Origin of the sequence: Natronolimnobius sp. AArcel1, assembly GCF_011043775.1 — an archaeon.
Classification (GTDB): domain Archaea; phylum Halobacteriota; class Halobacteria; order Halobacteriales; family Natrialbaceae; genus Natronolimnobius.
Genome location: NZ_JAAKXY010000001.1, coordinates 455823 through 510240 on the forward strand (window position 1 = coordinate 455823; position 54418 = coordinate 510240).

Genomic DNA, 54418 nt, shown 5'->3' on the forward strand with positions numbered 1-54418 from the left:
GCTAACGGCCGATGTGAAAAACACCGGCAACGAAACCGCTTCGAACGTCAACGTTGCCCTCGAGTCGATGAGCAGCGGGTTCCTGTTTGGCGATCTGGAACAGGAAACGACCACAGAACAGGATACCGCGATGATCGACGAACTCGAGCCGAATGAGACGGCACCGGTAAAATACGATGTCTCAGTGATGCCGGGAACGTCAGAACGGTATTACATGCTTGACGGCACCGTCTCGTTCGAGACGCCGGACGGACTCCAACGCGCAGATGAAAGCCCGACTACGGGTGTGACGCCGCTTGCAGAACAGCAATTCAGCATCGACGATGTCGACTCGTCCCTGCACGTTGGCGAAGACGGCTATCTGTACGGCGTCGTCACGAACGACGGGCCGAGCAAAGCAGAAAACGTCGTCGTCCAGTACACAGACGACTCACAGACGGTAATCCCAATCGAACCGAGCATCGCTGTTGGCTCGCTCGAGCCGGGCGAATCCGAGGCGTTCAGCATGCCACTTGATGTCAGTAGCGAAGCCGAGCCAATCGACAGGACAATCGACGTCGGTGTGCAGTACCGGACTGCTGACTTCGAACAGCGACTGTACGAGGATCTCGAGGTCGTCACGACGGTAAACGAACAGCGGGACGAGTTTGAGGTCGATGTTCTCGATCGTGAGCTTACCGCTGGCGACGAAGAACAGATCACTGTCGACGTGACGAACAACCTCGACGAAACGGTCACAGACGTCGAAGCGAGCCTGTTTGCCAGCGATCCACTCGACAGCAACGATGACGAGGCGTTCGTTCAAGAACTCGAGCCGGGCGAAACCGTGACGATGACGTTCCAGTTGGAAGCGGGTGATGACGCGGCTGAGAAAACGTATCCGATCTCATTCGACTTCCGATACGATGATGCATCCGGCACGAGCCAACTGTCCGATACGACTCGAGTGGCGATCGACGTCACCGAAGGCGGCGGTGGCCTGCCGATTGGTGCGATTGCAACGGTAACGCTTCTCAGTCTCGGTGCAGGCGCATACATCTTTCAGAGGAGATAAATGACGGACCTCAGTGAGCGAATCGAGCGGGCGACCGAGCGTCTCAACGAGACGATCGTCTCCCGTCCGAAGACAGTCGTGATGGTCTTTCTGGTGCTGACAGCCGTGTTTGCAGCCGGAATACCACTTATCGAGACCGAGACCGATGCGACCGACGCGTTCACAGAGGACTTAGCAGAACAACAAGCCTACGACGCGATCGAAGAGGAGTTCACTGGCCCGTTTACGACCGACGGTGAGAGCACACAACTCATTCACACGAGTTCGGACGTGCTCACCCGCGAAGAGTTACTTGCCAGCGTCACCGTTCTCGAGGCAATAGACGACCAGTCCGACCTCCGCATGGAGTCTGCAAGCGGACCTGGTCCGACCGTCGCCGAAGCGATCGATGAGGACGCACAAACGCCAACCGAACAGCGCCAGGTCCTCGAGAGCACAACAGACCGAGAGGTCAGAGAGACGGTCCGCGCACTTGGCGAGGAACCGGAATTTGCGGGACTGCTCGCAGACGACTTCAACGAGGGAGAGCCCGCTGCCTCGGCGTCAATTACTGTCGTCTCACACGACGTTCCCGAGGAGTTCGGCGAAGAAGATCTGACCGATATTCAACTCGAGGTCGAGTCAATCGCCGAAGACGAGTCGGCAGACATTGTCGTCTTTGGTGAGGGTGTGATGTTCGATGAGTTCGAGAACGTGATCGTCGACTCGCTCGCGATCGTGATGCCAATCGTCGTCTTGCTCATGTTGGCATTCCTTATCGCAGCCTATCGGGATCCGATCGATCTCAGCCTCGGGCTGTTCTCCCTGTTGTTGACCGTCGTCTGGACGTTCGGATTCCTCGGCTATGCAGGCATTCCGTTCGATCAGCAACTGATCGCCGTCCCCGTCCTGTTGTTAGCAGTCGGCGTCGACTTCGGGATCCACATCATCAACCGCTATCGCGAAGAGACTGTCCAGGGGTATGAACCCCTGACGGCGATGCGAACTGCGAACAACCAGTTGATGATCGCCTTTATCATCGTGACGGTGACATCGGTCTTTGGCTTCGGGGCAAACGTTGTCTCAGATCTCGAGCCGATTCAAAACATGGGAATCGCATCGGGCATCGGGATGGTGTTTACGTTCCTCATCTTCGGCATCCTCTTGCCGTCGATGAAGCTTCTTGTCGATGACCTGCGCGAACGGTATGGCGTCCCGGAGTTCAACTCGACACCAATCGCCTCGGAAGACTCCTCACTTGGAAACATATTGACACTTCCTGTGAAAGCCAGTCAGTACGCGCCAACAGCGTTCGTCGTCGTGATTCTGGTTAGCGGCGCAGCAATGGGTGCCTACGGCACGGGCGTCGACACCTCCTTCGACGAGGAAGACTTCCTCCCACCTGAAGAGGAGGCGTGGTACGTCGACCACATCCCCGAACCGTTCGCCCCCGGGGAGTACACCTTCACGCAGACGATCAACATCCTCGAGGATCGTTTCGACGCCAACCAGGATGAGACCGTAACGATATTCGTCGAAGGGCCGTTCGAGGAGGAACACGCTCTCGAGGCCCTTGATCGGGCGAACGACGATCCACCGAGTAGCTTGGCCGTTGCCCCGGGTGGCGAAGCCGACGAGCAGAGTATCATTACGGTGATCCAGTCGTACGCAGCCCAAGACGAGGAGTTCGCCGAACTCGTCGATCGCAATGACCGCAGCGGGAACGGGGTTCCGGATCGCAATCTCGACCGGATCTATGACGAACTGTTCGCATCGCCGGCCGGTCCCGAGGCCGAACAATACCTCACGGACGACCGTCGTGGCGCACAGATCGAGTACGTCATAGACACCGAAGCAACCCAAGAGGACGCCGCTGAGGACGGCACGGCCTTCGCTGAGGACTTCCACTACTCGGCGACGGCGACCGGCCAGATCGTCATCTTCGACGCGATTACGGGGATGATCTTCGAATCCGCGATTGATGGACTTATCCTCGCGCTCGTGCTCTCTGCTGTCTTCCTCGTCGTCATCTACGCGATTCTCGAGCGCCGACCGTTGCTCGGCATCGTCAACCTGTTCCCGATTGCGATTGCAGTCGCGTTCCTTATCGGGACAATGAGACTGCTCGGCATGCCGTTGAACGCGTTGACAGCAACCATCCTCGCGATTTCGATCGGCCTCGGAATCGCATACACCGTCCACACCACCGCGCGGTTCATCGACGAGTACAACGCCAACGGCGACCCAGTCGGAGCACTCACCACGACGCTGTCGGGAACCGGCGGCGCACTCACTGGCAGCATGCTCACGACATCGCTCGGGACAGGTGCGCTCGCGCTCGCGATCACGCCCGTTCTCGGGGACTTCGGGATGCTGATGGCGCTGAGCGTGTTCTACTCGTTCGTCGCGTCCATCGTGGCACTCCCGCCCGCACTCTTGCTGTGGGCATCGTTCGACAGCGCCGAGGGTGGACTGCGAGAACAGATCTTCGCACGCTAACTGTTCCCGCTCGAGTCACTCTCTCGGTTCGCTGTGTCAGCGCTGGGTTCGACACGACCGGCTCGAGAATTGAGTTGGCAAGAATCGTTATTAGATCCTTGTCCGATGTTATGGTAGTGAGTCTTCGATCGTTTCTGGACGCTGCTGGGACGCCGAACCATGCTATTGTAGTCCTTACCACCGAGGTTGCAGCGCCACTCGAGGGGTTGCTCGAAGCGCCGTTCAGTGAGAGCGGTATCGACGTGCACCTCGATTCCGAGAGCGACCTCAACGTTGGCAGTGGGACCGTTGTCGCACTCGAGCGTGAGAATGCAATCGCCACGGACGAGAGCCTTGCCGTCTTGCTTGAGGATGGAGCGCCGGTCGCCGCCTCGTCGTTGTCGGAACTGTACGAGACGCTACTTGCGATTAACTCGGATCTGTTTGTTACTGGAACGCGGGGGTTAGGCGAGATCGAACTGCCGGACCTTCTCGCTGGCCTTGCAGAGACACGACTGCGGCTGCGCGGTTATCCGCTTGCACATAAAGAGAAACTGCTCCTCATTTTGCTCTCACGGTACATCGAACAGACTGCCTGGCAGGCCGATGCCGGCACGATTCGGTCGTCATTCCAGCACCTTTCCCGACTCGAGGACGAACTGGGGACGCGACGCGTCTACGAGCGTCTTGGCGAGACTGGGGTTGACGTTCATGTGTACGGTGTCGCGGACCGGACGCCGACACCTGCGACTGACCTCGAGGCTACGGTCCATACTGGCTCGAGCGACGAGTACCAAAACGGCTGGTTCGTCGTCCATCGACCACCCGAGCCGACGGCACCGGAGGCGACGCCAGCAGCCTTGGTCTGTCTCGAGAACGGCCCACGAATCTGGGATGGGTTCTGGACGTTTGATCCCGAAACCGTCGTTGCCGTCGACGACTACATCGCTGAACGTCTCTGAAACGGTCTGTCGTACCGAGAGTGGAGAGTACGAGACCGGAGCTTTTTCAACGGGCCAGCACCGACTCAGTGTCAGTCGAATACACGCAACTGAACTGCATAACAGTTGTGTTACGCATGCCATATTCGATACGCTTTTGAGGGATCCAGCCTAACTGCCGGATATGTCACTGACAACGGAGTCCGCCGTTGGCCCCGACGAACTCGCCGTCTTGAAGCTTCTGGCGCTCGAGGGCGGGCTCGAGGGCGATCTCAAAATCTCTTGCTCGCGGCTTGCAGATCGTCTCGACGCATCAAACCAGACTGCCTCGAGACGCCTCCAGCGACTCGAAAGCGCCGGGCTACTCGAGCGCGATACCGTCAACGACGGCCAGTGGGTTGCAGTCACCGAGGCTGGCGAGCGCGCCCTGCACGGCGAGTACGAAGACTACCGTCGCATTTTCGAGACGGACGCCGAGGTCGCCCTCGAGGGCACCGTCACGAGCGGGATGGGCGAGGGACGCCACTACATTTCGCTGTCGGGCTACCAACGCCAGTTCGAAGATCGTCTCGGCTACGAGCCCTTCCCCGGCACGCTGAACGTCGACCTACGCGAGGACAGCGTTCGCCGGCGTAGCGCCGTCTCCTCGCTCGAGCCGGTCGCGATCGACGGCTGGGAAGACGATGACCGAACGTATGGCCCCGCCGTCTGCTATCCGGCGACGATCGAAACGAGCGATGGCGACACCTACGAGGGCGCACACACAGTCGCCCCCGAACGCACACACCACGATGAGGACCAACTCGAGGTCATCGCCCCCGACAAACTGCGTGACAAACTCGCACTCGAGGACGACGACTACGTGACCGTCTCCGTGGGTGATCGCCAATGACTGGCCGTCACGCTGGTCCGCGCTCGAGTTCGAGCGGTGACGCCGAGGCAACCGCAACCGATGTGAGCACCGACGCCACCGACGACGCATTCGATCACGCCCTCGAGTCGCTGCGAGCGGGCGAGCCGATTTTGGTCCACGATGCGGCCGACCGAGAAGGCGAGACAGATTTGATCTACCACGCCGACGCGGTCACGCCCGACGCGGTTGCCCGACTGCGAAACGATGCCGGCGGCCTCGTCTGTGTCGCCCTCGGCCACGACATCGCCGAGGCATTCGACCTGCCGTTCTACGTTGACGAAATCGACCACCCCGCAGCGACCGGCCACGAACTCGGCTACGACGATCGTTCGTCGTTCTCGGTGACCGTCAACCACCGCGACACCTACACTGGAATTACGGACGCCGACCGGTCGAAAACCATTCAGGAACTGGGCGCAGCAGCCACCGATCCCGACGCAACTGCGTTCGCGGCGGCGTTTCGCGTCCCCGGACACGTCCACCTGCTCAAAGCCGCGCCGGATCTACTCGCCCAGCGCGAAGGCCACACCGAACTTGGCGTTGCCCTCGCCGACGCCGCTAACCGCTCGCCCGCCGTGGTCGTCTGCGAAATGTTGGACGACGAAACCGGCGGTGCACTTGCCCCTGCTGATGCTCGCGCCTACGCTGACCGCTACGACCTCGCCTACCTCGAGGGCAGCGCCGTTCTCGAGCGATTGGGCTGAGCGAGGTCGGCTATTTTCCGCCATCTACCTCGAGTCCAGTTTCGCTCGAACTCGTGCCGCTTCGATACACTGCATACAGGATTAAGACGGCAATCATGAAGTCGACGCTGTGTTCGATGAGGTGATGTACGCCCATCGGTATGAGGCCGAACATCGTACACAGCCCGATCACCGAACGAGCAACCAGCAGACCGAGAACGATCGTAATCAGCAGGTACCGCTGTGAGCGTCGCCTCGAGTAGGCAACAAGGCCACAGCCAAAGAGAATCGTCGTTCCGAGTACCGCCAGAACGATGATGCCGAGCAGTACCGGTGCGAGTTCCGGACTGACCCAATCGGCCTCGAACGGAGTCGTATGATGCATCGCCGCTACCGAATATGGGTGCGAGGTCCACGTATGTGCTTCGGTGCGAGGCCCGGCCTGCCCATTGACGGCCCGGACGCCGCCATGGCTGCGCTCGCCACAAGATCATCAGGGCGATCAAACCGTCATATGACCCGTTCTCATTTGTCGGGAACGATCAGAATCCGTTATCAAGGTTCCACGACTAGGCGCAAGTAGCAACCACCGAGTGCCGATTGATTTCCCATGACTACGACTCGACGCCAGATCAGAACACACGTACAGGCAAACGCCGGTATCCACTTCAACGAACTCGTCAGGGAGTCAGAGTTCGCACCAGGGCAGATACAGTACCACGTTCGGCGCTTGATCGACAACGACGACCTCGTCCGCAGCGAGTTCTACGGCCGTACTCACTACTATCCACCTACATACGACGAATGGGAACGCGCCGCTCTTGCGCTCTTTCGACGCGAAACGACCCGCGAACTCGTCGTCTATCTCATCGAGCACGAATCCGCTGGTCCAAGTGACGTCGCCGCCCGCCTCGACATCGCCCGAAGCACGCTCGAGTACCATCTCGAGCGACTCGTTGAGCACGAGATCGTCGAAAAGTCCTACGATGCACGCAATCGGGTGACGCTCTCGCTTGCGAACCCCGAACGAACTGGCGAACTGCTCGCAACCGTCGAGCCAACTGTTCCAGACCGACTGGTCGATCGGTTCACCCGCCTCGTCGACGACTTACTCGAGGCTGACTGAACTCGAGACGGTGACTAGCACTCTGTTGGAACGAGAAACGGTGGTCCTTATTCTCGAGCAACACGCTGTCGAGACACGAGCTTGAAAGTGTCTACCAGACATATTTTCGAGAGTCGTACCAGAACAATAAATAGTTGAGACAGAGACACGAGCGTATGGAGCGACGCGTCAAACGACGGCGATTGATACAGGCGATGAGTGGCGGACTAGTAGTCGGTGTTGCTGGCTGTCTCGGTGGTGACGACGATACCGGCAACGGTGACGACGGAACGGGAGACGATCACGGCGACCACGACGATCATGATCACGACGATGACGGCGATGACGACACCGAAGGGGATGACGCCCCCGGAAGCGACGGACTCGCGTATGCGTTCAGCCCGGATACAATCGCAATCATCGACCCCGAAGACGGCGAGGTCGTCGACGAAATCACTGACGGCATCGATGACAACGGCTGGGGCGATACCCGCATCACAGCCGATTACAGCGAAATCTACGCTATCGAGGAATCGCTCGATCAGGTGCTCGTAATCGACACCGAGACACGCGAAATCGTCGCGGAGGTCGACATCGGTCCCGATGCAACCCACATGTACCACCCCAACGACGACGAGATGTGGGCCCACTCGGATGACGAAGGGACATTCTACGTTATCGACACCGAGGACCACTCGGTCATCGAAACCGTCGAATCCGGCCTCGAGGCCGAAGGACACGGCAAACTGCTGTATCACGAAGACTTCGGCTCGATGGGCTATGCGACAAACGTCAACGATCCCGGCGCGCCCGTGATTGACCTCGAGAACTACGAGCGAAGTGACTTCATCGAGTTCGACGACGAGGACCAAGGCACCCACTATAAGGCCTACAGCCCAGAAACCGGCCTTGCGTACTTCGAGTACGGTGACGTGACGGTCGTCGTCGACACCGAAGATGATGAAATCGTCGACGAACTCGAGTTTGCAGGTGGAATGTACCTCACGCCAGACGAGGAGATTCTCGGCGTCCTTGACGGCGATCAGGTTCGATTCCTCGACGCCACGAGCGAGGACAGCGAGGAACTCGGCGTCGTCGATGTCGGCGAAGGCCCTGACGCGTTGCGCTACTACGACGGCGACGACGGACTGTACGCTTTCACCGCACACACACAGACCGACGAAGCGTCCGTCATCGACGTCGACGAACTCGAGGTCGTCGAGACGCTCGAGGTCGGCGATATCGAGCGCCCAGAGGACGCTCACCACCTTCACCGCTCGGCGGTCGCCGGCGACGAGTACTTCTTCACCCCGGCTGAGGCAGACGGCTTCGTCGCCGTCGTCGATATGGCTGAACAGGAAGTGGTCGACCACGTCGAGGTCGGAGACGGCGTCGACACCGTCCAGTACGTCGGTGACTCTGGCGTCGGTTATACTGGCAAGCTTCGATAACCGATGGACCGAGACCCAGCATCGCCCGACCGCCGCCCTGAAACGCGCGCCCGCACCGTGGCCGTCCTTGCAGCCGTCACCCTCGTAGCCGCACTCGCCCTCTCGAGTCTCGCAATGCCGGTCGCGGCTCACGCCTATCTGAGTGAGACGGACCCCGGAAACGGCGAGCAGGTCGAAACACTGCCCGAGGACGTGACGCTCACGTTCTCCGGTGACGGCGTCCAGAACGCGGACATCTCCGTTGTCGATCCCGACGGCGAGGAGGTCAGCGACGACCCTGAGATAGATCCCGATGATACACAACTCGTCGACGTTCCGCTCGAGGTCAACGGAGACGACGCCCCCGAGGGGATGTACACCGTCGAATGGGAAGTGCTGGCCGATGACGGCCACACGACCTCCGGCTCTTTCTTCTTCAGCCTCGGCGACGAACCACTCGACCGCGACACCGTTCTCGAGGCGTACGAAGACGATGATGAGGTTGACGACGAAGTTCCACCGCTCGAAACTGCCGCAAAAGGACTTCTGTTAGTCGCACTCGTCGGTCTCGTTGGCGGACCCGCCGCTGCGGCACTGGCTGTCTATCCCGTCACCGATCGATTCAACGCCTCGACGCGCGTCCTCGACCGGCGTCTCAAGCGACTACTAGCCGGCACAGCCGCCGTATTGCTCGCGTCGGTGCTCACACTCGGCTACGTGCAGGCCAGCGCAGTTGGTCCACTGTCACTCGAGACAATCCTCGAGTTCCTGGGAATGCCACTCGGACAGGCGTGGCTCGTACAATTTGTGGCTGCACTCGCCGTCTGTGGCGCGCTCGCGCTTGGCTTTGCGGGCATCGGTTCTCGGCCCATCTGGCTTGGCGGTACCGCTCTCGGTTCGATCATCGTCGGCGGGGCAGTCAGTTGGACGAGTCACTCCGCAACGGCGATTGATCGCGTTCAGGGGATGGCCGTCGACTTCGTCCACATCGGCGGCGCGGCGCTCTGGGTCGGCGGACTCGTTGTCCTCGCGCTTGTCGTCCCCGCAGTGCTCCGGGAAACAGCGCCTGCGGACCGCAGCGCGCTGGCAGCAGGGACGATCCGGCGATACTCCCTGCTCGCACTCACTGGCGTCACCCTCGCCGGTGCAACCGGCCTCGCGCTTGCCGCCTGGCACGTCCCCTCGCTGTCTGCACTGTCGGACAGCATCTACGGCACAGCCCTCTCCGCGAAAACCTTGCTGGTCCTGCTGGCGCTTGGCCTTGGCGGCCTCACACGATTCATCTTGCTTCGCCACCTCGAGTCATCGCCTGCCGATCGTGGCGGCCTGACCGGTCGACTGTTCGAAACAGGCGACCAACTCCGCGAAGACGGCGGCGAGCCGCCCACCGACAGAGCGACCACCTCATTCGTTCGCGCTGTCCGCCTCGAGGTCGCCGTTCTCGTCGTCGTCCTGTTGCTATCGGGACTGCTCACATCCGTTCCCACAGCAGCGGTTGTTGGCGGCGAAGAAGACGACCTCGAACCCGCGACGATCGAGTTGGAAGGCGACGATGTCGACATGCTTCTGACTGCACTCCCCGGTGAGGCCTCAGCCGGCGCTTCAGGCGAGCAGTTCCACCTCGAGGAGAACGAGCCAATCGTCTTCGAAGTTGCGTTCATCGAGTCAGGAGCTGACGCCGATACCGAGGGTGATGAATCCGATGCCGCCGATATCGACTCCGATGAGCTACTCGAGTCCGACCAGACCGTTCGCCTCACGGCCGATGCCGTCGACGGCGATACAACGTTCGATATCGAACTCGAGCAGACCGACGACGGAACGTACGCGGCCGTCCAGCCGTTCGCCGATGACGGGAACTGGGATATCCGCGTGACTGGCAGTCCGGATGGGCAGTTCGTCAGTGAGTGGGTCGAAGCGTACGTGGCAGCCGAAGGAGATCACGATCACGATGATCACAATGGCGCTGATGACCATGATCACGAGCACGACCACGACGATCAGGCCGCAGCGGATGACTCCGAACACGACCACGACCCAGACACCGACTCGGCGTTTGCCACGCTCCTTCAGTTCGGCGCGATCACTATCGGCATCATTGGGAGCCTCGCCGTTGTCGTCGAATCCGTCCGACTCCGGGATCGAGGGTAGAACGACCCGGAGCTGAAAGCGCCCGTTCGTCAGTCGGAGTGCGCTTCAATTTGCGTCGTAATCCACTCATCGACCTGTTTTGCAGTCGTCTCGAGTGTTTCATCTGTTGTATCGATGGTCGTCACTGCATCACGTTCGCACTCTGCGTTGTCTTTGAGCCACTGGTTGAATTCAACCTGTTCTGTGACATTCTCTTCGGTGATTTCGAAGCGATCCGGATGCCGTTCTGGTGGGCGCGCCTGTAATCGCTGGCGCTGTTCGTCCTCGTCACAGAGCAACACGAGATACTCCACTGCGGAAAAACAGTCGTACTGTGGATGGGCCTCGAGGTTCTCTGGAACCCCAAATCCGGCCCCGAACAGGACGGGCGGACGATTCGATTGGGCAATATCTCGACAGAGACGAAGCCACGTCTGGAAGTACCATTCGAAGTCGTCCCAGAACTCGTCCCGCCAGAGCACATCCGAGTCGAGCAACACAGCATCATCACGCGTTCCCCGAAGCTCGTTGAGGACGGTTGATTTGCCAGTCCCGCCAGCGCCACTGACGATCAACAACGGCTCCCGATGAATCGACTCCTGGTGCCCGCAGGTTGGACAGACGACAACCGATTCGGCGCTGTCAACAGCCATATCGGTGTGTAAGCCGCCACAGCCCGGACACTCATCGAACATATACCTGTACCCACGCCACTACTCGATAATCGTTATGGACATATGTTAACAGAGAGCGGCGAAGAAACGGTGGATACACCACTCCTCTTGTCGGCTGCAGAGCGGGTGAGTGCGACGCTCGGCGGTGATGAACACGACAGGGTGGACGCCACTGGGGTCGCGCTCGAGCCAAATGTGCCCGCAAATCGCGAACACTTAGTACGGTGGCTTTCAACACACACGATCATGGGATTCGACGAGATGGATGTCGACACGATCTGGATGGACGGCGAATTCGTCGACTGGGACGACGCCCAGATCCACGTGCTCACGCACGGACTCCACTACGGCAGCGGCGTCTTCGAGGGCGCGCGCTGTTATGACACCGAAGAGGGGCCCGCAATTTTCCGCTGGGAAGAGCACCTGGACCGACTCTACCAGTCCGCAAAGCCCTACGAGATGGAGATTGACTTCTCGAAGGAGGAACTCACCGAGGCCACACTCGAGCTCATCGAGCGCCAGGAACTGCCCTCCTGTTACATTCGCCCAATCGCGTACTACGGCTACAACTCACTCGGCGTGAGCCCCGCCGACTGCCCCACCAAGACCGCCATTGCTGTCTGGCCGTGGGGTGCCTACCTCGGCGAGGAAGCCTTAGAGCAGGGCATCGAAGTCATGATCTCCTCGTGGCGAAAACACGCCTCGAGTCAGATTCCAACGAACGCGAAGACGACAGGTCTGTACGTCAACAGCATGCTGGCGGGCGAGGAAGCCCGCCGGAACGGCTTCGCGGAAGCAATCGTCCTGAACAAGGAAGGCAACGTCGCGGAAGGCCCCGGCGAGAACATCTTCCTCGTGCGCGACGACGAAATCTACACGCCCGGCCTCTCGGAGTCGATTCTCGACGGCATCACCCGCGACACCGTCATCACGCTCGCCGAGGACCTCGGCTACACCGTCCACGACAACGTCTCGATCTCTCGAGGCGAACTCAACACGGCTGACGAGCTGTTTTTCACCGGCTCTGCAGCCGAAGTGACGCCTATCCGCAAAGTCGATAACGTCGTCATCGGCGACGGCTCGCGCGGGCCGGTCACTGAAGACATCCAGTCGGAGTTCTTCGATGTCGTCGAGCGCAAGACCGACGCGTACGACGAGTGGTTCACTTACGTCTAAGACGCCAACAGCGGGCAGTTCAGTGTGATAGGGAGTGAGTGCGGTCATACTGCAATCTCTGTGGCGGTATTGCTGCGCACTTCGCTGTTGGACCTAGGTAAGGGTCAATTCTTCTCGAGTGAGACAGACGACTCTCCGGGCCACCACGCTCGTTCTCGAATGCCCTGATGAACCTGTGCAATGAGTCCTAACAACGGGAGTTCCAACAGTGGGCCGATGACCAGTGCCAGCGGAATCAACGGCTCGTGGGGGAACGCGACGACGGCGATTGCAAGCGCAGTCGGAGAGTTCCGCGACAAAATCGTATTGTTGAAACAGACGACCTCCTCGTACGAGAACGATAGTGCCTGCCCAATGGCGAACCCGAGACCGAGATTGATTACATAAAAGCAGACCACTGGCACCGCAAGCAGTGCAAGCAAGCCCGGATTCTCGAGAACTTCCTGTCCTTGTGAGGCGAACATCGCGCCAATAGCGAGGCTCAAGAAGATAATCTGGAGTGGGCTGAGTACCGGGAGAAACGACTGTCGAAACCACTGGTCGCTTCGCCAGCGATGCAGTCCTCTGCGGACACCCACGGCGAGAACGAGTGGCACGACCAACACGAGCACGACACTCTCGACCAGCAACTCGAGCGGGAGTTCAACGAGTTCGCCTGCAAAGACGTACAGGTAGACGGGCAACAAGACGAGTTGCAAAATCAGGTTATACGGGAGGATAGACGTTGCAAGCGGGACATCGCCATCGGCGATGTCGGTAAAGATCAGGTACCAGTCCGTACACGGCGTCACCATAAGCATGATCAGGCCAACCCACAGCGCAGGATACTCATGAAGGAAAATCGCACCGAGGACCACAGCGAGGACGGGATTCCAAATAAAGTTTATCAGGAGGCTCGAGCCAGCGACCCGACGATTACCGAAGGCAGACCGGAGCCTCGAGAGTGGCATTCCCGCGAACGCGCCGAATAACATCACCATCAAGAAGGGGAGGATGAGCGCATCTGCAACTGGGGCCACACCGGCAATCTGCCCAAGCGCAAGGCCACCGATGATCGCCCCGAAAACGAATACGGTCTGATATCGCTCGACGAAATCCATCCTCAGCCACCATTCCAACGGGCTGGCCGTAAACATACGGCTTCCTGCCAAAAGATCGAAGCGAGACTATTCGACGCCAGCATGGCCACAAGCTGACGATTCGCTCACTGACCTACCCAGAAATAGTGTTCACCAGTCGCCTCAGCTGTCGTTCAGATACACGCTGATTCGCGTGATCGACTCCTCGGCGTCGTCGAACTCCACGACATCACAGAACTTCGCCTCAACGTCTCCCTCATCGTTCTCGCCGGTAACTGTCCCCTCAGCAACGGAGGCGTCCTCGTCGTGAACGAGCAGCGAAACCTCGTGTGTCGAGTTCGAGAGCCCGCGCAGTTCGTTGACGTAGCGTGCGAAGCCGTCGAATCCCTCGAGTGTGCCCGTCAGTGATTCGTAGACGAACTCATCGGCGAGTGCGTCGCGGGCAATTGCGGGGTCTTCCTCGTCCATTGCGTCGAAATACGCCTGAATCAGGTCCTCGCGGTCGTCAGTAGCCATCATACAGTCCTTTCACACGCCATCCAATAAACCCGTTCGTCCAGCCTCGGTGGCTCCTCGAGCGCTGAGAACCAGGCAGCGGACCGCCTCAGTCGTCGTCCGCAGCGTCTGCGTTCTTGTTCTCGCCAGCTCTTGCCTCGTCGATCACGTCAATCGACACGCCGGCATCCATTCCCCGGTTGCGGTCTGAGTCACCGAACCCGGCGCTCAGGACTCGCGTGAGTGCGTCTTCGACGTCCTCGTCGATCTCTTGGATCCGCTCGGATTTGACCTCGATGACGAACCCGGTGGTAATGTTTGGCGACGTTGGCAAGAATAGGACCTCTCGGTCGTCGTCTGTCACCTTTCCGGTCTTGAACGCCGTCATCCGAAGCCCCTCCCAGACCTCGAGTTTGACGGGTTTCTGGAGCGATTCTTGCTCGCCGAAGGCGGTTTCGGCGGCCATCTTCGAGGCGTTGTAGACGACGCGCATCACGGGGACACGATTTGCGATGTTGTCGACAAGTCGCTCAACGAGACCGCCAATCGTCGTTCGCATGAGATAGCCAACCGAGAGGGTCAGGATGATGAGGACGGTCAGTGCGACGATAACGCGGAGGAACTGTGCGACCTGTCGGGCCTGATCTTCGCCGCCGGGAACGAACGGGTCGACGGCTTGCCACTCGAGAATAAGTCCGGGAGTGATGCCGGCGACAAGGCCGTAGAGCCAGTAGATGACGTAGAGGGTAATGAGGATCGGGCCGAGGACGATCAGCCCACTCGCGAAATCCCGCTTCCACGAAGCCATGTACGCAGACTCACACTACGGGCTAATGAGCCCTTCCCTTTACTGTCCGAGCACTGCTCGCAGCGCAAATCGGAGGTTTTCCTTGCGTTCCATCACCCGTCGCGAGAAGTACGACAACCAGCGCCCGCCGTAGGGAACGTACTGATACACATCGTACTCCGCGGCGAGGTCGTACTGTCGTTGCTCGCGAACGCCCATCAGCAACTGGAACTCGACGTCAGTCCCATACTCGTCGTGGAGCGCAATTGCTCGCTCGATCATCTGGTCGTCGTGGCTGCCAACGGCAATTGTCGGCCCATCCTGAAAGTACTTGAAGGCGTACTCAAGCAAGGCCTCGTACTCGCGGTTGACTCGCTCCGAGTCGGTATAGGCAATCGCAGCCGGCTCGTCATAGGCTCCCTTGACGAACCGGACTTTGCCGGGCAGGGTTGCCAGTCGCTCGAGATCGGTTCGCGTTCGTTTGAGGTTTGCTTGGACGCAGATGCCGACGCCGCCGTCATACTCGTGTGCGAGCGCTTCGAACGCATCGAGCGTGGCATCGGTCGTCGTGTGATCTTCCATATCGATCCAGACGAAGACATCGTGCTCGGCTGCGGTGTCGACGACGCCCTCGAGTTCCTCGCGAAAGACGTCTTCGCCGAGGTCGAGGCCCAGTTGCGAGGGTTTCACGGAGAGACAGGCATCGAGATTCGAGCGGGAAATATCGCCAGCCAGCGCCCGGTATTCGGCTGCATCGGAGCGGACCGGCGGTCGCTCGTCGTAGTGTTCACCGAGCAGATTGATGATCGCTCCGACGTGTCGCCCGTTGAGTCGACTGACGTGGTCGAGGACTTCGGCGGCCGACTCCCCCGCGACGAACCGGTCAGCGATTGGCGGGATCATACTGCTACTACTATTTGCCCCCTGTAAGAGGTTTGGTGTCAGTGACTGTGTGCGTGCCTGACCGGTGGAATGATAGGATGCCGACACGTAGGAGGCTCGAATACCCGCAGTTGCCGCAAGAAACCACCGCCCGTTAAGACGTGCGGGTTCGTTCGCGTCTATATGACACTCCTCGAGACCATCGTGATTGCGTTCTGGGCGATGTTGCCGGCGTACGTGCCGAACAACGCCGCCGTACTCGCCGGCGGTGGTCGGCCGATCGATGGCGGACGAACCTGGGACGGGAAACGGGTCCTCGGCGACGGGAAAACGTGGCGCGGGACGGCCGCAGGTATCACCGCGGGGCTCGCACTCGCTGGCATTCTGACGCTGTTCGCTGGCGACGTGAGCAACGCACTTGGCTTCGAGGTGCCGGAGTTCGCTCCGCTTGCGGCGCTCGGCCTCGCTGCTGGTGCAATGCTTGGGGACATTCTCGCGTCGTTTCTCAAGCGCCGCAGCGGTCGTGAACGTGGCGCGATGTTCCCCGGACTCGATCAACTCGACTTCGTCGTCGTCTCCCTGCCGCTGACCGCGCTGCTTGCAACTGACTGGTTCCGCACCGTCTTCACGTGGGAGGTCATCCTCGTCGTCGTCGTGGTCACGCCAATTCTGCACGTCGCGACGAACATGATCGCGTACAAACTCGGCCTGAAGAACGAACCCTGGTAAACCGCTCAGTTATTCCGCTGAGACGTCGTCAGTCCACTCCGGCCGAACGTTCTCAGCAGTCTCTGTCACGTCGTACTCGAGCGTCGTCGTCCACGAATCGCCGCGCTCGAGGACGTACTCACCCCACGTCGCCGCATCGACGCGCTCGAGTGTGACGTTCGAGTGCTGCAGTTGCCCGTCCGAGTCGACATGCACCTCGCCGTCGGCGTCAGTGACGTACTGCGTCTCGTATTCGGCGTCTCCACCCTCGATCTCGGTCCATCCCGTTTCTGGTTCATACACTGAGTGCGGTGTGTCATCGTCGGTCGTTTCACCGGTCCGTTCAAACACGCTCACCTCGAGTTGGGTGTGAACGAGTCGGTCGGGATAGACGGCGGTCGCTGGCCCCTCAACCGTCACGTCGCCGTCCGCCGTGGTGATCGCGCTGTGTTCGTCCTCGTTCGTTCGAAGCACTTCGTCGTCAGTCTCTGCGAGCCACTCTGCGAGTCGGTCCGCTGAGTCGGCCGTGGTCTTCGTGTATCGCTCGCCATCGCCACTCCAGTAGTGGTCGTACGTAAGCGCCTCGACCGCAATCGTTTCACGCTGCTCGCCGGTGTCGCTGTCGACTATCGAGTCGCGCGCAAAGAACAGGTCGCCCTCGAGTAGCAGCGTCTCGGAAACAGTGTAAGTGCCCTCGAGTTCGGTTGGCTCAGCGGGTGCGGCGGCTCGAGTGTCTGCCGGTGAGTACACGGCGAGGATGCCGGCCGTCGCAATCCCGACGAGGACGACGACTGCAAGGAGGATATACCGTCGATTCATACACAGTCATAACACGTTGCTACAAAAAACATACCGATCAGCTGCCACGTGTACTGAGGGCTGCGGTCAGAATCATGCTGAGTTCGCCGTTCAGGAGATCCGGTCTGAGGCGTCATCGACCGCCTCGAGTCCGACTGACTCCGCGAGCAGACATGCATCTTCCCGATCCGTTTCCACACCGCTTATTTCGTCGGGGCACGCGCGTTCGAGCAATGACGAACCAGGCACTCATCGACGCCCTTCGCGAGGCTGATGCCGTTCGATTCGGCGAGTTCGAACTCTCACACGGTGGCACCAGCGAGTACTACGTCGACAAGTATCTCTTCGAAACCGATCCCACCTGTCTCGAGACCATCGCAGATGCGTTCGCCGAGCGCGTTGACGAGGGAGACAAACTCGCCGGCGTCGCGCTGGGCGCAGTCCCACTCGCCGCTGCAACCAGCGTCGCTGCCGACGCTCCCTACGTCATCGCCCGCAAGCAGCGCAAAGACTACGGCACGGCTAATCTGATCGAAGGCCGACTCGAGGAGGGCGAAGAGGTCATTGTCCTCGAGGACATCGTGACGACGGGCACGAGCCTCGTCGATGCTATCGAGGCGCTCCGAGAGGCCGGCGCGACGGTCAACCGAGCCCTCGTCGTCGTCGACCGCGAAGAAGGTGGCCGCGAGACCGTCGAAGACGCCGACGTCGAAATGGAGTCACTCGTGACCGCGAGCGAACTGCTGGCCGACGCAGACCGCGAGTAACCTACTCGAGCCAGCGCCGCTTACGTGAGCGACGCAGTCAAGCCACTCGCGCTGGTGGTTCGCGTATGGACCTCCCCAGCGCACTCGAGGCCGAGGGAAACACCGTTTGTGTCGTCGGCGCTGGCGGCAAGAAATCGACGCTGTATGCGCTCGCTGACGGCCTCGAGCGCGCACTCGTTACTGCGACGGTTCGGATTCCGCCGTTTACTGAGCAGGTCGCCGACCTTCGAGTAACCACAGACCCGAATACGGCACTTGAGGAGACGACCGACTGGCCGCTCGGACTCGTTGCCGACCGCGAGGAAGACAGGTGTCACGGCTACGATCTGGCGGAAATCGACGCGCTCGCGTCGAACGCAGCCGACACGTCTGTCCTCGTGAAAGCCGACGGCGCACGCACGCGCTGGTTCAAGGCACCGGGCGACCACGAACCACAACTGCCCACCACTGCGGACGTGGTCGTTCCAATCGCCAGTGCGAAAATCGTCGGGAAACGACTGGACGAGGAGTACGTCCATCGACCCGAGCGCGTCGCCGCGATCACCGGCCTCGAGCACGGGGATCGAATTTCTGCTCCTGCTGTCGCGGCCGTCCTCACGAGCGACCGCGGCGGCTGGAAGGGCGTTCCCCACAGTGCAACGGTGATTCCACTCCTGAACATGGTCGACACGCCGGCGCTCGAGGCGACTGCACGCGAGATTGCCGCCGAAATTCGCGAGCGTCGCCCCGGAGCCCGAGTCGTGCTCACCAGCCTGCTCGCAGACGAGCCAGTCGTCGCGGTCGTCTGAGTGGTGTTGTGGAAGGGTGAAACGGGTCGTTATCCCCGAACACGCGCCGTCGCACACCATCACAATGTTTTTATCCCGCTCGAGACTACGCGTAGCTACGATGGTAGGTGTCCGTTTTACAGGGGCGTTTGCCCGCTTCTAACTCACATTCACGCCCGTCGTCTTGGCCGGTTCGAACCGCTTGGGCGGCGTTGACGGACGCCACGCCGAACGTCGTCTGGACGTTCTTCCAGTAATCGTACCACACAGCTACAGCCATGTCAGACTCAGACTCCGACGCGAACGCAGGGGAACAACTCACGGTCGTCCTCCCAGACGGCTCGGAACTCGCCGTTGACGACGGCGCAACGGTCGAAGACTGCGCCTACGAAATCGGCCCAGGACTCGGTAGAGACACCGTCGCCGGCAAACTCGATGGCGACTTCGTCGCCAAAGAAGCACCCGCCTACGATGGTGCCGAACTCGAGATCATCACCGAGGGCAGCGACGAATCGCTGCGCGTCATGCGCCACTCGGCCTCGCACTGTCTCGCACAGGCCGTCGAGCGCCTCTACGACGAGGAGACGGTCAAACTCGCCATCGGCCCGCCAACGGACGAAGGCTTTTACTACGACTTCGACAACCTCGATATCGACGAGTCCGATCTCCGTGACCTCGAGGCCGAAATCGAGGACATCATCGCCGAAGATTACGAAATCGAGCGCGAAGACGTCTCCATCGAGGAGGCCGAAGAACGCCTCGCAGGCGAACCGTACAAACTCGAGTTGCTCGAGGAACTCGCCGAGGAGGGAGACACCGTTTCCTTCTACAAACAGGGCGAGTGGGAAGACCTCTGTGCCGGTCCACACGTCGACTCGACAGGCGAAATCGGCGTCGTGAAACTGCTCGAGATCGCTGGCGCATACTGGCGCGGCGACGAGGAAAACGAGATGCAAACGCGTATCTATGGCACCGCGTTCGAAGACGAGGGCGACCTCGAGGCGTTCATCAAGCGCAAGGAAGAAGCCGAGAAACGCGATCACCGAAAGATCGGCTCGGAGATGAACCTGTTCTCGATTCAGGACGTCACCGGCCCCGGACTGCCGCTGTATCACCCGCCCGGAAAGACGGTCCTGAAAGAACTCGAGGACTTCGTCGAAGACCTCAATCAGGACGCTGGCTACGACTACGTCGAGACGCCTCACGTCTTCAAGACGGATCTCTGGCACCGCTCGGGCCACTACGAGAACTACGCCGACGACATGTTTATTTTCGATGTTGGCGACGACGAGTTCGGCCTGAAGCCGATGAACTGCCCCGGCCACGCCGCTATCTTTCAGGACCAATCCTGGAGCTACCGCGACCTCCCAATCCGCTACGCTGAGAACGGCAAAGTGTATCGGAAGGAACAGCGCGGCGAACTCTCCGGTCTCTCGCGCGTCTGGGCCTTTACCATCGACGACGGCCACCTGTTCATCCGCCCCGACCAGATCGAACAGGAAGTCGAGGAGATCATGGACATGATCACGGACGTCTTAGAGACGTTCGACTTAGAGTACGAGATGGCACTTGCCACGCGCCCCGAGAAGTCCGTCGGCAGCGATGAGATCTGGGAGCACGCCGAAGAGCAACTCGAGACCGTCCTCGAGAAACGTAACCTCGAGTACGAGGTCGAAGAAGGCGATGGTGCGTTCTACGGGCCAAAAATCGACTTCGCGTTCGAGGACGCTATCGGCCGTGCGTGGGACGGTCCAACGGTCCAACTGGACTTCAACATGCCCGACCGGTTCGACCTCTCCTACGTGGGCGAAGACAACGAAGAACACGAGCCGGTGATGATCCACCGCGCACTGTACGGCAGCTACGAACGGTTCTTCATGATGCTCATCGAGCACTACGAGGGCCGATTCCCGCTCTGGCTCGCGCCAGAACAGATCCGTGTCCTCCCGATTTCGGATGCAAACCTCGGCTACGCCCACCGCGTCGCAAACGAGTTCGATGACTTCCGCGCCGAGGTCGACGGCCGTGACTCCACGCTCGAGCGCAAGATCCGTGCGGCCCACGACGACCGCGTTCCCTACCAGATCATCGTCGGCGACAACGAGGAAGAGGCCGGCAACATCTCGGTCCGGGACCGCTTCGAGGACCAGGAGTACGATGTCGACATTGAGGCGTTCCGCAGCCATCTCGAGGCCGAACGAGACGAGCAGCGGACGGAACCGGACTTCCTGCAGGACTAAGAGAGGCCACTGATCCACGGCGGTAGCCATACCCGATTGACCCCGCCATACCTGTTTTGACAAGTCAAAGTTCTTTACCGACTTTCCGATGAAACGTAGTCTGTCTGCGATTGCGCCGGCACTGCGCACAACCGCTCATATATGTATGCATACACGTTGTCGTTCGTCGATGATGACGACACAAGAATCGAAACCCAGCAACCCTGAAAAGCAGTCAGTTAATCGTCCGCTTGGAGGCGATGTGATCCATCGGGGACGTCGTTTTGGATCTGATCGTGAATAGCGGACCGTTCTTCAGTGGAGAACGTTGGGAAGACATCCTCAAACTCTTTGCCGCCCCATAGCTCAGCGGTACTAACGTCTCGCTGTTGTTCCTGAAGTGTAACGAGCGGATCAGGGCGGGGGATGTCTTCAGGCATACCTAGCAAATTGACGCATCGATATAAAAATTTAGTGGTCAGAGATCGCCTCAACGATAGAGTCGTGCAACTCTCTGGCTTCCGCTATCGCATCGGCATGTTCATCACGAAATTGGCCGAGAACCCACTGATTGAATGTCACGGAGTCATCAAAGTATCGCTCGAGGAGAGGTTCGACTGCAATAAGTTCCCCTTCATGGCTTTCTAAAAACTGTTTCGCGTGCTCTTTTCTGAACTCACGACCTCGATCACGAAGTTCATCCACGTGAAGATACACACCTGTATCGATTTCTGCTGAACGGAACGTGTATCGCGGAGAGACGTTTTCGGGAGAGAACAGAAATGGAATATGGGTGTGTTGAACGTAGTTTCGGAGTTCAATAAGAAAGTCGCTGACCTCCAGGTCAACCGTCTCGTACAATCGAGTTCGATATGCTTCTTGTGACGCTTCAGATAAATACCGGCAGAATTGCTCAGCCTGATCTCGAACTGGAAAGATACTGCCAGAATATGCGATGAACTGCTGTGCTAACTCATACTGTGTCGGGCTGTCAGCCCGAATCGTCTCGAGAAATCGAGTGTGATGATATTTGAACGAATGGAATGCAACATCGAAAGCGCGTAGTCGTTCAATTGCCCACAGTCCATCACTCTCAATGAACTGCTGATAGAGAGTTTCGACCGACATCAGTGAGCAACTACTGTCTTTTCAGCCACTATATATGTGTCTACACGAAGGCAGACTATCGTAACGACCGGACGTTTCACACTTACATCGCGTTCGTGTCCTCGTAGCCAACGAGTAGACGGATCGTTCGCAGGGAGACGAACCGCGGCACACGCTCCGCATAGCGCTCGTACTCCTCGCCGTACTGTTTTCGCAGCCACGGCTCCTCGGCAAACGGGAGCGCCAGCCACCAGACGAAGTAGATGACACAGATGATCGCCACCAACAGCGAGTTCGTAAGGAGTGCAAACCCAATCGTCGCGACGATGTAGCCGACGTACTGGGGATTTCTCGAGTAGCGATACCAGCCGCCGGTTCGCAACTTGCCGGAGAGACCTTTCGTCTCTTCGACGCCGAGGTCGTAGCCGGCAGCGAGCGCAACGGCAAACCCGCCGAGGAATAGACTCACTCCCACGAAAAGCGACGGTGTCCGCGGGAGACCGAGCGTGTTCCAGGTGAGATATGCAAGGAGAGGCAAGAGTACGTTGAGTAGCTGTGAGATCGTCCAATGTGTGTAAAACTGCCATCCTCGCTCGCCGGGCGGCCAGTAGTCAGCCACGCCGAGAGCGCTCGCAACAATACCCGCGAGGTTCAGCGTGACCAGTCCGACGCCGAGGACAAATACGACCGACGTCAGCGAATCCGCCGTCACAGCCGCTAGGATGGAATCGATCATGCCTCTCGTACTCCCTCCGTGGTCGCACCCAGTGTCTGGACCATACACGACGCTCGAGTCGCAATCTGCTGGAATCTTCTCACGGACACGCTAGGTGATTTATATATCCGGGATGTCACTCAAGTCAACGGGATGAAATACTGTACTGTTCGACTCTCCCAGCCCGACTGGATGCTCCATCCGATGCAGCAATTCATTCGCGAGGAAACCGCCGTTCGCTACGAGGAACTGCAAGCCTGGGCCATTGCGACTGGCGACGCACTCGAGTACGAACTGTTCTACGTCGACGCCGACCGCGAGCCCTACGAAGCGGCTCTCGAGGCCGTCGATTCGATTCACTGGTACGACCTGACGCCGATCAACGAGGACTCGTTCTACGTGTACATCTGCCAGCAGACTCGCACGGAAGACACCCAGTGGCGCGAGGCGTTCGCCGCGTTGAACCTCGTCGTTGTGCCGCCAATTGTCTACGACACCGAGGCCGACTTCCAGATGACGATTGTCGGCACAGCTGCAGACTTACAGGCCATGCTCGAGGGACTTCCCGATGAGATCGACGTGACCGTCTGTTCGATTGGAGACTATGATCGCCGACACGCGCCACTCGTGGGCGACTGTACCGACCGACAACTCGAGGCCGTCGAGGCGGCAGTCGAGGTTGGCTACTTCGACGTTCCCCGAAAGGCCGGCGTCCGCGACGTTGCCGATGAACTGGGATGTGCCTCGAGTACAGCCGCGACGTTGCTCCAGAAAGCCCAGGCTCGAGTAATGCGACGGGTCACTGAGCGGTATGGCCGGCGATAAGCAGTAGTGAGCGAACACATGTTCGTGCGTTTTTGTAGGCACATACGGATCGAAATCCCCATAGTTGCAGAATCATGCATACCTGTATGAACAGAGCCGAGAAAGCAGCCTTGCAGTTGCGAGCCGTCGACGTGCTGCGGATGCTCAAAGAGACGCGAACGTACGACGAACTCGCCGAGACGACCGGCCTTCCCGCGGGCGATCTCAACCGGTACGTCAACGGCCACGTCCTCCCCGGCACCGAACGCGCACGGGAAGTCGTCGAAGATCTGGGACGGGACGCGCTCGCGGCTGAACTCGACGAGCGAATTCGGGTCGACAACGAGGGCTACGTCGATAACAGCGCGGCCGTCTTCGATCAACCGTTTCTCGACCTCGTCGCACCCGTCGTCGCAAACGGGTTCGAGTTCGAACGACCGGATGTTGTACTTACCGCCGCAACTGACGGCATCACCCTTGCAGCCTCCCTCGCGAGTTACTATGGGACTCGCTGTGCGTACGCGAAAAAACAAAAGGAAACCGCCGTCGAGGAGTTCATCGAAGCTCGCCAGCGCCTGCAATCGGGAATCGAACTCACCTACTATCTCCCTGCCTCCGCAATCGAACCCGGCGAAACCGTCCTGGTTGTCGACGATCTTATCCGCTCGGGTGAAACGCAAGAACTCCTCCTCGATATCATCGACACTGCCGACGCCGACGTTGCTGGCGTCTTCGCACTCATCGCTGCCGGCGATGATGGTACTGAACGTGCCCGTGAGCGAACCGATGCACCGGTTGGGGCACTCACAACGGTCTAATTGTTCGCGTTCGGGTTATGCGCTTTCTGTTTCGAGTTCGTCGAACAGGTCTGCAACGTGCTCACGAACTGTTTCACGAATCTCGTGCACCGTCTCGAGGTCCTCCCCGTGTGGATCGGGCAGATCCCAGTCTCGAACGTCAGTATCAGCCTCGAGGTCGAGCGTCGAACAGCCCATCGTTGCGACGTAGTCACAGCTCTCGAGTTCAGCCTTGGAAACGGCCTGTGGTGTCCGATCCGAGAGATCGATGTCTTCGTCGGCCATGGCCTCGATCACGACGTCGTGAACCGAATCGGCTGGGTGTGTGCCACCGGAGATGATTTTGACCTGATTCTCGAGGCCGCGCTCGGTGCGTTCTCGCTCGGCGTAGGCGGTCGCCATCTGGCTTCGACCGGCGTTCTGGACACAAACGAGCGCAATCTGGGTGTCGGGAACCATATGTGAGCGGAGAGACGGCTGCTACCTAATCGTTCGTATGTGCGCTACTGTGCAAACTATAGACATGGGTTTGAACGCCTGACGAACCAGGCGATCAGCGGACAATCGTCACCGGCACTGGTGAGCGGCGAGCGACTGTTTCAGCGACGCTGCCGAGCAGGATGCGGCTAGCACCCGTTCGTCCGTGGCTGCCGATGACGATGTGATCGATGTCGGTTTCGTCAGCGTAATCGACAATCGAACGCGAGACACTACCGACGACCGAGTCAGTGTCGATCTCACGGCCGAACTCAGCCGCCTGCTCGCGAGCCTGCTCGAGAAGATTTTCGGACTGATTCTCTTGATGTTTCTGGATCTGGTCGTAGTTTGCCATCGAGCCGCCTTCGATGCCCGTTGCGGCGTAGAAATCGCCCGGATCGAGCACGTTAAGTGCCGTGATGTTGGCATCAGGGTACTCGGTGCAGGCGAACTCGAGGGCCTGGGTTGCGCGATCAGACTCATCGACTGGGACAAGAATGTGGGATGTCATACCTGTTCCTACGAGTGTCTCGGGCTTAAAGTCCGGCCATAGTTGGCACTCGTCGGGAAGTAGTCAGTGAGTGAAAATCGAGTCGGAATGCGTTACTTTGCGCGACCTTGCCCGCCCGTGTTGGACGGTCGGACCTTCTCTGCACCCTTGCCGCGGTTGTTGAGACCGCGGTTAGCCTTGCCAGCGTTGGTCAGGCCACGGAACGCACGGTTGGTGTGGGTGTCGTCGCAGATCCAGTTGAGGTCGTCGTCGTTCTCGATTGCTGGATGTTCGGGATCGACGAGGATCACTTCAAACCATTTCTGCGAGCCGTCTTCACCGACCCAGTAGCTGTTGAGCACGCGCAGGTTGGGGTACTTGCGCGAAACACGCTCTTCGCCGATGCGCTGGATGTTCTTGCGCCGCCCGATTCGGTTGACACCCTGGCGCTTCGATCGGCGACCAGCTTTGTGTCGCTGCTTTCGGGCGGTCCCTTTACGGACCGAGACGCGCGTCACGATAATGCCCTGTTTGGCCTTGTAGCCGAGTTCACGGGCCTTGTCGAGTCGCGTTGGACGCTCGATGCGTTCGATTGCACCTTCCTTGCGCCATTCCTGTTTTCGCTGCCACTGCAGTTCCCCGAGCTTACCGTCGCCGGGGTCCTTCCATGCCTCCTTGATGTGGGAGTAGAAGCTTCGTGCCATATGTATCACCGCGGGCTTTCCTGGTTCAATCCCGATACTCGAGATCACATCCCGACCTGTGGGCGTCGCACCGAACAGGTGCCCGCTGGCGCCCGCGACCCAGCGAGTTGATAGGTTGTAGCCAGCGTTCCCGTATAAGCGCTTCGAACCGAGAGACGACGATACAGCCGTGTTAACGGATGACGTGAAAAAGGAACACTTAGGTGAGTAACGATTCACAACCACGTATGAATCTCGGTGTTTGTTACTTTCCGGAACACTGGCCGCGCGAGCGCTGGGAAACTGACATTCAGGCCATGGCAGAAGCGGGTCTCGAGTACGTCCGCATGGCCGAATTCTCGTGGGCCGTCATGGAACCCGAACGCGGCGAGTTCAACTTCGAGTGGCTCGATGAGGTCGTCGAGTTGATCCGCGAGTACGACATGCAGGCAGTGCTGTGTACGCCCACAGCGACCCCGCCGAAGTGGCTGGTCGACGAACACCCCGAAATCCGTCAGGAAACGTTCGACGGCACCACCCTCGAGTTCGGCAGTCGCCGCCACTACTGTTTCAACTCCGATGCCTATCGCGAGGAGACCGACCGCATTATCACTGAGATGGCTCGCCGCTACGCCGACAATCCAGCCGTTGCGGGCTGGCAGACCGACAACGAGTTTGGCTGCCACGAGACCGTTCGCTGCTACTGTGACGACTGCGAGGCAGCCTTCCGCGAGTGGCTCGCCGAGAAGTACGACTCCATCGAGGACCTCAACGAGTCGTGGGGCAATCGCTTCTGGAGCCAGCAGTACACCTCCTTCGACGAGATTGACGCGCCAGGTCCGACACCGGATGGCCACCATCCCGCACGCCTCCTCGAGTACGCCCGATTCTCGAGCGATTCGGTCGTCGACTACAACGCATTTCAGGCCGACCTGCTCCGCGAGATTAATTCTGACTGGTTCGTCACTCACAACTTCATGGGTCACTTTTCCGACCTGAACGCGTTCGACGTCAGCCAGGACCTCGAGTTGGTCGCCTGGGACTCCTATCCGACTGGCTTCGTCCAGGAGATGTCCCCCGAGGAGCCGACAGTCGACGAACTACGTGCTGGCAACCCCGACCAACTTGGCCTGAACCACGACCTCTATCGCAGCGCGCGCGACCGGCCCTTCTGGGTCATGGAACAGCAACCCGGTGATATCAACTGGCCCGCACAGGGCACCCAGCCAGCTGACGGCGCGATGCGACTCTGGGCCCACCACGCGAGCGCTCACGGCGCAGACGGAGTTGTCTACTTCCGCTGGCGACGCTGTCTCGAGGGCCAAGAGCAGTATCACGCGGGCCTGCGAAAACAGGACGGCTCGCCGGATCGGGGCTATCACGACGCCACGCAGGCCGCAAGCGAGTTAGCCGATATCGGCGGCGAAGACGGCGTCGGCCACGTCGACACACCCGTCGCGCTCCTGTTCGATTACGACAGTTGCTGGGCGCTCGAGGACCAACCCCACGCGCCCGACTTTGACTACTGGCAACTGCTCGAGTCGTTCCACGGCGCGCTTCGGGCACGCGGCGTGCAGGTCGATGTCGTCCCGCCGAGTACCGATCTCGAGGTCTACGACGCGGTCGTCGCACCTGCACTCCACCTCGTTACCGACGACGTTGCGACCCGGCTCGAGGCCTACGTTGCGGCCGGCGGCGAACTCCTTCTCGGCCCGCGAACTGGCGTCAAAGACGCATACAACAAACTTCGCCCGAAACTCCAGCCCGGCCCGCTCGCAGACCTCGTCGGTGCAACCGTCGACCAACACGATACGCTCCCTGAGGGGATCGAAACGACAGTCAGCCGTGTCGACAGCGACGAAACATACGCGTTCCGCACCTGGGCAGAGTGGCTCGAGGCCGACAACGCCGAGCCCCTCCTCACCTACGAGATGGACGGCATCGAAGACGGCCGCACGGCTGCTGTTCGAAACACCGTCGGAAAGGGCAGCGTCGTCTACTGTGGTGTCTGGCCTGAGGCAGATCTGGCTGATGACCTCGTCCGACCGTTGCTCGCACGCGCAGGCGTCGAGTACACTGAGCGATTCCCTGACGGCGTTCGCATCACTCACCGTGACGGCCGAACCTGGGTCACGAACTTCACGAGCAATGCCTACCGACTCGAGACCAATGTCGACGCTGACTGGATCGTCGGCGACGACACGCTCGAGGCGTTCGACGTGGCCGTTGCAGACGACGAACTCACCGGTACCGTTCGAGTCGACCGTCTCGAGACATAACAGCGAGAAACCGCAGCAATCGCAGTTCGTTACGAGTTCGTTTCCGCATCGACCGCCGTTCCGGAGTCAGCGTCGATGCTCGTGTCGAGGTCGGTGTCCGGGCGAAGTTCGTCGAGTTCCTGTTCGACCTTTGCCTGTCCTTTCTTGAACTCGCCGGTGGACTCGCCAATGGAGCGAGCGAGTTTCGGGATTTTCTGCGCCCCAAAGAGGAGAATTGCAATCCCGACGATCAGCAACACTTCGGGCCCGCCAGGAGCCACGAACAGCGGTGTAGTCGATATCACGTCTCGAACACCCAGACCCACACTTGTAATCTTTTAGGTGGTGTTACGATTCAAGAGCATTGCTACGATTCACTGACGGGCCGATTTCTCGAGCGATCAGCACTGCTGGAAGCCATCTACGCTGCCATAGTTGTGGATTGTCGCGAATCAACGGTTCTCGAGAATACAAGCTATTTTGTATATCACTATATCGTGTATACCTTCGAAATCAGGCGAGACGCATGGCGTATCAGATACTGGCAGCACGTGTTTCAGCGGCGAAATACCGGGAGTACGGGAGACAGAGACTGCAACCGACAACGTCGGCGCGTTAGTCGAGAACCGCCATCACCGACTCGAACGACCCCCGCTCAATGGCGGCCGCAACTGGCTCGGCCTCGAGGTCGTCCGGGATGTGCTGAGGGTACTTCCGGCGGAAGTAGCCGATTGCATTGGTCAGATCGCGGCGCAGAAACTCCGTTGCGTTCTCGTGATCCGTTGGAATCGCCTGGGGCCAGTCAAAAATTGTCACCCCACCCTCGTCGACGAAGACGTTGTACTCACTCATGTCCGCGTGGACGTAGCCGTGATCGTACGCGCACGCGATTTCCGACACGAGGAGATCGAGGACGCCGATTACCTGCTCGTCTTCGAGTTTCGTCTGTGAGAGTTCAACCCCGTCCATTCGCTCCATAACGATGGCGTGGCGATTCTGGCCGATTGGCTGGGGAACCGACACGTCAGGGTACAGCGACTCGAGGATATCATACTCGCGCTCGGCGGCCTTGCGCGCGGTGTACAGCCAGGAGACGTGGTCGCGGTCGGAGGTGTAATCGCGTTCCTTGTGGACTTCGCGGAAGTTTGTATAGCCCTCACGGTGGTACTTCAGTGCGTGAGGCTTGTACGAGCGCACTTCGTAGACGTCGCTTTCCTTGCCGACGCCGAGGGGCGAGCCGAACTCCGAAATCGTATCCTGCTCGACGAGCGCCCGCAACGCCAGCGCGTCGTAGCCCTCGAACTGCAGGGTGTAGCCCTCGTACTGAATCGTTTTCTTCTCGATCAACCCGCGTTTCAAACATCGCTCGAGGCGATAGTCGACCTCCTCGTCGGTGAGGGTGGCGAACTCCGAGAGTTTCTCCCGCTGGACCCACTCGGAGAAGCGCATCCCCTGTTCGACACCGGAGAGGAGATAGAAGTCCTCGTCCTCGAGCTCCGGGAGTACCCCGGCGACATTCCGCACCATGGCGTGCGATAGCCGGCGAGTACGTAAAAACGTCGTGACGAACGCCCGCCAGCGCACGGTGGCTCGTCCCTCGAGACCAAACGCTGAGTCTGAGATCAGTGGTGCGCCAACCGCATCACTAGCGCCTCTCTGCCCCGTTATCGTTCGATAGCGTGATCGAGCGATGGGATTGGTAAACTGCATAGAGCAATACGAAATCTACCTCTGGGCGAAACCGCGACGCTACTCGAGCGAGCGCACGACGCGATCCGCGATAGAAACGTAGCGGTCGCCGATTCCGATTTAGCGGCTGTCCGAACCGGCATCAGCAGTTTCGAGTGCTTCACGAACGTTTCGCTCACCCGCCTGGAGCGCCTCGAGTCGTCGGTCCTCTGGAAGTTCGTACTCGATAATCAGCGGCGTGTCCGGGTCGGCGTGGTCGCCAAGGAGAAAGACGATCCGCTCGAGGTCGAGCACTCCCGATCCGGGTACGTCCTCGAGTTCCGCCTCCGAGGTGTCCTTGAGGTGGGTGGCGACGATTCGGTCGCCGACAGCGGGGATCACGTCCGCCGGATCGACCGACTCGACGAGGAAGTGCCCGGTGTCGATGCAGACGCCGAGTCGCGGATGGTCGTACGCCTCGAGCACCTCGCGCACGTCGTTAATGGACGAGAACACCGTCGAGAGATCGTCGTGGTGGACCGACGAGTAGTTGTGAATCGCAACGTCGATCTCGAACGTCTCGGCGAGGGCGAGCAGTTCCTCGGTAATCTCGTCCCGATCTGGCGGATAGTTGACCGTGACGTAGTCGGCGTCGAGCCAGTCTGCGAACGCGATATACTCGCGGGCGTCCTCGGGAGTTTCGAGGTCGACAACGCCGTAGCCACAGATGTCGACGGCCGCTTCCTCGAGCAGGTGTTGGACCTCGAGTCGCTCGTCCGGGTCGTCGGTCGGCGGCAGGTGCGTACTCCAGAGTTCGAGCGTTTCGAGGTCGGTATCGGCTGTCTCGAGTGAACCGAGGACGGACTCGAGCGAGTCGTCGCCGAAGACGACGCTCTGAACGCCACAATCGAACGGTGTCATAGGTGCACTCGCGCGGACCGGTCCAAAAGCGTTCGGGAGGCGGAACGAACGGGGTGGGGTACCCGGGTTTATGTCTGTTCAGTGTAACCGACAGCCATGCGCGTCTTACTCATCGGCGGCACCGGCGTCATCAGCACCGGCATCACCCGCCAACTGGTCGACGCCGGCCACGAGGTCGTCTGTCTCACTCGCGGCGAAACCGACGCCGAGGTCCCCGACAGCGTCGAGTTCGTCACCGGCGACCGAAACGACCGCACAGCCCTCGAGCGAGTCGCCAGCGAGGTCGACCCCGACTGCGTCATCGACATGGTCTGTTTCACGCCCGAGCAGGCACGCGAGGCGGTCGATGTCTTCGGCGGCGAGATACAGCAGTACATCTTCTGCTCGACGGTCGACGTGTATCACCGCCCGCTCGAGGCCAACCCGGCAACCGAGGATGCCCCGCGGGAGTCAGATGTCGACGCTGAGCCAGTCAGCGAGTACAGCGCGAACAAAGCCGCCGCAGAGGATGTCTTTCTCGAGGCCCACGACGGGGCCGAATCAGTCCACGGGACCGACTCCGCGGGCGCGTTTGCGGTGACGATTATCCGCCCGTGGAGCACCTACGGCGAGGGCGGTGCGGTCTTTCACACCTTCGGCAGCGACACCTACTACCTCGACCGGATTCGGGAGGGGAAGCCGATCATCGTCCACGGCGACGGCTCCTCGCTGTGGGGGCCGTGCCACCGCGACGACGTTGCGAGCGCGTTCGTCGGTGCCGTTGGCAACGAAACCGCCTACGGCGAGGCCTATCACGCCACGAGCGAGGAGACCATCACCTGGAATCAGTACTATCGCCGCGTCGCGGCCGCGATGGACGCGCCCGAACCCGAGTTCGTTCACATCCCAACCGAACAGCTCCGCAAAGCCGCCCCCGAACGCACCGACATGCTCGAGGCGCACTTTCAGTACAGTACGGTCTTCGACAATACGAAGGCGAAACGCGATCTCGGCTTCGAGTACACCATCGACTTTGAAGATGGCATTCGGCGAACAATCGAGGCACTCGAGGACCGTGAGGGACTCGAGTCGTGGGATAGCGCGAATGACGACGCGATTATCGAGGCCTGGACCACAGCTTCGGAGGAGTTCGTCGAGACAGTGCAATCATTGAGCAAGTAATTCGGAACGGATCACTACGCTTCGACGCAACCACTAACTCGGTCCCCGGCGACACCACGAGTATGACCGACGCAGCCAGCGACTCCCTTGCAGACCGCGACTGGCGACTCATCCGCGACGATCCCCGCGACGGCGCGACCCAGATGGCACTCGAGGAGGTCGCCGCTGAAACGGCCCTCGAAGACGGCGTTCGGACCGTCCGAACGTTCTCGTGGGAACCGAGTACGCTCTCGCTTGGCTACCGACAGGACGCCGAGACGGTCGACTGGGACTTCTGCGAGCGCGAGGGAATCGGGGTGACGCGAAGACAAACCGGCGGCGGTGGCATCTATCACGACCGGTGTGCGGACATTTCGTATACGATTGTCGCGCCCGCAGACGAGGTGCCGGGCGACCTGATGGACTGCTACGACCTGTTCTGTGAGCCAATTCTCGAGGCGTTCGACCGACTGGGCGTCGACGCTGACTTCGCGGCGAGCGAGCAGGACGCGATCTACCAGCCGTCCTGCTATCTGCGGGATATTCATCCGGCCCACGATATCGTCGCACCGGCAGGTGCTTCGGACGCAGCCCACCCGAAGAAGATCAGCGGCAACGCCCAGTACCGCCAACGCGACGTCGTCATCCAGCACGGCTCGCTGAGTTTCGACCTCGAGCCCACCCGCCACGTCGGTACGTTCGCAACAGAGATCGAGGATGCGACGTTTACGGACCGCGTGACGAGCATCCGCGAGCAAGTGGGTGAACTCGACCGCGAGACGGCAGTCGAAACACTCGGCGACGCCCTTGGTGACTGGTGTGACGCCGACGCAGAAGCGTGGCGAGCCGAGGAACTCGAGGCAGCCCGCGACCTCGCCGACCGGAAGTACGGCTCGGATGCGTGGATCCGAAATCGGGAGACGCTCGAGGCGAGCGAGCAGTAGCTGTCGGAAAGCCACGTTGTGCCCACAGGTGTCGAAAACGGACCGCTTTTTGTTTAACAGCGAAACAGCACGGTATGCGACTGACCGGCCCGATTGGGATCGGCGTCCGAGCTCTCCTCGCAGCCGGTATCACCGGCCTCACGTTGCTCGCGAGTGCGTACATCATCACCGTCTTCGCCGCAGCACTTGTCCTCTTCGTCGTGATGCAACTCGGCCCGCTCGAGTTCACAGAGACCAGCTTTTTGTGGACACTCGTCATCGCCGCGATTCCGGTTCTGCCCTGTTTTGCCGTCGTCATCTCCCACGCCATCCGACTGGAACGCGTGGAACTCCTCGAGCGAACAGTTCCTACGTCGGAAATTGACTCTGAGGCGATACGAGCGCTCGAGGCCGCGACGACGCGACTGGCGGCGCAGTTCGACAGTACAACGCCAGAGATTCGGGTCCGCCCGGATGCAACGCCGATGGCGTACACGACCGCCCGCCCGACAGATCCGGTCATTGCGGTCCGTCGCCGTAGCTCGCCCGTGATCGTCGTCTCGAAGGGGCTCGTGCAGACGCTCTCGAGCGACGAACTCGAGGCCGTGGTGGCTCACGAGTGTGCTCATCTGGCGAACGACGACCTCCAGCTGACGTCGTGGTTGCTCGTCCCGTTATTTGCGGCCGAGTTCCTCTCCGACAACGATGACGATGAGCCGTGGCGGCTCGACCCGCTTGGCTGGGCGCTTACGTCCGTTGGACTCGTCGGACTTGGCGTCTTCTCCCGCGGGCGCGAACTCGCCGCAGATCGCGCGGCTGCTGAAGCGACTATTGAACCCGGCGCGCTCGCGTCCGCCCTCGAGCGTCTTGCACAACGGCGACGGCGACCCTCGAGAGACCTCCGTCATACGCGCTCGACGAACGCGATCAACGTCGTGCCGACGCTGGGTCAGGACGGTGATGTGGGAGGGAGTGAGAGTGGGGGCGGGCTCAGGTCAACACATCCCTCGCTCGAGGTTCGACTCGAGGCCCTGCGGTCGTTGACCGCCGAGTCGTCCGGCGATAGTTAGACGGGTCCGACATACCTATCACGAACCGGTACTGACGGGGATTCATGACCATGCAGGTCGGCGCACACGTTTCAATCTCCGGCTCGCGCGTCTCCTCCGACGACGAAACGCCTCCGTACGACGACGTTCGCAACGCAGTCCACCGCCAGCTCGCCTTCGGCGGCAACTGTGGACAGATCTTCACCACCTCCCCGCAGGTCTGGGCCCAGCCTGAAATCAGCGACGAGGCAGCCGACGGCTTTCAGGACGAAACTGACGAGTTGCTCGAGGGGCCGTGGGTGATCCACTCCTCGTACCTCGTGAACCTCTGTACGCCCAAAGAGGACCTCCGGCGCAAATCGATGGAGAGCATGCAGGCGGAACTCGACGCCGCCGAAAAGCTCGGCGTTCCGTACGTCAATGTCCACCTCGGAGCCCACACCGGTGCAGGCGTCGAGGGCGGCCTCGACAACGCTGCGGACGTCATCGACGACCTCGAGGTCCCAGACGATGTCCAGATTCTCATCGAATCGGACGCTGGCAGCGGGACGAAACTCGGCGGTGAGTTCTCGCATCTCGCGGGCATCATCGAGCGCACCGAGACCGATATCGGCATCTGCATCGACACCGCCCACACGCTCGTCGCGGGCAACGATCTGACAACTCCAGAAGCCGTCGACGAAACCGTCCAGCGGTTCGACGACGAGGTTGGCCTCGAGCACCTCGAGTACATCCACCTGAACGACTCGAAACACGACGTGGGCACCCACAAAGACGAACACGCGCTTATCGGCGAGGGGTACATTGGCGAAGACGGCATGAAGGCGATTGTGAACCATCCTGAGCTTCGGGATCTTCCGTTTGCACTCGAGACGCCGACGGAGGACGGGAAAGGGTTTGCGTGGAATATTGAGAAGGTGAGAGAGTTGCGCGATTCGGAGTGAGTGAAACGAGCGAGAATCGCGAGCTGCGAGACGCGTAAGCGTCTCGAGAGCGCGAACGGGGAACGACGTGACCCGTGAGCTGCGAGATTCGGAGTGAACGCGGTTCGGAGGCAAAGGCCGAGAACCGCGGAACCATGAACGGCGAGCATCGCGAGCCGTGAATGAGTGAAACGAACGAGAATCTCGAGAAAACGAGCGGCGCAAGCCGCGAGTTACGTGACTCGGAGTGAGCGAAGCGAATGAGAGTCACGGAATTTCGAACAGGGAGGGACTGCGAGGGGTGAGCAGAGCGAACCCCTCGAGAGCGCGAACGGGAAACGATGTGACCCGTGAGCTGCGCGATTCGGAGTGAGCGCGGTTCGGGGGTCGAAGACTGAAAATTGTGGGTTGTCACCGACAGAGCTGCGCATGAGCAATAGATTTATTTCCGACAGAAGTGTTTGAGGAACTGCCTATTATTCGGCCGTAGCTGCGGGACTGTATCCCAACACGGCCGGACCCCGTCCGTAAACGGGATTGACCATGTATCCAGACGAGACCTCGAAACGATCACAGTCACTCGTATCGGACTCCGACGACCTCACCGTTATCCGCGAACTACACGACGTCCCACCGTACCGCGTCTACGAAGTCCAAGTCGACGGCCGACGAGCAGTCCTGAAAGCTGATGCCCACCCGCGCGGACACGCGGCCATCGAAGGCCGCGTCCACGCGTTCGTTGCGTCCGAAACAACGGTCCCTGCTCCCGAAATTCTCGAGATTGGCCCCCAATATTACATCTCACAATGGGACGAGTCACTCGAGCGAGCACAGACGACTGATGAACTCTGGGCTCGAGCGGCCGGTCGAACGCTCGCAACGCTGCACACGGAGACTCAAAACGAGTTCGACAACTACGGGCAGTTCTACGTCGATGAGGGAAACCTCGAACTGACGGGCCACAGCGATTGGCTTGCCGCTGCTCGAGACCGACTCGAGTATCACCGTCCGTACCTTGAGCGGGTCGGCCACGCGGATATTGTCACAGTTGTGGACGAATTTTTTGCGGGTCAGACGGACGTTTTCGACGGTGCTGGCGGCCCAGTCTTCTGCCACGGAAACGTCCACCCTGAGCACGTCGCGACGACAGCCAACGAAGCAACGGCGGTCATCGATTTCGAGCACGCACTCGTCGCGCCCGGTGAGTACGACTACTGGCGTGTCGCCATGCCGCTTTTCAATGCGGCTTCCGATATCGATAGCTCGGCCCGTATCGCGTTTCGCGAGGGCTATGAGTCCATCAGGCCGCTTCAAAGCGGATTTGAACAGCGGCGAGACGCCTACCGACTCCTGAATCTCGTGTCGTACGTCGAATCGCTGTACCTCCAGCAGACCGTCGATACATCGACGTTGCCTGAGCGAGCGGCGCGCTTTCGTGAACTGATCGTCGAGACGCTCGAGCGATTACGCGCTGACGGTCCGTAGTCGCCGAGCCCATCTCCCGCACCGCTCTGCCAGCAGTACCGCAAACGTATAGGCCAATCGAACAGTACTGCGTCCTATGACCACTGCAAAAACGACGCCCGGACTCGGAATCGTACTCGGAGCTGTCCTCGTCGTCATTGGAATCGCGGCCTACGTGCTGTCCGATTTCGCGAGCGTCACGGCGCTTATCCCAGCGATTTTCGGCGTCGTCATTGCCGCGCTGGGACTCGTTGGTCGCCAGACTGATCGCGAACAGATCGCAGGCTACGCCATTGGCGTTCTGGCATTGCTTGGCGTGCTCGGCTCCGCCCGCGGCGTCCCGGACGTGATCGCACTGGTGACTGGTGGCAGTGTTGACTCGAGCGTCGCCGCTGTCGCACAGGGTTCGATGATCGTCATTGGAGTGGTACTGCTCGGCGCTGTGGCCCGCGATCTTCTCGCAGGTCGAGCGTAAGTCGGTGCTTGAGCACTGCACAATTAATCGATCATCATCCGGTCGACGTGTAGGTCGCCGTCCTCGTCGATACCAGCCTCGAGCCCCCAGCAAGTCTCGTCAAATTCGTAGGTCTCTGTCGGCCCGTCCTCGGCGTCGATGGTCACGTCGTATAGGCCGCCGTTCTCGAGCACTCCAACGAGTCGTTCCATTCCGTCTGCAGCGACAGTGACGGTGTCGGTCGTCCCGGTGTCGGTACAGCGGTCGACGACGGTGACGGTCATCGTTCGAGCAGTGCCTCTCGAGCGAAGGGTAATCGGCGCGTCGTCACCTGCATAACAGTCGTGTTGGGTATCACCGGGCCCGTCGAGTGGTGGAATCCACCCGACTTCGAGTCCGTCTGGCGTGATCGCAATGCCGTGGCGATATCCCGACTGATGTGGCCACGCGACCCGCTGTGTGGTCTCGCCCTCGATCTGGACGGTAGCAGTGACCGACCAGTCAATCTCGAGTACTGATCGTTCGACGATCCGTTCGCCCGACTCGAGCGTGTACGTCTCCGTGAGCGCGTCCGACTGGTCGATGTCGACGCTGACAGTGAGTGACTCGGCTCGTTCGTTCTGGATGGCGACCGACGGCGTGAGACCACTGTCAACGTAGTGCCACGGCGGGTCGCCGTGGTCGGACGTAAGCCGATCCGAGACGGAGAGCGCGGCAGGACCACACGATTCCACGGAATCCACTGCTGTCGGTTCGGACGGCAGACTCGCGTCATCGCTCGCGACGAGCGGACTGAGGGCGACGACACCGGCTGTTGCGAGGAGGTGACGCCGGTTCATGGCTGGATCATCGGAGTACGGCGGTAAATATCCTGTTGTGCGAGTGACTGATCCAGGAGACGAGACACAAAACCGACCCGTTTTTACTCGAGTCGGGCAAATCCCGCCTGTGCGCGAGTTCTCCGAAGCCTACCTCGAGCGAACCCGCCAGGGGATGTGGGATGATACCCGCACAGCGCTGTCGCCGCTTACACTCGAGTCCCGTGAGCGGATTCTCGATGTCGGCTGTGGCACGGGCGAGTTGAGTCACGTGCTCGCTGACGAGTGTCCGTCCGACTGCGAGGTGATCGGCTGTGACGTCGATCCCACGTTGCTCGAGTTCGCTCGCGAGCACGTTCCCGTCGTGGCGGGGAACGCCCTCGAGTTGCCATTTGCTGATGACGCGTTTGATCTGGTCGTCTGTCAGGCACTGTTGATCAATCTACCAGATCCCGCCGCCGCAGTCACCGAATTTGCTCGCGTTTCATCGGACCTCGTCGCCGCCGTCGAACCCGACAACGGGGCCGTCGAAATCGACTCGAGCGTCGCCGCCGAGAACTCCCTCGAGCAGCGTGCTCGACGCGCCTATTTGGACGGCGTCGACACTGACGTTTCACTCGGCGCGGATGCCCGTGAGGCGTTCGAAAAAGCCGGACTCGAGGTGCTCGAGACGCGCCGGTACGACCACGTCAGGACGGTCGAACCGCCCTACGGCGAGGCAGCGTTAACTGCAGCACGGCGAAAAGCGACGGGTTCGGGGTTGGCTGATGACCGAGAGACGATGCTCAAGGGGGCACTCACGGCACGCGAGTACGACGATCTGCGTGGCGAGTGGCGCGAGATGGGGCGAGACGTCATTGAGCAGATGGGCACAGAGTCGTATCACCGAATCGAGCGCGTTCCGTTTTTCGTCACAGTCGGGCGCGTCGAATCCGCCGGCCGGTAGGCCCTACTCGTCGGATTGGCGTCCGATCAACGAGATACCCATGCCGAGCAGCCCTGCCGTCACGACGATGAGGCCAGTCACGAGGTCGAAGTAGCCGACAAGTGCGAGGACTGAACCAGCCATCACAAGCGCAACGTTGAGGAGCAAGGCGGTCCGTGGCGACCGAAGCCCATCGATAATCGAAGACAGCGAAACCATACAGACGGTCCCAACGGAACTGGCAAAACACTTTCCAGTCACTACGCTACAGCCGAGGCCAGTTGCCGGTCTCTGAGTACACGTACACACGCCGTGGGAATTACGACTTACTTACATGAGGGCTGCCCGAGTAGTGGTGTCTATGGCCGTCATCGAACTCGAGGGGCTGACGAAGGACTACGGCGAGGTACTGGCCAACGACGACGTCTCGTTCGAGGTCGAATGCGGCGAGATTTTTGGCTATCTCGGGCCGAACGGCGCGGGGAAGACAACGACAATCCGGACGCTGCTTGGGTTCATCTCGCCGACGGCAGGCACGGGCCAGCTACTCGGCCACGACATCACCGACGAATCCGCACTGCTCGAGGCGAAACGACGGCTCGGCTACTTGCCCGACAATCCGGCGTTCGACGAGACGGCGACCGGGCGGGAAGTCCTTGATCTGCATGCGTCGATCAAAGGCGACGAACGAAGCGAGGAGTTACTCGAGTTGTTCGATCCACCACTCGAGCGCGAGGTTCGAGACTATTCACACGGAAACGTCCGCAAACTCGGACTCGTCACGACGTTCATGCACGACCCAGACCTCGTTATTCTGGACGAGCCGACGAGCGGGCTCGACCCGCTGATGCAACAGCGATTTGCCGAGTTTCTGCGGGCCGAACGCGACCGCGGCGTGACGGTCTTCTTCTCTTCGCACGTATTGAGCGAGGTCCGACGGCTCTGTGATCGTGTTGGCATCATCCGTAACGGCCGACTCGTCACCGTCGAACCCGTCGCGTCGTTGCTTGACCGCAGCGGCAAGGTCGTCAGAATCCGCGCAACGGACTCGCTGTCGGCGTCGACGTTCGATCTCGAGGGCGTTCACGATCTCGAGGTGAGTCAGGCAACACTAGCTGATGAGTCATCGGCAGACGACACGACAGTAACGGAGTGTACGTTCACCTTCACCGGCGATGTCAACGCGCTACTTGCGCGGGTTGAACCATCTCACTTGCTCGATCTCTCGATTGAAGAAGCGCCGCTCGAGGATGTGTTCATGCGGTTTTACGGCGGTGACTCGGAATCGGCTGATGCGGTGGACTCGGCGGACGCAGCGGACACGATGGACAGGCCACAAGCGGACGCGACAGATGCTGCAGATGCCGAAGATTCAGAGGTGAGCAACGATGCTTGAACTCGCCCGCTACGACGGCAGCAACCGGCTGAAAGGGAGCATCTATCTCGCGATGGCGATGTCTATTCTGGCTGCAGCCGTCATCTGGATCTACCCCTCCTTCAGCGAGTCGTTCGACGATATCGACGAGCAGTTCATGGACGCCTATCCAGAGCAAGTAATACAGCTGTTCGACGTCCAAACCATGGCTACACTCGAGGGCTTTCTCGCGTTTGAACTCTACATCTTCGGCTGGGTCATCTTGCTTGGTCTCTATCTCGCCTACCTCGCTGCTGGTACGATAGCATCCGATATCGAACACGAACGGATGGATATCCTGCTCTCGATGCCGGTCACTCGAGCCCGCGTCGTCGCCGAGAAATTTGGATCGCTCGCGGTGCCAATCGTCGTCGTCAACGTCCTGACGCCAGTCGTCGTCTACGTCTCGGCGTTCCTGGTCGACGAATCGCTCGATATCGTCGATCTGATCGCGATCCATGCACTCTCGATTCCCTATCTTTTTGCCTGCGCTGGAATCGGGCTGGTCGCATCGGTGGCTGTCAGTCGAACAAGCATCGCCCAACGAGTCGCCCTTGGCGTCGTCTTCGGCCTGTTCATGCTCGAGTCGTTAGTCAATGAGACGGATTACGAGGCACTCGGCGCAATCGCACCCATGCGGTACTTCGATCCGAACGAAATCTTACTCGAGAGTACGTACGATCTCACCAGTGCGGCCGTATTGGTGGTGATGACGGTCCTTCTGGTCGTCGTGAGCCAACTGTGGTTCAGGCGACGCGACATCAGTTGAGACATGTCACTGGAAACACCAATTCGACCGAAACACCAAACTAACCGGGGCAACGATAGGGTCACAGTCACCTGTAGCCGACGCATGACGCGTCCGCTTGCAGTCACGCCTTGACGGACTGGCCCGACACCGATGCCCGATTTCGAATCACTACTCGACCGGAGTTCGGAACTGTTCACCGTCGTCGAGACCGGCGGCACTATTTTGTACCAGAACGCGGCGGTCAATCGCCACTGTGGCTACACACAGGACGATCTTATCGAGACATCGCTACTCGAGTCGATTCACCCGACTGACCGGCCCGCACTCGAGGCCCTTCTCGAGCGCCCTGAACAGGCAACACTCGAAGAACCCATCGACTATCGGATTCGCCACGCCGATGGCTCGTGGGTCTGGTTCGAAACGCAGACACCCCCTCACTTGGACCCGGATACCGGCGGCTACGTTCTCGTCTCGAGGCCAGTCGATGAACGACGCGCTCTCGAACGACGACGCGAGCGCTACATGCTGATTCTCGATTCGCTGAATGATGCCGTCTACGCGATCGATGCTGACGATACCATTGTTTACGTCAACGACGCCTACGCCTCACTGAAACAGATCGACCGCGACGAACTCATTGGCACAAACATCTACAAATGGGGGAAGCCTGCTGCCTTGGAGACGATCGACTCCGAGCGAGAGGCACTCGAGACAGGCGAACAAGATGTCGGCATCGCCGAGTTCGAGTTCTCGACGACGGACGGACCCACCGTTCCAGTCGAGTTGCGATTTAGCTTCGTCGAAGCCTCCCAAACGGAACTCGCACAGGTCGGCGTCGTTCGCGATATTACGGCTCGAAAGGCCCGCGAACGAGCCTTAGAGCGGAAAAACGAGCGACTCGAGGCGTTCGCCAGTATCGTCTCTCACGACCTTCGAAATCCGCTGAACGTCGCCTCCGGGCATCTCGAGTTGGGACAGGAGCAAGCCGAACACGGCCACGACCACTTCGAGGAAATTGCGGCCGCACACAGTCGAATTGACACGCTCATCGAGACGCTCCTGACGCTCGCACGAGAAGGTGAGTCGGTGACTGATCCCTGTCCAGTGGAACTGGCAGCCGTCGTCGACCGAAGTTGGCGCGGTGTCGAGACTGCCGATGCGCGGCTGGAACTCGACACTGACCGCGTCGTACTAGCTGATGACAGCCGTCTCCAGCAACTCCTCGAGAATCTCGTCCGAAATGCAATCGAACACGCAGGCCCCGACATCACGGTCACCGTCGAGGACTGTCCGAACGGGTTCGCCGTCACAGACGACGGGCCGGGCATCCCAGAATCAGAGCGCGAACAGGTCTTCGACTTTGGCTACTCGAGTGACGCTGACGGGACCGGATTCGGACTGAACATTGTCCGAGAGATCGCCACGGCACACGACTGGTCGATCACCGCCACCGAGAGCACGCAGGGCGGTGCACGCTTCGAGATTACCGATGTCGTGTTCGACACGTAGACAACGAGGCGCTCCGCTCAGACCACGTCGCCACGCACCGTCACGCCATCCTGTTGTTCGCGCCAGGCATGTAGTTCCTGTGCCGCTTCGGTCGCGTCGTCGTCGTCCATCCCGAGCATCTCGAGCGCACTCGAGAGCGTCGGTAAGGCGAGTTCGCTTTCGCGCAGTTTGCGAAAGGCCTCGTCACTGCGGACGCCATCGGCCCAGAGACAGACGCCGCGCGGATCGAGCAGTTGCGTGTAGTCCTCTCGCAGTTTCGCGCCGCGCAGGCGCTGGGTGACGTTATCCTCGAAGGAGGCGTTACAGACCTCGAGATGGATCGGCTCGTCGTCATCACCGAGCAGGTGGGCTGCAAGGCACTTTTCCGGCGCTGCATGCCCGTTTGCGTTAGCTCGTAAATAGTCGGGGTGGGCGTCAGCCCAGTCAGCGCGGACGGATTTTCCAACGCCCGCGATGCCGTGTGAGTCGCGAAATTGGGCGTCAGGGTCCGTCTCGCCGTCGCCTGCACTCGACCCAGTCGCTTCGTCTGCGGGCGAACTGTCGTCGCGCACTACGATATCCTTGGTCACGTAGATATCGAGGCGGTCAACGGGGTCAAGTCCCAGTGCAACGTCGCCGAAAGCCCATACTTCGCGAACGGGCACCGGCATCCGGTCGTTTGCAACCGTGTCGACAACGTCCTCGAGTCGGTCGACTGCCTCGAGACGGTCAACGCCGCGTTCAGTCATTGTCGAGAGTGGGTGCTCGAGGCGCAAAACGGTTTCTCGTCTCGCAGAGTCAGGCCGCCTTTTCCTGGTTGGTCGTGATGTAAACCGTCTTTCGAACGGTCGCGTGAACCGTTCCCTCGCTGTCGACGAGGTCAACGGTGTAGTGGCGGTCGATTGCATCGCCATCTGCGTTCTCGAGGGCTGCCTTGATCGCTTCGAGTTCCGCATCTGGCATCGTAAACGTCGCATAGAGCGTGTCACGGCCCGGTTTCTTGAATCGAATTTCGGCTTCTTTGTCCCAGACGACGTACTCGTCGCCGAGGTTCTTCAGGAGCATCATCATGTAGAATGGGTCGACCGCGCCGTACAGGCTTCCGCCGAAGGTCGTCCCCACGTAGTTTCGCGTCCGCCACGAGTGCGGGAGTCTGATCCGAATTGTCTGCCAGTCCGGCGCAATGTACGTCACTCGACCTCCTGTGCCCCGATAGGCTGGAAAGAGATTGAACCCGATCCGATAAAGGCGCGAGCGAAGCGACTCGAACATGATTCGAGTCGACCAGCAACCGGGAAAGCCGTTGGGAAACGCCGACTGCACAGTGTCGCGTTTGTAGGCGGTCGACACTGACCGGTCCTGTCAAGAGAGCAGGTTTTTGGTGATTCACATCGAATGGACCTGTATGAGACACCGCATCTTCAACGAGGACGGTGACGAGGAACTCGTCTTCGTCATGGGCTGGGGTAACCGCTGGACCCACGAGAACGTCAGTTGGCTCATCGGGAAGCTGACCGACGCCGGCTACCGTGTCCATGCGTTCGAACTCCCCACCAACATCGAGGACTTCAAAGCGGACTGGCTCGAGCCCATCGCTGAGTACGTCATCGAGTTCGACGAGGAGTACCAGCTGCTCGCCCACAGCGCGGGCGCGTTAGTCGCCCAAGCCTTGGATGGTGCGGACAACCACGTCTACCTGAGTCCCTGGTGGGGCTTCAGCGAGCGCTATCCCGACCTCCTGCTCGAGGGCGTCTCGAAGGTGCCAACGACGTTCCCGTGTATCCCCGTTCGCGGCATGGATCGCGACGCACTCGGCCAAAAAGCGACGGATCACCAACTCGCGACAATGCCGCGATGGCTCTCGCCCGCGTTCATCCGCGAGATTCGCCACGCCCAGGAGGAACTGCTCGCAATCGACCACGACGCCGTGATCTTCTGCTCGCTTCGCGACCCCGTCGTCAGCCTTCGCCCCATCGGCGAGCGCGTCCCCGCAGAACACATCGTCGTCTACTCCGGCGGCCACGAACTGTTCTCCTCGCGTGCTCGAGACCACTACCTCGAGACGCTGCTTGCAACACTCGAGGACGGCGCTGCGGTCGTCGAAACGGATGACCGCAGCGGAGCCACGGACGAAGACGAAGAGGAGACCGTTCCGGCCTAAGTCTGTCAGTTTGATTTTGAGACCGGTCTCGAGAACCCAGTCGAGCGGAAAAGCGCCGGGAGACGAAACCGACATACGCGTTCACTGGCTACGTGAGCGCGATGGATTGCAATCGGTGTGGCGAGGACGCGGTGATGCACGCCGCTTACTCCGGAGCACACCTCTGTGCGGATCACTTCCGCGAGTCGGTCGAAAAACGCGTCCGACGCCGTGTCAGACGAGACGATCTCGTCCCACAGGACGCGACACCCGAGGACCCAGAGACGTGGGTTATCGGCCTCTCCGGTGGGAAAGACAGCGTCGTCCTCACCCAAATTTTGTATGAGACGTTCGCCGAGGACCCCCGCATCGAACTCGTCGGCCTCACGATCCACGAAGGGATCGAGGGCTACCGCGACAAGTCAGTCGACGCCTGCGTCGAACTCACCGACGACCTCGAGATACACCACGAACTCGTCAGCTACGAGGACGAATTCGGCGTCCAGATGGACGATGTCGTCGAGGACGACCCCGAAAACATGGCTGCCTGTGCCTACTGTGGCGTGTTCCGCCGGGACGTCCTCGAGCGCTACGCCGACGAACTCGAGGCCGACCTCCTCTTGACGGGCCACAATCTCGACGACGAAGCCCAGACTGCCCTGATGAACTTCCTCGAGGGCGATGTTGAGCAAATTGCCAAACACTTCGACGCGAGTCTTGGGCCGCTTTCGGAGCGCGAGGACCAAGACGAGTTCGTCCCACGCGCGAAGCCACTCCGGGATGTGCCCGAAAAAGAGGTCGCGCTGTATGCACATCTGAACGATCTGCCCGCTCACATCACCGAATGTCCCCACGCCAGCGAAGCCTACCGGGGCGAAATTCAGCAACTCCTGTACGGCCTCGAGGAGAACCACCCCGGCACCCGTCACTCGATCCTGTCTGGATACGAAGAGCTGGCCGGAATGGTTGCCACCAAATTCAGCGACGACGGCGGCGCAGACTTACAGGACTGCGTCGACTGTGGCTCGACGACGACACGCGAACGTTGTCGGAAGTGCTCGCTGCTCGAGGCACTCGTCTAAACCAGCAACGTACGAGACGCCCGCATACGCTTGTAAACGCCGGGTAGAACAGCTACGAAGCAACTCTTCTCGAGTGAGCCGATGAAAAATCGATGCGATGACCGCAAAAAACGGTGACTGGCGTTATCGGATGACGTCGACGCCGTTGTGTTTGTCGACTTCGTTACGGCCGCCATCGCTTTTCGCACCGTAGCCGTTGGTTCCGCTTTCGACGTTGTTGCTCGCGTCGAAGTCCGTGTCGTTGACGCCTTCGATGCTCGCGCGGGATTTGTCGGCCTGTTTCTGCGTCGTTGGGCCGAGTACCTGTGCGCTCTGGACGCCGGTCATGATCGCCATGACGCGGACCTTGCCCTTGTAGTTCTCCTGAATCCGGGCACCCCAGATGACGTTCGCGGAGGCCTCGAGGCGCTCCGTGATGTTGTCCGCAATTCCCTCGGCCTCTTTGAGGGTGAGGTCCGGTCCACCAGTAATGTGGACGAGACCACCGGATGCACCACGGTAGTCGACGTCCAACAGCGGGTGGTTCATCGCGTCTTTGACGACTTCGTCCGTCTTGTTCTTGTCCTGGGTCTCGCCGACGAGCATCACCGCGACGCCACCCTGATTCATGATCGTGGACATGTCCGCATAGTCCAGGTTGATCAGGCTTGGCTGGGTGATCGTCTCCGAGATGCCCTTGACCGTTTCGGCGATGATCTGGTCCATCACCGAGAACGCCTTGCCGATCGGGAGGTTCGGGACGTAGTCGAGCAGTCGGTTGTTATCCAGAACGATGATCGAGTCAGCCTGCTCGCGCAGTCGCTCGAGGCCTTCTTCGGCCTTGACGGTTCGTGCGCGCTCGACGTTAAACGGTGTCGAGACCATGCCGACGACGATTGCGCCCTGTTCTTTCGCAATTTCGGAGACGACAGGGGCGGCACCTGTGCCGGTCCCGCCACCCATGCCTGCCGTCACGAACACGAGGTCCGCGTCGCCAAGCACTTCTTTGACCGTTCCCTGTGCCATCTCGGTTGCGCGCTCGCCCATCGATGGGTCGCCACCGGCACCGAGTCCGCTGGTCAGGGATTTGCCGACGAGGATCTTCGTGTCGGCTTCGATCATCTTCAGGTGCTGTTTGTCCGTGTTGATCGCGACGGTGTCAGCGCCTTCGACGCCGATGTTATACAGACGGTTGACGGTGTTGTTACCCGCGCCACCGCAGCCGACGATGACGATCCGTGGGTCGCCAAACTCGTCGTCGTCCATATCGACGTCCATATCCCGAGCTTCCTGTTCTGCGTTTTCGAGGGCGTCTTGTACGATATCCTGCATCGTTACACCTTCGCCCACGTACGCTGTCGGGAGTGTTCGGTCTGTCCGTCGTACTCCTCGTTGATCATCTCACGGACGGCCGACCGAATCGCCTCGCTTCGGTTCGGGAACTCGCCCGAATCAACTAACTGTTCGACCTCCTCGATCTGCTGTTTCGGAATTCGCAGTGTCACACGCTCCATGATTGTATTCCCCGTTGAGGTAAGACGGTGCGCGCCCCTGTCAGACGCGGCGTGTCTTACACCGGAATCGCCCGACATCGGGCGGTTTTCGGCCATTTCGGCCTGGTGTAAGACGACCGTCTTACGCGAATAAACGGAATACGGTCTTGGATAATAAAGCTTTCGTCGGACACGACTTTCAGTGTCTTACAACACTCACGATTGCCGACTATTCGACTCGAGGACATCCGCTGAGGGTGTCCGACGCCCACAGCCGGGACAGAATGCCCAATCGGATCGGAACTCATCCCCGCACTCACAGAACAGCCGGTGTGAGGCTTTTTCGCCGCAGTTCGGGCAGTATACGTGGTCCTCGTCGACAGACTCGCCACACTGTGCACATGATGTCGAGTGTGCTGGTCCGGCGGTCTGATCATGGGTGTGATCGGTGTCCGACGGACCGTCGTGGTGCCTTCCAGCCACATCGTGTCCGACAGCTGGGTGTGCATCGCTCGCATGGCGTGTGTCAGACACGTGGCCTCGAGTCTGTGCATGTGAGTCGTGTTGCTGGTGCGTGTCCAGTTCACGGTCTGCAAGCGAGATTGTCACGTTGATATCTTGGGACTCATTCGCGTGTGGGTGTGCGCGCGAGCCCATGTTCATCGGGTCCGTCGGATCGAGTCCGAGTGCGGTCAGTCGCTCCGAAACCAGCTCATCGACGCGCTCGCGAACGATGTCATCGATTGCGGTGTCCTCGGTGACTGCGCCGTGATCACGGTTGCGCGCGTGCTCACCCTCGGCCCCGTTGACATCACTCTGCGCGGCGCTGGACCTGCTGGCCTCGCCCGAGTGTGTCCCGCGTGGCCCGTCGAGATACGCTCGAAGCGCCTCTCGCATCGCTTCGCTTTTGGAGAGCTCGAGCGCCTCGAGGTCCTCGACGAGGGCATCGTCGGCGCGAAACGTGATCTTACTCATGCAGTGGGTTACACTCACATTGTGTGGCCTCCCATATCAATCATTCTGCTAGTCATACCGCTCGAGGAGTTTCGTTTCGGTCCGAATAATAACCCTTATATTGGCAACGGCGTCTACGTGAAAGTGCAACCGCCCTTAGCTCAGACTGGTAGAGCAGTCGACTGTAGATCGACTTGCCCCCCGTTCAAATCGGGGAGGGCGGACTTCTCCTGCGAACAACGTGAGCAGTGAGAAGTCTACCCCGAGCCGATTTGAACATGGAAGTCGCAGCGCGCGAACGAAGTGAGCGCGACCGTCTTCCAGCTGTTCAAATCGGGGAGAGCGGATTTTCTCGGAAAATACAACTGATGCGAGTTGCACTTGAGACTCAGTTCACTCGCCGACTGGGAGCACTGCTGCTCTGCGTGGCAATGCTGTTCTGACACCTGTTTTCAACACGTTTGCTTGCGTAAGGGCGCTGTGTAGTCACTTCTAGTTGTGGTTCTGCGCTCGAGGGCGGGGTCGCCACGCCGATCTCGCCGCACCGCATGTGGGGTCGTTTCGCGCTTCGCGTGAAAACATCCTTGGCGTGTCCCCAAGGGGACAAAGACAAAAAATACACCGCCCCTGACCCACCTCTGAACAGAATGCTCGAGGAGAACCACATGAAATGAGGGTTGTCAAAGAACACAACTCCGCGTACTATTTTCTGAAATCAAATCCTTCCTCCCATGTTATCTATCCGTCACATACTTCTTTCCGGTATTGAGTGCCCCTTCACCAAATTATGCAAGAATTATCCCGACAAGTGACTACTTGTACCAGTCGTTTTGTTTGTTCAGGTCCTCGATGTAGTCTTGTGGTTTTGAACGATTTGTCAATTGAATCCGGGTTTCGCTACGGTTCGCATAGTCAATCGCATCGCACTCTTCGACAACTTCAGCGACTAACTCACGGCATTTTTCGTCAGCATGCTCCTCTGAGAACGTCTCGAGGTCGTCGATCAGGACCGAATATGGGTCCCAATGAGATCGCTTGTACAACTCGAGAGCGATATCGAGTTTCATCATCGCCCGATGCGAGTCCGACTCCCAGTTCACGACTAGCAAATGTATCGGCAGTTATGTGAGTGTTCGGGACTGCCATTGCACCCATGACGGAGTCCGTCCCAATTATGAAATAGATTTATACGCTGTCGGGTCAGTGGTCTAGACATGGCACCTGGATACGAGTCGGGAACGGGAGGTGTATATAGCGAGAGTTCGCCGTTTGTCCGACTGTTTGCGACGCCGAGCCGGGTGAAAATCCTAGATCTGTTCATCCGGAAGCACTACGAGGAGCTAACAGCGTCGGACGTCGAAGCGTTAGCCGACGTATCTCAGTCCACATTCCATCGGAACATCGACGAACTTGAGATGCTCGGTGTGATCGAACAAACAGGGACGACCGGAAATACAAAGACGTTCAAACTTAACAAGGATAGCGAACTGGCGAAAGCGCTTGCAAGTGCACATGCTGATATCCTCGAACATGCCACCCAGATCTTAGATTCGTCACAAAGTCAGGCCACCGTCGAGATTGTCTCATCGGTTGAAAACTCAATCGAGCAAGATGATCAAAGTCATCGTTCCGACAGAACCGATAAAGACGAAGTGAAACAGCAAGTGGCCAGGGCAATTACTGGGTGACTGGAATGAGTGAAAAAGAGATTGAAGACGTAGATCAGCAAATGCTTTTTATAGATGCTGATACTGGAGAGCGAATTACAAAGCTAGATGGTGCAGAAGGTGTTGATATACCATCGGTAGGAGAAGAGATAGTACTTGCTGATGTTGAATTCGAGGATATAAGTAATTTAGTCAGCACCCTCGAGAAGAGGGATAGGGAATATGTGGTCCAAGATATAAACCGCCAATTTGCCCGCGCGACACATACAGCTCCGGATTCACCTACGGTTTACCAGTTCTCCATGATCAGAGTACTTGTAGAGAATTCTGAACAAGTGAATGATTAGGAGATGGTCAGTAGGATCATATGTACTTTATCAGTAATTGATGCATCCCCTTGAGGTTGCACGTTGGCAAAAGACGTTGCCCAAATATGCACACGAGACAACGAACCCCGTGTGCATATTGGTCGGTGGTCGGGCCGCCGATCTTTCGAGCTACTGTGACAGAGTGATAGGAATACTCCCATTTTGGGCTGAATGGACTTTCAGTGAGTCGAGGAAACTAGAATTTGTGGATCGTGTGTACGAGCATGCGAATCCGAACCGACGGGACTATGCCTATATTCAAATCAGGCCAGCAGCCCGCAGTTTTCGTCGAAAAAAGTGAACCCGTGTTACTCGAGATCGGAGCCAACCCCTGATGGGTCGGACGCCCGACTCGAGTCGGGGATGATTCGACAGCCACAGGGATTGGCGTAGGCATCGCCGGGGCCGAGGACGACGGTCATCGCCATCGGGTTGCCACAGGCGGGGCAGGTTCCGAGGGCCGATGCGTCGTCGGAATTGTCCCCGTCAGTCATCGCCTCTGCCTAGTTGTGGAATGGCTGCGAGGCTCGAGGCGTTGTGTTCGCCCGTGATCGGCGACTGCGGTAGGTGGTGGTGTTGATGCGACTCGAGAGGGTGCTGGCGCTCGAGGTGTGCGATTCGACTGTCGTGCGGGATGTTTATATCCCGGTAGAATGAACGGAATCATGCTTGCAAAACCCCTGGCGGGTTTTGGAAGCCGTCTCGGGTGCTGCTACACCCGGGGCATTTCATTCATGCCCGGTTTGGCTTCCGGTTGTATTATTGACGTGATGTGACTTATATCTACTGTTGCTGGAGTGGAATAGATGTCTAATTGTGGAATTTAGGAAAGGTGTTAACGGAGATGGAACTCTGAGCATTGCCGTCGCTAGATATCACGTGGTTACGCCTAGTCTACTAACGAAAGATCACTGCACCCACCAATTAATAGCCATTATACCAACACATATGATCTATGTATTACATGCTTATCTCAAATACGTTTTCATGCAAATCAACAGGGAATCAAAATTGTATTTATTTACACTCATATTCGGGAGTGATAAATAATATATTTACACAATATCTGAGATAGAATAGATTCGTTTCGAGGATAATGGTGTTCTTACTAAAACCCTCGTATCAGGATTTTCTGGCTAATGGGAACTGAGAGATCCCCCCAACCACACCGAACTCATAAGTTGAGAATAGAGGCACAGTCAATCTCTAAAAGAGCAACAACCGTTAGATATTTATGACTTTCAGAGAAAGTGACGATAATAACATGTTCCAAATTAGCTACGTCCTATATACAATAGGGACCGTAGGGAGTGGTGCAGGTGTTTTTACAACACTCACCGGAACAGAAATTATTAATTCAGTAGGTAATATTGGACCTGCAGTCCTCTTTATATCCATTGCATTATTATGGGTTGGCGTTTACATTGAATCAATTGAGGCCTCAATAGAAGCTTAGATTATATGGCCGAAATAAGTTGGGGGCCTTTTCTTGCATTCTTATTAGCAGGCGGCATTATATCAATTGGTGTGGTAAGGGGGGCACACTTCCTATACGCTAAACTCGTTACCTGTCACCGAGCAAAGTACCACCTGAAATATGAAGGTGTTGATGTGGATGAATTGACTCCAGGAGAAGATTATGAAAAGCTATCCATGAAAATCATACTACTGTCTGTCTATAATTTCATTGTTGTGATAACAACAACAGGTTTCTTATTCTTATATACTGTATCACCTCTGGGTGCCTCACTTGATGTTGGGTTAGAAATATGGATTGCAGTTATTTTTGTTACTCTTATAATGAATATGAGTCTGAGGATTTCGTCATTAGCCGACTTAGAGTTACAAACCGACTATTATGACAATATTGTAGATAGGTCACTTAGTTTTGGGTATTCTTTTATCCTCACTATTTATTTTATGACTTTTTTTGGTATGAGTACCCATGTGATTCAAAACGGGCTTTCAATTAGTCTAAATAATGATATTGTGGTGTCTGATAGTACTGGAATGTGGTTTACCCTCTTACTGTTCGTTGGTCCGCTTATTTCTGCTATAATAAGCGAAGCTATCCTTCATCCAACCTTATTCAATGTTCGAGAAGATGGGTTTGATCAATTGAATTAATACCAATGGCACAGAGAGACATATGTGATTAATCATAGCAGCAGAAACCCCTTTGTCCAATACATATGATCGACAACGCTCGAGCCCTTCGTCCCTCTCATATCCCCAGTGACCTCCACCACCGGGACGCCAAGATCGAGCAGTTAGCGGACGCCTTGCGGCCAATCGCAGACGGAGACCGTGGCGAAAACGTGCTGGTGTTCGGCCCGAGCGGAACTGGCAAGACGACGCTCGCGAAGTTCGTCGTACAGGAACTCGAGCGTGAAACGCTGGATTTCCGCTGGGGATACCACAACTGTATTTCCGGGTCGTCTAAAGCGGCGGTTCTCTACGGCATCATGCGCGATGCGGGCCTTGGTGCGGATCTTCGTAAAGCGGGATCGCCAACGAGTGAATTTATCCACCGACTTCGAGAGAGTGACCGCCGCGTCGTCGCGATCATCGACGAGGTGGACGTCCTCGAGGATGATACCACACTACAGGCGCTGTATGAACTGCCGAACGTGACGATTGTCGCGATTACCATCGACGAAGACGACTTGTTCGCACATATCGACAGCCGAGTGCGAAGTCGCCTGCGGAGCGCGGAGACGCTCCGCCTCGAGCGGTTTACGCACGCGCAGTTGGTTGATATCCTTCAGGCGCGCATCCGTGCCGGGCTTCGACCAGGGACGATCACCAGCGACGCGATCCACTACACCGCAGACGTCGCCGCGGGTGATGCACGAGAAGCGATTGGCATCCTCCGGAGCGCTGCACGCGCAGTCATGCGTGAGAACGACCGCTCGCAGATCACGACGGCCGTCGTCGACGACAACCGAACCGCTGCTCGCGAAGAGATTCATCTGGATCGCGTCGAGGATTTGGGGACGCACAAGCGCCTACTGTACGATATTATCGAGGCAGCGGGCGAAGTTCCGGCGACTGAACTCCACGAGGCCTACGAGCAGCGAGCACAGACCCCGAAGGCAACGAGCACCCGCCGGCGGTATCTCTCGAATCTCGAGGACAAGTACGGGTTGATCGACTCGAGCGGAAACGGGAAGGGGAAAGCCTACGCCGTCCCCGAGTTTTGAGCAGTTCCGCTCGTTCCGTTCGGGTTCCGCTCACCGCGAGAGAACGCTTCTCTGTGCTGATCAGAGGTTCGAGCGCCGATAGCGACTTGGTTCCGCTCACCTCCGCTCTGGGCTTATCGGGCCACCCGGTGTCCAGTGATGTATGTCGATTGAACCAGCGTACGCGACGGTATACAGACTGCGGGTGGACACTGACGACGAGACCAGACAGCACAGCGGGACCACCCTCCCATCGTGGATAGGGGTAGGACGACAGGGACCCGGATGGGGACTCGAGGGGGTCCAGTAATGCCAGTCGTGGTTCTCATCCGGTCCGCACTGAGTGCGGATCGGGCAACACACTCCGACCACGAGGTGACGATGCTGGCGGTCGACGATGAGGCCGACTGCGTCTATCTGTGGGTGTTCGTTCCGCCGCCAGCCGCGGGCGAGCCAGCTGACCGGCTGGTCGCTGGACACCGAACGGACGTGAGTGATCTGCCCAGTGGTACGTCTGGTACCACGCGTCGGCTGTGCCGTGTGCTCCTGGATGCGCTACGAATCGTCATCCCGCTCGAACTGTTTCGACACCTCGAGTTCGATATCCAGTTGCTCGTGACGGAGTTCGTTGGGTTCGTCATCCGCCACCCCATCATCGCTGTGTCACTCGAGGGAATTGGCTAAGACAGAGTTCACAGCGGTGCGGTTGATACGGAGCGATGTTCGATCAACCGTCCGTAGACGCGGGCCAACTCGAGGACAGTGTGTTGCTGGGCGATCAGCCAGACCTGTGTGACTCAGTCAGGATTCGTATGCAAGCTCCTCGACGGCGAGCGTCAGATAGAACAGAAGATACGCGATAGCGAGTGCGACTCCGAGTAAACTCAGTCCGATAAGGGGAAACACACCGCCCACAAGCACACTCCAGAGACCACCGAGCACTGCAAAGAACGCAACGATGATACCAACAGTCTGTGGCTGCATTCGCCTCGTCTGTGTGGTAGACATACGATTGGTGTCAAACCCAATTCAATTGAACGTTCCGAAACGACAACACGGATGAGAGACAGGTATGCGTGACCTCCTCGCGGTCACCAGCGGGATTCGTGCCTCCAAAAACGTTACTCATCGTCCTCGAGGTTTTCATCGAACTCGAGTGTCGTATCGGTGAGCTCGTCGAACGACGTACTACCACACGAGCACCCGTTGCGAGAACCGA

At 59.1% G+C, this 54418-nt stretch carries 63 protein-coding genes and 1 tRNA gene (2 of these 64 only partly in view); 36 read left to right on the forward strand and 28 right to left on the reverse strand.

The features are described from left to right. The 5 genes from G6M89_RS02130 to ribB all read left to right on the forward strand — a co-directional run. Positions 1–1054: the 3' portion of a COG1361 S-layer family protein gene (locus G6M89_RS02130; protein ID WP_165160146.1), read on the forward strand. The gene continues 686 nt to the left of window position 1, outside the view; 1054 of the gene's 1740 nt are visible here — the last part of the coding sequence; the start codon falls outside the window, past its left edge; it ends in the stop codon at positions 1052–1054. Beyond that, positions 1055–3532 carry an RND family transporter gene (locus tag G6M89_RS02135; protein ID WP_165160147.1) on the forward strand — a complete coding sequence of 826 codons (2478 nt, stop codon included), beginning with the start codon at positions 1055–1057 and terminating at the stop codon, positions 3530–3532. Between the two features lie 116 nt (positions 3533–3648). After that, entirely contained in the window at positions 3649–4473 is an 825-nt protein-coding gene (locus tag G6M89_RS02140) for a DICT sensory domain-containing protein (protein WP_165160148.1), read from the forward strand. Between the two features lie 163 nt (positions 4474–4636). Next, entirely contained in the window at positions 4637–5344 is a 708-nt protein-coding gene (locus tag G6M89_RS02145; protein ID WP_165160149.1) for a DUF120 domain-containing protein, read from the forward strand. Beyond that, entirely contained in the window at positions 5341–6069 is a 729-nt protein-coding gene (ribB, locus tag G6M89_RS02150; RefSeq protein WP_165160150.1) for a 3,4-dihydroxy-2-butanone-4-phosphate synthase, read from the forward strand. The genes G6M89_RS02145 and ribB overlap by 4 nt, the downstream gene beginning before the upstream one ends. 10 nt (positions 6070–6079) lie before the next feature. Here ribB and G6M89_RS02155 read toward each other — a convergent pair whose 3' ends face one another. Continuing rightward, positions 6080–6433: a hypothetical protein gene (locus G6M89_RS02155; protein ID WP_165160151.1), complete on the reverse strand. Its 354-nt coding sequence runs from the start codon at positions 6431–6433 to the stop codon at positions 6080–6082. Between the two features lie 225 nt (positions 6434–6658). On the opposite strand from G6M89_RS02155, the gene G6M89_RS02160 reads away from it, so the two are divergent. The 3 genes from G6M89_RS02160 (at position 6659) to G6M89_RS02170 (ending at position 10734) form a co-directional block, all read left to right on the forward strand. Then, positions 6659–7174: a helix-turn-helix domain-containing protein gene (locus tag G6M89_RS02160; RefSeq protein WP_165160152.1), complete on the forward strand. Its 516-nt coding sequence runs from the start codon at positions 6659–6661 to the stop codon at positions 7172–7174. A 155-nt stretch (positions 7175–7329) separates the two neighbouring features. Then, entirely contained in the window at positions 7330–8604 is a 1275-nt protein-coding gene (locus G6M89_RS02165; protein ID WP_165160153.1) for a hypothetical protein, read from the forward strand. A gap of 3 nt (positions 8605–8607) precedes the next feature. Next, positions 8608–10734 (forward strand): copper resistance protein CopC, encoded by a 2127-nt coding sequence (locus G6M89_RS02170; RefSeq protein ID WP_165160154.1) that lies wholly within the window; start codon positions 8608–8610, stop codon positions 10732–10734. Positions 10735–10763: 29 nt separating this feature from the next. Here G6M89_RS02170 and G6M89_RS02175 read toward each other — a convergent pair whose 3' ends face one another. Then, entirely contained in the window at positions 10764–11408 is a 645-nt protein-coding gene (locus tag G6M89_RS02175; RefSeq protein ID WP_165160155.1) for an AAA family ATPase, read from the reverse strand. A gap of 225 nt (positions 11409–11633) precedes the next feature. Here G6M89_RS02175 and G6M89_RS02180 point away from each other — a divergent pair, with 225 nt between their 5' ends. Continuing rightward, positions 11634–12563: a branched-chain amino acid transaminase gene (locus G6M89_RS02180; protein WP_087713775.1), complete on the forward strand. Its 930-nt coding sequence runs from the start codon at positions 11634–11636 to the stop codon at positions 12561–12563. 104 nt (positions 12564–12667) lie between these two features. Here the strand turns inward: G6M89_RS02180 and G6M89_RS02185 are convergent, their stop codons facing one another. The 4 genes from G6M89_RS02185 to G6M89_RS02200 form a co-directional block, all read right to left on the reverse strand. Further along, complete coding sequence (locus G6M89_RS02185) at positions 12668–13663, reverse strand: arsenic resistance protein (protein ID WP_165160156.1); 996 nt, start codon at positions 13661–13663, stop codon at positions 12668–12670. Between the two features lie 141 nt (positions 13664–13804). Next, on the reverse strand, positions 13805–14161 hold the full coding sequence (locus G6M89_RS02190) for a nuclear transport factor 2 family protein (protein ID WP_165160157.1): 357 nt from the start codon (positions 14159–14161) through the stop codon (positions 13805–13807). A gap of 85 nt (positions 14162–14246) precedes the next feature. After that, a complete protein-coding gene (locus G6M89_RS02195; protein WP_165160158.1) occupies positions 14247–14945 on the reverse strand; it encodes a DUF502 domain-containing protein in 699 nt (232 codons plus the stop codon). 39 nt (positions 14946–14984) lie between these two features. Beyond that, positions 14985–15827, reverse strand: coding sequence for a proline dehydrogenase family protein (locus G6M89_RS02200; RefSeq protein ID WP_165160159.1), 843 nt, complete (start codon positions 15825–15827; stop codon positions 14985–14987). Positions 15828–15989: 162 nt separating this feature from the next. On the opposite strand from G6M89_RS02200, the gene G6M89_RS02205 reads away from it, so the two are divergent. Next, a complete protein-coding gene (locus tag G6M89_RS02205) occupies positions 15990–16535 on the forward strand; it encodes a CDP-2,3-bis-(O-geranylgeranyl)-sn-glycerol synthase (protein WP_165160160.1) in 546 nt (181 codons plus the stop codon). Positions 16536–16544: 9 nt separating this feature from the next. Here G6M89_RS02205 and G6M89_RS02210 read toward each other — a convergent pair whose 3' ends face one another. Then, the gene (locus tag G6M89_RS02210; RefSeq protein ID WP_165160161.1) at positions 16545–17333 is read right to left on the reverse strand and encodes a hypothetical protein; all 789 of its coding nucleotides are present in this window, start codon (positions 17331–17333) and stop codon (positions 16545–16547) included. Positions 17334–17545: 212 nt separating this feature from the next. Between G6M89_RS02210 and pyrE the strand changes: the two genes are divergently transcribed. Further along, on the forward strand, positions 17546–18079 hold the full coding sequence (gene pyrE / locus G6M89_RS02215) for an orotate phosphoribosyltransferase (protein ID WP_165160162.1): 534 nt from the start codon (positions 17546–17548) through the stop codon (positions 18077–18079). A 65-nt stretch (positions 18080–18144) separates the two neighbouring features. Beyond that, on the forward strand, positions 18145–18867 hold the full coding sequence (gene yqeC / locus G6M89_RS02220) for a selenium cofactor biosynthesis protein YqeC (protein WP_165160163.1): 723 nt from the start codon (positions 18145–18147) through the stop codon (positions 18865–18867). Positions 18868–18952: 85 nt separating this feature from the next. On the opposite strand, the gene G6M89_RS02225 is transcribed toward yqeC, so the two are convergent. Beyond that, entirely contained in the window at positions 18953–19126 is a 174-nt protein-coding gene (locus G6M89_RS02225) for a hypothetical protein (RefSeq protein WP_165160164.1), read from the reverse strand. On the opposite strand from G6M89_RS02225, the gene thrS reads away from it, so the two are divergent. Beyond that, positions 19125–21086: a threonine--tRNA ligase gene (gene thrS / locus G6M89_RS02230; protein WP_165160165.1), complete on the forward strand. Its 1962-nt coding sequence runs from the start codon at positions 19125–19127 to the stop codon at positions 21084–21086. The two genes, G6M89_RS02225 and thrS, sit on opposite strands and share 2 nt — an antisense overlap. A gap of 218 nt (positions 21087–21304) precedes the next feature. On the opposite strand, the gene G6M89_RS02235 is transcribed toward thrS, so the two are convergent. The 3 genes from G6M89_RS02235 to G6M89_RS02245 all read right to left on the reverse strand — a co-directional run bounded on the left by G6M89_RS02235 (position 21305) and on the right by G6M89_RS02245 (position 22908). Beyond that, positions 21305–21505 (reverse strand): hypothetical protein, encoded by a 201-nt coding sequence (locus G6M89_RS02235; protein ID WP_165160166.1) that lies wholly within the window; start codon positions 21503–21505, stop codon positions 21305–21307. A 31-nt stretch (positions 21506–21536) separates the two neighbouring features. Beyond that, positions 21537–22193 carry a hypothetical protein gene (locus tag G6M89_RS02240; protein WP_165160167.1) on the reverse strand — a complete coding sequence of 219 codons (657 nt, stop codon included), beginning with the start codon at positions 22191–22193 and terminating at the stop codon, positions 21537–21539. A gap of 82 nt (positions 22194–22275) precedes the next feature. Then, positions 22276–22908, reverse strand: coding sequence for an isoprenylcysteine carboxylmethyltransferase family protein (locus tag G6M89_RS02245; RefSeq protein ID WP_165160168.1), 633 nt, complete (start codon positions 22906–22908; stop codon positions 22276–22278). Positions 22909–23040: 132 nt separating this feature from the next. Between G6M89_RS02245 and G6M89_RS02250 the strand changes: the two genes are divergently transcribed. Then, complete coding sequence (locus G6M89_RS02250; protein ID WP_165160169.1) at positions 23041–23712, forward strand: helix-turn-helix domain-containing protein; 672 nt, start codon at positions 23041–23043, stop codon at positions 23710–23712. An 86-nt stretch (positions 23713–23798) separates the two neighbouring features. Next, on the forward strand, positions 23799–24509 hold the full coding sequence (locus G6M89_RS02255; protein ID WP_165160170.1) for a phosphoribosyltransferase family protein: 711 nt from the start codon (positions 23799–23801) through the stop codon (positions 24507–24509). 15 nt (positions 24510–24524) lie between these two features. Here the strand turns inward: G6M89_RS02255 and G6M89_RS02260 are convergent, their stop codons facing one another. The 3 genes from G6M89_RS02260 to G6M89_RS02270 all read right to left on the reverse strand — a co-directional run bounded on the left by G6M89_RS02260 (position 24525) and on the right by G6M89_RS02270 (position 26159). After that, positions 24525–24947, reverse strand: coding sequence for a low molecular weight phosphatase family protein (locus G6M89_RS02260; RefSeq protein WP_165160171.1), 423 nt, complete (start codon positions 24945–24947; stop codon positions 24525–24527). 94 nt (positions 24948–25041) lie between these two features. Beyond that, the gene (locus G6M89_RS02265; protein ID WP_165160172.1) at positions 25042–25476 is read right to left on the reverse strand and encodes a universal stress protein; all 435 of its coding nucleotides are present in this window, start codon (positions 25474–25476) and stop codon (positions 25042–25044) included. Between the two features lie 92 nt (positions 25477–25568). After that, positions 25569–26159, reverse strand: coding sequence for a 50S ribosomal protein L15e (locus G6M89_RS02270; RefSeq protein ID WP_165160173.1), 591 nt, complete (start codon positions 26157–26159; stop codon positions 25569–25571). A gap of 227 nt (positions 26160–26386) precedes the next feature. On the opposite strand from G6M89_RS02270, the gene G6M89_RS02275 reads away from it, so the two are divergent. Then, the gene (locus G6M89_RS02275; RefSeq protein ID WP_165160174.1) at positions 26387–28417 is read left to right on the forward strand and encodes a beta-galactosidase; all 2031 of its coding nucleotides are present in this window, start codon (positions 26387–26389) and stop codon (positions 28415–28417) included. A 29-nt stretch (positions 28418–28446) separates the two neighbouring features. Here G6M89_RS02275 and G6M89_RS02280 read toward each other — a convergent pair whose 3' ends face one another. The 3 genes from G6M89_RS02280 to G6M89_RS02290 all read right to left on the reverse strand — a co-directional run bounded on the left by G6M89_RS02280 (position 28447) and on the right by G6M89_RS02290 (position 30985). Next, a complete protein-coding gene (locus tag G6M89_RS02280; protein WP_343162614.1) occupies positions 28447–28701 on the reverse strand; it encodes a twin-arginine translocase TatA/TatE family subunit in 255 nt (84 codons plus the stop codon). 310 nt (positions 28702–29011) lie between these two features. Next, a complete protein-coding gene (locus tag G6M89_RS02285) occupies positions 29012–29923 on the reverse strand; it encodes an RIO1 family regulatory kinase/ATPase (RefSeq protein ID WP_165160175.1) in 912 nt (303 codons plus the stop codon). 282 nt (positions 29924–30205) lie between these two features. Further along, positions 30206–30985, reverse strand: coding sequence for a sugar phosphate isomerase/epimerase (locus G6M89_RS02290; RefSeq protein WP_165160176.1), 780 nt, complete (start codon positions 30983–30985; stop codon positions 30206–30208). A gap of 96 nt (positions 30986–31081) precedes the next feature. Between G6M89_RS02290 and G6M89_RS02295 the strand changes: the two genes are divergently transcribed. The 6 genes from G6M89_RS02295 (at position 31082) to G6M89_RS02320 (ending at position 36959) form a co-directional block, all read left to right on the forward strand. After that, on the forward strand, positions 31082–32146 hold the full coding sequence (locus G6M89_RS02295; protein WP_165160177.1) for an NAD-dependent epimerase/dehydratase family protein: 1065 nt from the start codon (positions 31082–31084) through the stop codon (positions 32144–32146). 62 nt (positions 32147–32208) lie between these two features. Continuing rightward, on the forward strand, positions 32209–33069 hold the full coding sequence (locus G6M89_RS02300) for a biotin/lipoate A/B protein ligase family protein (protein WP_165160178.1): 861 nt from the start codon (positions 32209–32211) through the stop codon (positions 33067–33069). Positions 33070–33143: 74 nt separating this feature from the next. Continuing rightward, positions 33144–34118 carry a M48 family metallopeptidase gene (locus G6M89_RS02305; protein ID WP_165160179.1) on the forward strand — a complete coding sequence of 325 codons (975 nt, stop codon included), beginning with the start codon at positions 33144–33146 and terminating at the stop codon, positions 34116–34118. Between the two features lie 50 nt (positions 34119–34168). Next, entirely contained in the window at positions 34169–35041 is an 873-nt protein-coding gene (locus tag G6M89_RS02310; protein WP_165160516.1) for a deoxyribonuclease IV, read from the forward strand. A gap of 522 nt (positions 35042–35563) precedes the next feature. Next, positions 35564–36505, forward strand: coding sequence for an aminoglycoside phosphotransferase family protein (locus tag G6M89_RS02315; RefSeq protein WP_165160180.1), 942 nt, complete (start codon positions 35564–35566; stop codon positions 36503–36505). A gap of 76 nt (positions 36506–36581) precedes the next feature. Continuing rightward, positions 36582–36959 (forward strand): hypothetical protein, encoded by a 378-nt coding sequence (locus tag G6M89_RS02320; protein WP_165160181.1) that lies wholly within the window; start codon positions 36582–36584, stop codon positions 36957–36959. A 23-nt stretch (positions 36960–36982) separates the two neighbouring features. Here G6M89_RS02320 and G6M89_RS02325 read toward each other — a convergent pair whose 3' ends face one another. After that, entirely contained in the window at positions 36983–37777 is a 795-nt protein-coding gene (locus G6M89_RS02325) for a hypothetical protein (RefSeq protein WP_165160182.1), read from the reverse strand. A gap of 109 nt (positions 37778–37886) precedes the next feature. Between G6M89_RS02325 and G6M89_RS02330 the strand changes: the two genes are divergently transcribed. Next, a complete protein-coding gene (locus G6M89_RS02330) occupies positions 37887–38702 on the forward strand; it encodes a class I SAM-dependent methyltransferase (RefSeq protein WP_165160183.1) in 816 nt (271 codons plus the stop codon). A gap of 3 nt (positions 38703–38705) precedes the next feature. On the opposite strand, the gene G6M89_RS02335 is transcribed toward G6M89_RS02330, so the two are convergent. Then, a complete protein-coding gene (locus G6M89_RS02335; protein WP_165160184.1) occupies positions 38706–38900 on the reverse strand; it encodes an MFS transporter in 195 nt (64 codons plus the stop codon). Positions 38901–39042: 142 nt separating this feature from the next. Between G6M89_RS02335 and G6M89_RS02340 the strand changes: the two genes are divergently transcribed. The 3 genes from G6M89_RS02340 to G6M89_RS02350 all read left to right on the forward strand — a co-directional run bounded on the left by G6M89_RS02340 (position 39043) and on the right by G6M89_RS02350 (position 42355). Continuing rightward, positions 39043–40077: an ABC transporter ATP-binding protein gene (locus G6M89_RS02340; protein ID WP_165160185.1), complete on the forward strand. Its 1035-nt coding sequence runs from the start codon at positions 39043–39045 to the stop codon at positions 40075–40077. Further along, on the forward strand, positions 40070–40864 hold the full coding sequence (locus G6M89_RS02345) for an ABC transporter permease subunit (protein WP_165160186.1): 795 nt from the start codon (positions 40070–40072) through the stop codon (positions 40862–40864). The genes G6M89_RS02340 and G6M89_RS02345 overlap by 8 nt, the downstream gene beginning before the upstream one ends. Before the next feature lie 132 nt (positions 40865–40996). Continuing rightward, positions 40997–42355, forward strand: a complete 1359-nt coding sequence (locus tag G6M89_RS02350; RefSeq protein ID WP_165160187.1) for a PAS domain S-box protein — start codon at positions 40997–40999, stop codon at positions 42353–42355. 17 nt (positions 42356–42372) lie between these two features. On the opposite strand, the gene G6M89_RS02355 is transcribed toward G6M89_RS02350, so the two are convergent. Together G6M89_RS02355 and G6M89_RS02360 are read right to left on the reverse strand one after the other, a co-directional pair. Then, entirely contained in the window at positions 42373–43083 is a 711-nt protein-coding gene (locus tag G6M89_RS02355; protein ID WP_165160188.1) for a hypothetical protein, read from the reverse strand. Between the two features lie 49 nt (positions 43084–43132). Beyond that, positions 43133–43606 carry a DUF4442 domain-containing protein gene (locus tag G6M89_RS02360; protein ID WP_165160189.1) on the reverse strand — a complete coding sequence of 158 codons (474 nt, stop codon included), beginning with the start codon at positions 43604–43606 and terminating at the stop codon, positions 43133–43135. A 133-nt stretch (positions 43607–43739) separates the two neighbouring features. Here G6M89_RS02360 and G6M89_RS02365 point away from each other — a divergent pair, with 133 nt between their 5' ends. Continuing rightward, on the forward strand, positions 43740–44495 hold the full coding sequence (locus tag G6M89_RS02365) for an alpha/beta fold hydrolase (RefSeq protein ID WP_165160190.1): 756 nt from the start codon (positions 43740–43742) through the stop codon (positions 44493–44495). Between the two features lie 101 nt (positions 44496–44596). Continuing rightward, positions 44597–45556, forward strand: a complete 960-nt coding sequence (locus G6M89_RS02370) for a TIGR00269 family protein (RefSeq protein WP_165160191.1) — start codon at positions 44597–44599, stop codon at positions 45554–45556. A 123-nt stretch (positions 45557–45679) separates the two neighbouring features. On the opposite strand, the gene ftsZ is transcribed toward G6M89_RS02370, so the two are convergent. The 3 genes from ftsZ to G6M89_RS02385 all read right to left on the reverse strand — a co-directional run bounded on the left by ftsZ (position 45680) and on the right by G6M89_RS02385 (position 48003). Beyond that, positions 45680–46867 (reverse strand): cell division protein FtsZ, encoded by a 1188-nt coding sequence (gene ftsZ, locus G6M89_RS02375; RefSeq protein ID WP_165160192.1) that lies wholly within the window; start codon positions 46865–46867, stop codon positions 45680–45682. A 2-nt stretch (positions 46868–46869) separates the two neighbouring features. After that, a complete protein-coding gene (locus G6M89_RS02380) occupies positions 46870–47049 on the reverse strand; it encodes a ribbon-helix-helix domain-containing protein (protein ID WP_165160193.1) in 180 nt (59 codons plus the stop codon). Between the two features lie 195 nt (positions 47050–47244). After that, complete coding sequence (locus tag G6M89_RS02385; RefSeq protein ID WP_165160194.1) at positions 47245–48003, reverse strand: zinc ribbon domain-containing protein; 759 nt, start codon at positions 48001–48003, stop codon at positions 47245–47247. A 129-nt stretch (positions 48004–48132) separates the two neighbouring features. On the opposite strand from G6M89_RS02385, the gene G6M89_RS02390 reads away from it, so the two are divergent. Next, a tRNA-Tyr gene (locus G6M89_RS02390) sits at positions 48133–48206 on the forward strand. A gap of 588 nt (positions 48207–48794) precedes the next feature. On the opposite strand, the gene G6M89_RS02395 is transcribed toward G6M89_RS02390, so the two are convergent. Continuing rightward, positions 48795–49082: a hypothetical protein gene (locus tag G6M89_RS02395; protein ID WP_165160195.1), complete on the reverse strand. Its 288-nt coding sequence runs from the start codon at positions 49080–49082 to the stop codon at positions 48795–48797. Between the two features lie 114 nt (positions 49083–49196). Here G6M89_RS02395 and G6M89_RS02400 point away from each other — a divergent pair, with 114 nt between their 5' ends. Together G6M89_RS02400 and G6M89_RS02405 are read left to right on the forward strand one after the other, a co-directional pair. After that, the gene (locus G6M89_RS02400; protein WP_206335415.1) at positions 49197–49670 is read left to right on the forward strand and encodes a winged helix-turn-helix domain-containing protein; all 474 of its coding nucleotides are present in this window, start codon (positions 49197–49199) and stop codon (positions 49668–49670) included. 5 nt (positions 49671–49675) lie between these two features. Next, positions 49676–49996, forward strand: coding sequence for a hypothetical protein (locus G6M89_RS02405; protein ID WP_165160197.1), 321 nt, complete (start codon positions 49676–49678; stop codon positions 49994–49996). 329 nt (positions 49997–50325) lie between these two features. Here G6M89_RS02405 and G6M89_RS02410 read toward each other — a convergent pair whose 3' ends face one another. Beyond that, positions 50326–50511, reverse strand: coding sequence for a hypothetical protein (locus G6M89_RS02410; RefSeq protein WP_165160198.1), 186 nt, complete (start codon positions 50509–50511; stop codon positions 50326–50328). A gap of 740 nt (positions 50512–51251) precedes the next feature. Here G6M89_RS02410 and G6M89_RS02415 point away from each other — a divergent pair. From G6M89_RS02415 to G6M89_RS02435, 5 genes are all read left to right on the forward strand, one after another. Next, positions 51252–51473, forward strand: coding sequence for a hypothetical protein (locus tag G6M89_RS02415; protein WP_165160199.1), 222 nt, complete (start codon positions 51252–51254; stop codon positions 51471–51473). Between the two features lie 5 nt (positions 51474–51478). Then, a complete protein-coding gene (locus G6M89_RS02420; protein WP_165160200.1) occupies positions 51479–52144 on the forward strand; it encodes a hypothetical protein in 666 nt (221 codons plus the stop codon). A gap of 65 nt (positions 52145–52209) precedes the next feature. Further along, positions 52210–53220: a Cdc6/Cdc18 family protein gene (locus G6M89_RS02425; protein WP_165160201.1), complete on the forward strand. Its 1011-nt coding sequence runs from the start codon at positions 52210–52212 to the stop codon at positions 53218–53220. Between the two features lie 142 nt (positions 53221–53362). Continuing rightward, entirely contained in the window at positions 53363–53509 is a 147-nt protein-coding gene (locus tag G6M89_RS02430) for a hypothetical protein (RefSeq protein ID WP_165160202.1), read from the forward strand. Beyond that, positions 53509–53883: a hypothetical protein gene (locus G6M89_RS02435; protein ID WP_165160203.1), complete on the forward strand. Its 375-nt coding sequence runs from the start codon at positions 53509–53511 to the stop codon at positions 53881–53883. Before G6M89_RS02430 ends, G6M89_RS02435 begins: the two co-directional genes overlap by 1 nt. 117 nt (positions 53884–54000) lie before the next feature. Here the strand turns inward: G6M89_RS02435 and G6M89_RS02440 are convergent, their stop codons facing one another. Both G6M89_RS02440 and G6M89_RS02445 read right to left on the reverse strand, forming a co-directional pair. After that, a complete protein-coding gene (locus G6M89_RS02440; RefSeq protein ID WP_165160204.1) occupies positions 54001–54207 on the reverse strand; it encodes a hypothetical protein in 207 nt (68 codons plus the stop codon). Positions 54208–54320: 113 nt separating this feature from the next. Continuing rightward, a protein-coding gene (locus G6M89_RS02445) for a hypothetical protein (protein WP_165160205.1) crosses the window boundary here: on the reverse strand, positions 54321–54418 show its 3' end. It continues 106 nt past the right edge of the window; only the last 98 of its 204 coding nucleotides appear in the window; the start codon falls outside the window, past its right edge; the stop codon is at positions 54321–54323.

Bases quoted from the DNA above. Each gene is read 5' to 3' on its own strand.
- G6M89_RS02290 (WP_165160176.1), bottom strand. From the start codon at position 30,985: ATGACACCGTTCGATTGTGGCGTTCAGAGCGTCGTCTTCGGCGACGAC.
- G6M89_RS02315 (WP_165160180.1), top strand. From the start codon at position 35,564: ATGTATCCAGACGAGACCTCGAAACGATCACAGTCACTCGTATCGGAC.
- G6M89_RS02210 (WP_165160161.1), bottom strand. From the start codon at position 17,333: ATGAATCGACGGTATATCCTCCTTGCAGTCGTCGTCCTCGTCGGGATT.
- G6M89_RS02305 (WP_165160179.1), top strand. From the start codon at position 33,144: ATGCGACTGACCGGCCCGATTGGGATCGGCGTCCGAGCTCTCCTCGCA.
- G6M89_RS02225 (WP_165160164.1), bottom strand. From the start codon at position 19,126: ATGGCTGTAGCTGTGTGGTACGATTACTGGAAGAACGTCCAGACGACG.
- G6M89_RS02415 (WP_165160199.1), top strand. From the start codon at position 51,252: ATGACTTTCAGAGAAAGTGACGATAATAACATGTTCCAAATTAGCTAC.
- G6M89_RS02400 (WP_206335415.1), top strand. From the start codon at position 49,197: ATGGCACCTGGATACGAGTCGGGAACGGGAGGTGTATATAGCGAGAGT.
- G6M89_RS02185 (WP_165160156.1), bottom strand. From the start codon at position 13,663: ATGGATTTCGTCGAGCGATATCAGACCGTATTCGTTTTCGGGGCGATC.
- G6M89_RS02170 (WP_165160154.1), top strand. From the start codon at position 8,608: ATGGACCGAGACCCAGCATCGCCCGACCGCCGCCCTGAAACGCGCGCC.
- G6M89_RS02175 (WP_165160155.1), bottom strand. From the start codon at position 11,408: ATGTTCGATGAGTGTCCGGGCTGTGGCGGCTTACACACCGATATGGCT.
- G6M89_RS02155 (WP_165160151.1), bottom strand. From the start codon at position 6,433: ATGCATCATACGACTCCGTTCGAGGCCGATTGGGTCAGTCCGGAACTC.
- G6M89_RS02135 (WP_165160147.1), top strand. From the start codon at position 1,055: ATGACGGACCTCAGTGAGCGAATCGAGCGGGCGACCGAGCGTCTCAAC.
- G6M89_RS02165 (WP_165160153.1), top strand. From the start codon at position 7,330: ATGGAGCGACGCGTCAAACGACGGCGATTGATACAGGCGATGAGTGGC.
- G6M89_RS02275 (WP_165160174.1), top strand. From the start codon at position 26,387: ATGAATCTCGGTGTTTGTTACTTTCCGGAACACTGGCCGCGCGAGCGC.
- G6M89_RS02145 (WP_165160149.1), top strand. From the start codon at position 4,637: ATGTCACTGACAACGGAGTCCGCCGTTGGCCCCGACGAACTCGCCGTC.
- G6M89_RS02285 (WP_165160175.1), bottom strand. From the start codon at position 29,923: ATGGTGCGGAATGTCGCCGGGGTACTCCCGGAGCTCGAGGACGAGGAC.
- G6M89_RS02430 (WP_165160202.1), top strand. From the start codon at position 53,363: ATGTCGATTGAACCAGCGTACGCGACGGTATACAGACTGCGGGTGGAC.
- G6M89_RS02425 (WP_165160201.1), top strand. From the start codon at position 52,210: ATGATCGACAACGCTCGAGCCCTTCGTCCCTCTCATATCCCCAGTGAC.
- G6M89_RS02200 (WP_165160159.1), bottom strand. From the start codon at position 15,827: ATGATCCCGCCAATCGCTGACCGGTTCGTCGCGGGGGAGTCGGCCGCC.
- G6M89_RS02255 (WP_165160170.1), top strand. From the start codon at position 23,799: ATGAACAGAGCCGAGAAAGCAGCCTTGCAGTTGCGAGCCGTCGACGTG.
- G6M89_RS02335 (WP_165160184.1), bottom strand. From the start codon at position 38,900: ATGGTTTCGCTGTCTTCGATTATCGATGGGCTTCGGTCGCCACGGACC.
- G6M89_RS02190 (WP_165160157.1), bottom strand. From the start codon at position 14,161: ATGATGGCTACTGACGACCGCGAGGACCTGATTCAGGCGTATTTCGAC.
- yqeC (WP_165160163.1), top strand. From the start codon at position 18,145: ATGGACCTCCCCAGCGCACTCGAGGCCGAGGGAAACACCGTTTGTGTC.
- G6M89_RS02380 (WP_165160193.1), bottom strand. From the start codon at position 47,049: ATGGAGCGTGTGACACTGCGAATTCCGAAACAGCAGATCGAGGAGGTC.
- G6M89_RS02205 (WP_165160160.1), top strand. From the start codon at position 15,990: ATGACACTCCTCGAGACCATCGTGATTGCGTTCTGGGCGATGTTGCCG.
- G6M89_RS02250 (WP_165160169.1), top strand. From the start codon at position 23,041: ATGAAATACTGTACTGTTCGACTCTCCCAGCCCGACTGGATGCTCCAT.
- G6M89_RS02310 (WP_165160516.1), top strand. From the start codon at position 34,169: ATGCAGGTCGGCGCACACGTTTCAATCTCCGGCTCGCGCGTCTCCTCC.
- G6M89_RS02345 (WP_165160186.1), top strand. From the start codon at position 40,070: ATGCTTGAACTCGCCCGCTACGACGGCAGCAACCGGCTGAAAGGGAGC.
- thrS (WP_165160165.1), top strand. From the start codon at position 19,125: ATGTCAGACTCAGACTCCGACGCGAACGCAGGGGAACAACTCACGGTC.
- G6M89_RS02355 (WP_165160188.1), bottom strand. From the start codon at position 43,083: ATGACTGAACGCGGCGTTGACCGTCTCGAGGCAGTCGACCGACTCGAG.
- G6M89_RS02370 (WP_165160191.1), top strand. From the start codon at position 44,597: ATGGATTGCAATCGGTGTGGCGAGGACGCGGTGATGCACGCCGCTTAC.
- G6M89_RS02160 (WP_165160152.1), top strand. From the start codon at position 6,659: ATGACTACGACTCGACGCCAGATCAGAACACACGTACAGGCAAACGCC.
- G6M89_RS02420 (WP_165160200.1), top strand. From the start codon at position 51,479: ATGGCCGAAATAAGTTGGGGGCCTTTTCTTGCATTCTTATTAGCAGGC.
- G6M89_RS02265 (WP_165160172.1), bottom strand. From the start codon at position 25,476: ATGACATCCCACATTCTTGTCCCAGTCGATGAGTCTGATCGCGCAACC.
- G6M89_RS02180 (WP_087713775.1), top strand. From the start codon at position 11,634: ATGGGATTCGACGAGATGGATGTCGACACGATCTGGATGGACGGCGAA.
- ribB (WP_165160150.1), top strand. From the start codon at position 5,341: ATGACTGGCCGTCACGCTGGTCCGCGCTCGAGTTCGAGCGGTGACGCC.
- G6M89_RS02295 (WP_165160177.1), top strand. From the start codon at position 31,082: ATGCGCGTCTTACTCATCGGCGGCACCGGCGTCATCAGCACCGGCATC.
- ftsZ (WP_165160192.1), bottom strand. From the start codon at position 46,867: ATGCAGGATATCGTACAAGACGCCCTCGAAAACGCAGAACAGGAAGCT.
- G6M89_RS02440 (WP_165160204.1), bottom strand. From the start codon at position 54,207: ATGTCTACCACACAGACGAGGCGAATGCAGCCACAGACTGTTGGTATC.
- G6M89_RS02340 (WP_165160185.1), top strand. From the start codon at position 39,043: ATGGCCGTCATCGAACTCGAGGGGCTGACGAAGGACTACGGCGAGGTA.
- G6M89_RS02360 (WP_165160189.1), bottom strand. From the start codon at position 43,606: ATGTTCGAGTCGCTTCGCTCGCGCCTTTATCGGATCGGGTTCAATCTC.
- G6M89_RS02410 (WP_165160198.1), bottom strand. From the start codon at position 50,511: ATGACTGACGGGGACAATTCCGACGACGCATCGGCCCTCGGAACCTGC.
- G6M89_RS02365 (WP_165160190.1), top strand. From the start codon at position 43,740: ATGAGACACCGCATCTTCAACGAGGACGGTGACGAGGAACTCGTCTTC.
- G6M89_RS02350 (WP_165160187.1), top strand. From the start codon at position 40,997: ATGCCCGATTTCGAATCACTACTCGACCGGAGTTCGGAACTGTTCACC.
- pyrE (WP_165160162.1), top strand. From the start codon at position 17,546: ATGACGAACCAGGCACTCATCGACGCCCTTCGCGAGGCTGATGCCGTT.
- G6M89_RS02270 (WP_165160173.1), bottom strand. From the start codon at position 26,159: ATGGCACGAAGCTTCTACTCCCACATCAAGGAGGCATGGAAGGACCCC.
- G6M89_RS02405 (WP_165160197.1), top strand. From the start codon at position 49,676: ATGAGTGAAAAAGAGATTGAAGACGTAGATCAGCAAATGCTTTTTATA.
- G6M89_RS02435 (WP_165160203.1), top strand. From the start codon at position 53,509: ATGCCAGTCGTGGTTCTCATCCGGTCCGCACTGAGTGCGGATCGGGCA.
- G6M89_RS02235 (WP_165160166.1), bottom strand. From the start codon at position 21,505: ATGCCTGAAGACATCCCCCGCCCTGATCCGCTCGTTACACTTCAGGAA.
- G6M89_RS02325 (WP_165160182.1), bottom strand. From the start codon at position 37,777: ATGAACCGGCGTCACCTCCTCGCAACAGCCGGTGTCGTCGCCCTCAGT.
- G6M89_RS02320 (WP_165160181.1), top strand. From the start codon at position 36,582: ATGACCACTGCAAAAACGACGCCCGGACTCGGAATCGTACTCGGAGCT.
- G6M89_RS02260 (WP_165160171.1), bottom strand. From the start codon at position 24,947: ATGGTTCCCGACACCCAGATTGCGCTCGTTTGTGTCCAGAACGCCGGT.
- G6M89_RS02300 (WP_165160178.1), top strand. From the start codon at position 32,209: ATGACCGACGCAGCCAGCGACTCCCTTGCAGACCGCGACTGGCGACTC.
- G6M89_RS02245 (WP_165160168.1), bottom strand. From the start codon at position 22,908: ATGATCGATTCCATCCTAGCGGCTGTGACGGCGGATTCGCTGACGTCG.
- G6M89_RS02385 (WP_165160194.1), bottom strand. From the start codon at position 48,003: ATGAGTAAGATCACGTTTCGCGCCGACGATGCCCTCGTCGAGGACCTC.
- G6M89_RS02240 (WP_165160167.1), bottom strand. From the start codon at position 22,193: ATGTCGGTCGAAACTCTCTATCAGCAGTTCATTGAGAGTGATGGACTG.
- G6M89_RS02195 (WP_165160158.1), bottom strand. From the start codon at position 14,945: ATGGCTTCGTGGAAGCGGGATTTCGCGAGTGGGCTGATCGTCCTCGGC.